General features: G+C 70.0%; 44 protein-coding genes and 1 pseudogene (1 of these 45 only partly in view). 18 read left to right on the forward strand and 27 right to left on the reverse strand.

What is annotated here, in order from left to right:
* Nucleotides 1-376 carry the end of a putative bifunctional diguanylate cyclase/phosphodiesterase gene (locus tag E8A74_RS21865; protein ID WP_232379691.1) on the forward strand. It extends 1,451 nt beyond the left edge of the window, so only the last 376 of its 1,827 coding nucleotides appear in the window; its start codon lies beyond the left edge, outside the window; it ends in the stop codon at nucleotides 374-376.
* Between the two features lies 1 nt (nucleotide 377).
* Here E8A74_RS21865 and E8A74_RS21870 read toward each other — a convergent pair whose 3' ends face one another.
* The 6 genes from E8A74_RS21870 to E8A74_RS21900 all read right to left on the reverse strand — a co-directional run bounded on the left by E8A74_RS21870 (nucleotide 378) and on the right by E8A74_RS21900 (nucleotide 7,820).
* Nucleotides 378-815 (reverse strand): hypothetical protein, encoded by a 438-nt coding sequence (locus tag E8A74_RS21870; RefSeq protein ID WP_136930991.1) that lies wholly within the window; start codon nucleotides 813-815, stop codon nucleotides 378-380.
* A gap of 14 nt (nucleotides 816-829) precedes the next feature.
* On the reverse strand, nucleotides 830-1,480 hold the full coding sequence (locus tag E8A74_RS21875) for a DNA-3-methyladenine glycosylase family protein (protein ID WP_136930992.1): 651 nt from the start codon (nucleotides 1,478-1,480) through the stop codon (nucleotides 830-832).
* 172 nt (nucleotides 1,481-1,652) lie between these two features.
* A complete protein-coding gene (locus E8A74_RS21880; RefSeq protein ID WP_232379692.1) occupies nucleotides 1,653-3,023 on the reverse strand; it encodes a hypothetical protein in 1,371 nt (456 codons plus the stop codon).
* Nucleotides 3,020-4,519 (reverse strand): hypothetical protein, encoded by a 1,500-nt coding sequence (locus E8A74_RS21885; protein ID WP_136930993.1) that lies wholly within the window; start codon nucleotides 4,517-4,519, stop codon nucleotides 3,020-3,022. The genes E8A74_RS21880 and E8A74_RS21885 overlap by 4 nt, the downstream gene beginning before the upstream one ends.
* A gap of 40 nt (nucleotides 4,520-4,559) precedes the next feature.
* Nucleotides 4,560-5,318, reverse strand: a complete 759-nt coding sequence (locus tag E8A74_RS52530; protein ID WP_170229282.1) for a hypothetical protein — start codon at nucleotides 5,316-5,318, stop codon at nucleotides 4,560-4,562.
* A 45-nt stretch (nucleotides 5,319-5,363) separates the two neighbouring features.
* Nucleotides 5,364-7,820 carry an MMPL family transporter gene (locus tag E8A74_RS21900; protein ID WP_136930996.1) on the reverse strand — a complete coding sequence of 819 codons (2,457 nt, stop codon included), beginning with the start codon at nucleotides 7,818-7,820 and terminating at the stop codon, nucleotides 5,364-5,366.
* 131 nt (nucleotides 7,821-7,951) lie between these two features.
* On the opposite strand from E8A74_RS21900, the gene E8A74_RS21905 reads away from it, so the two are divergent.
* Nucleotides 7,952-9,952, forward strand: coding sequence for a VIT and vWA domain-containing protein (locus tag E8A74_RS21905; protein WP_136930997.1), 2,001 nt, complete (start codon nucleotides 7,952-7,954; stop codon nucleotides 9,950-9,952).
* 13 nt (nucleotides 9,953-9,965) lie between these two features.
* On the opposite strand, the gene E8A74_RS21910 is transcribed toward E8A74_RS21905, so the two are convergent.
* Nucleotides 9,966-11,309 (reverse strand): alkaline phosphatase family protein, encoded by a 1,344-nt coding sequence (locus E8A74_RS21910; RefSeq protein ID WP_136930998.1) that lies wholly within the window; start codon nucleotides 11,307-11,309, stop codon nucleotides 9,966-9,968.
* 231 nt (nucleotides 11,310-11,540) lie between these two features.
* Between E8A74_RS21910 and E8A74_RS21915 the strand changes: the two genes are divergently transcribed.
* Genes E8A74_RS21915 through E8A74_RS21925 form a run of 3 tightly spaced genes read left to right on the forward strand, consistent with a single transcriptional unit; the run spans nucleotide 11,541 to nucleotide 14,508 of the window.
* A complete protein-coding gene (locus E8A74_RS21915; protein ID WP_136930999.1) occupies nucleotides 11,541-13,154 on the forward strand; it encodes a sigma 54-interacting transcriptional regulator in 1,614 nt (537 codons plus the stop codon).
* Nucleotides 13,155-13,210: 56 nt separating this feature from the next.
* Nucleotides 13,211-14,017, forward strand: a complete 807-nt coding sequence (locus E8A74_RS21920; protein WP_136931000.1) for a patatin-like phospholipase family protein — start codon at nucleotides 13,211-13,213, stop codon at nucleotides 14,015-14,017.
* A complete protein-coding gene (locus E8A74_RS21925; protein WP_136931001.1) occupies nucleotides 14,014-14,508 on the forward strand; it encodes a cupin domain-containing protein in 495 nt (164 codons plus the stop codon). The genes E8A74_RS21920 and E8A74_RS21925 overlap by 4 nt, the downstream gene beginning before the upstream one ends.
* A 15-nt stretch (nucleotides 14,509-14,523) precedes the next feature.
* Here the strand turns inward: E8A74_RS21925 and E8A74_RS21930 are convergent, their stop codons facing one another.
* Together E8A74_RS21930 and E8A74_RS21935 are read right to left on the reverse strand one after the other, a co-directional pair.
* Nucleotides 14,524-15,111, reverse strand: coding sequence for a PepSY-associated TM helix domain-containing protein (locus E8A74_RS21930; RefSeq protein ID WP_136931002.1), 588 nt, complete (start codon nucleotides 15,109-15,111; stop codon nucleotides 14,524-14,526).
* On the reverse strand, nucleotides 15,104-15,820 hold the full coding sequence (locus E8A74_RS21935; RefSeq protein WP_136931003.1) for a molybdopterin-dependent oxidoreductase: 717 nt from the start codon (nucleotides 15,818-15,820) through the stop codon (nucleotides 15,104-15,106). The genes E8A74_RS21930 and E8A74_RS21935 overlap by 8 nt, the downstream gene beginning before the upstream one ends.
* A gap of 202 nt (nucleotides 15,821-16,022) precedes the next feature.
* Here E8A74_RS21935 and E8A74_RS55555 point away from each other — a divergent pair.
* Nucleotides 16,023-16,169, forward strand: a pseudogene (locus tag E8A74_RS55555) (KGG domain-containing protein); the annotation flags it as partial.
* Complete coding sequence (locus E8A74_RS56040) at nucleotides 16,108-16,632, forward strand: KGG domain-containing protein (protein ID WP_342763969.1); 525 nt, start codon at nucleotides 16,108-16,110, stop codon at nucleotides 16,630-16,632. The pseudogene E8A74_RS55555 and the gene E8A74_RS56040, both read left to right, overlap by 62 nt.
* A gap of 87 nt (nucleotides 16,633-16,719) precedes the next feature.
* On the opposite strand, the gene E8A74_RS21950 is transcribed toward E8A74_RS56040, so the two are convergent.
* Nucleotides 16,720-18,258, reverse strand: a complete 1,539-nt coding sequence (locus E8A74_RS21950) for a deoxyribodipyrimidine photolyase (protein ID WP_211365421.1) — start codon at nucleotides 18,256-18,258, stop codon at nucleotides 16,720-16,722.
* A 230-nt stretch (nucleotides 18,259-18,488) separates the two neighbouring features.
* Here E8A74_RS21950 and E8A74_RS21955 point away from each other — a divergent pair, with 230 nt between their 5' ends.
* Nucleotides 18,489-20,639: a S9 family peptidase gene (locus tag E8A74_RS21955; protein WP_136931005.1), complete on the forward strand. Its 2,151-nt coding sequence runs from the start codon at nucleotides 18,489-18,491 to the stop codon at nucleotides 20,637-20,639.
* A gap of 70 nt (nucleotides 20,640-20,709) precedes the next feature.
* Here E8A74_RS21955 and E8A74_RS21960 read toward each other — a convergent pair whose 3' ends face one another.
* Both E8A74_RS21960 and E8A74_RS21965 read right to left on the reverse strand, forming a co-directional pair.
* Nucleotides 20,710-21,741 carry a class I SAM-dependent methyltransferase gene (locus E8A74_RS21960; protein WP_136931006.1) on the reverse strand — a complete coding sequence of 344 codons (1,032 nt, stop codon included), beginning with the start codon at nucleotides 21,739-21,741 and terminating at the stop codon, nucleotides 20,710-20,712.
* A gap of 86 nt (nucleotides 21,742-21,827) precedes the next feature.
* Nucleotides 21,828-23,291: a cellulase family glycosylhydrolase gene (locus tag E8A74_RS21965; RefSeq protein ID WP_170229283.1), complete on the reverse strand. Its 1,464-nt coding sequence runs from the start codon at nucleotides 23,289-23,291 to the stop codon at nucleotides 21,828-21,830.
* Between the two features lie 23 nt (nucleotides 23,292-23,314).
* Between E8A74_RS21965 and E8A74_RS21970 the strand changes: the two genes are divergently transcribed.
* Complete coding sequence (locus E8A74_RS21970; RefSeq protein ID WP_136931008.1) at nucleotides 23,315-23,839, forward strand: superantigen-like protein SSL4; 525 nt, start codon at nucleotides 23,315-23,317, stop codon at nucleotides 23,837-23,839.
* Between the two features lie 26 nt (nucleotides 23,840-23,865).
* Here E8A74_RS21970 and E8A74_RS21975 read toward each other — a convergent pair whose 3' ends face one another.
* Nucleotides 23,866-25,353, reverse strand: coding sequence for a vWA domain-containing protein (locus E8A74_RS21975; RefSeq protein WP_136931009.1), 1,488 nt, complete (start codon nucleotides 25,351-25,353; stop codon nucleotides 23,866-23,868).
* An 82-nt stretch (nucleotides 25,354-25,435) separates the two neighbouring features.
* Between E8A74_RS21975 and E8A74_RS21980 the strand changes: the two genes are divergently transcribed.
* Nucleotides 25,436-26,419, forward strand: a complete 984-nt coding sequence (locus E8A74_RS21980) for a hypothetical protein (RefSeq protein WP_232379693.1) — start codon at nucleotides 25,436-25,438, stop codon at nucleotides 26,417-26,419.
* 1 nt (nucleotide 26,420) lies between these two features.
* On the opposite strand, the gene lpdA is transcribed toward E8A74_RS21980, so the two are convergent.
* From lpdA to E8A74_RS22020, 8 genes are all read right to left on the reverse strand, one after another.
* Nucleotides 26,421-27,830, reverse strand: a complete 1,410-nt coding sequence (gene lpdA / locus E8A74_RS21985; protein ID WP_136931010.1) for a dihydrolipoyl dehydrogenase — start codon at nucleotides 27,828-27,830, stop codon at nucleotides 26,421-26,423.
* A gap of 517 nt (nucleotides 27,831-28,347) precedes the next feature.
* Nucleotides 28,348-29,529, reverse strand: a complete 1,182-nt coding sequence (locus E8A74_RS21990) for a thiamine pyrophosphate-dependent dehydrogenase E1 component subunit alpha (protein ID WP_232379694.1) — start codon at nucleotides 29,527-29,529, stop codon at nucleotides 28,348-28,350.
* A gap of 42 nt (nucleotides 29,530-29,571) precedes the next feature.
* A complete protein-coding gene (locus E8A74_RS21995; RefSeq protein ID WP_136931011.1) occupies nucleotides 29,572-30,369 on the reverse strand; it encodes a hypothetical protein in 798 nt (265 codons plus the stop codon).
* Between the two features lie 99 nt (nucleotides 30,370-30,468).
* Nucleotides 30,469-31,659: a hypothetical protein gene (locus E8A74_RS22000; RefSeq protein ID WP_136931012.1), complete on the reverse strand. Its 1,191-nt coding sequence runs from the start codon at nucleotides 31,657-31,659 to the stop codon at nucleotides 30,469-30,471.
* Between the two features lie 135 nt (nucleotides 31,660-31,794).
* Nucleotides 31,795-32,409, reverse strand: coding sequence for a DUF4149 domain-containing protein (locus E8A74_RS22005; protein ID WP_136931013.1), 615 nt, complete (start codon nucleotides 32,407-32,409; stop codon nucleotides 31,795-31,797).
* A complete protein-coding gene (locus tag E8A74_RS22010; RefSeq protein WP_136931014.1) occupies nucleotides 32,406-33,491 on the reverse strand; it encodes a hypothetical protein in 1,086 nt (361 codons plus the stop codon). Before E8A74_RS22010 ends, E8A74_RS22005 begins: the two co-directional genes overlap by 4 nt.
* Nucleotides 33,488-34,519: a HEAT repeat domain-containing protein gene (locus E8A74_RS22015; protein ID WP_136931015.1), complete on the reverse strand. Its 1,032-nt coding sequence runs from the start codon at nucleotides 34,517-34,519 to the stop codon at nucleotides 33,488-33,490. Before E8A74_RS22015 ends, E8A74_RS22010 begins: the two co-directional genes overlap by 4 nt.
* A gap of 60 nt (nucleotides 34,520-34,579) precedes the next feature.
* Entirely contained in the window at nucleotides 34,580-35,239 is a 660-nt protein-coding gene (locus tag E8A74_RS22020; RefSeq protein WP_136931016.1) for a hypothetical protein, read from the reverse strand.
* Nucleotides 35,240-35,555: 316 nt separating this feature from the next.
* On the opposite strand from E8A74_RS22020, the gene E8A74_RS22025 reads away from it, so the two are divergent.
* The 5 genes from E8A74_RS22025 to E8A74_RS22045 all read left to right on the forward strand — a co-directional run bounded on the left by E8A74_RS22025 (nucleotide 35,556) and on the right by E8A74_RS22045 (nucleotide 41,754).
* A complete protein-coding gene (locus tag E8A74_RS22025; protein ID WP_136931017.1) occupies nucleotides 35,556-35,861 on the forward strand; it encodes a YfhL family 4Fe-4S dicluster ferredoxin in 306 nt (101 codons plus the stop codon).
* Nucleotides 35,862-35,884: 23 nt separating this feature from the next.
* Nucleotides 35,885-36,652 (forward strand): hypothetical protein, encoded by a 768-nt coding sequence (locus tag E8A74_RS22030; RefSeq protein ID WP_136931018.1) that lies wholly within the window; start codon nucleotides 35,885-35,887, stop codon nucleotides 36,650-36,652.
* A gap of 96 nt (nucleotides 36,653-36,748) precedes the next feature.
* Nucleotides 36,749-37,669, forward strand: coding sequence for a hypothetical protein (locus tag E8A74_RS22035; RefSeq protein ID WP_136931019.1), 921 nt, complete (start codon nucleotides 36,749-36,751; stop codon nucleotides 37,667-37,669).
* Nucleotides 37,670-37,706: 37 nt separating this feature from the next.
* Entirely contained in the window at nucleotides 37,707-39,692 is a 1,986-nt protein-coding gene (locus E8A74_RS22040) for a protein kinase domain-containing protein (protein WP_136931020.1), read from the forward strand.
* Nucleotides 39,693-39,759: 67 nt separating this feature from the next.
* A complete protein-coding gene (locus E8A74_RS22045; RefSeq protein WP_170229284.1) occupies nucleotides 39,760-41,754 on the forward strand; it encodes a monovalent cation:proton antiporter family protein in 1,995 nt (664 codons plus the stop codon).
* Nucleotides 41,755-41,764: 10 nt separating this feature from the next.
* Here E8A74_RS22045 and E8A74_RS22050 read toward each other — a convergent pair whose 3' ends face one another.
* The 5 genes from E8A74_RS22050 to E8A74_RS22070 all read right to left on the reverse strand — a co-directional run bounded on the left by E8A74_RS22050 (nucleotide 41,765) and on the right by E8A74_RS22070 (nucleotide 47,234).
* Nucleotides 41,765-42,451: a hypothetical protein gene (locus tag E8A74_RS22050; protein ID WP_136931022.1), complete on the reverse strand. Its 687-nt coding sequence runs from the start codon at nucleotides 42,449-42,451 to the stop codon at nucleotides 41,765-41,767.
* A 33-nt stretch (nucleotides 42,452-42,484) separates the two neighbouring features.
* A complete protein-coding gene (locus E8A74_RS22055) occupies nucleotides 42,485-44,920 on the reverse strand; it encodes an ATP-binding protein (RefSeq protein ID WP_136931023.1) in 2,436 nt (811 codons plus the stop codon).
* Nucleotides 44,921-44,963: 43 nt separating this feature from the next.
* The gene (locus tag E8A74_RS22060; RefSeq protein ID WP_136931024.1) at nucleotides 44,964-45,806 is read right to left on the reverse strand and encodes an MlaE family ABC transporter permease; all 843 of its coding nucleotides are present in this window, start codon (nucleotides 45,804-45,806) and stop codon (nucleotides 44,964-44,966) included.
* Complete coding sequence (locus E8A74_RS22065; protein ID WP_136931025.1) at nucleotides 45,799-46,329, reverse strand: hypothetical protein; 531 nt, start codon at nucleotides 46,327-46,329, stop codon at nucleotides 45,799-45,801. Before E8A74_RS22065 ends, E8A74_RS22060 begins: the two co-directional genes overlap by 8 nt.
* Before the next feature lie 89 nt (nucleotides 46,330-46,418).
* Nucleotides 46,419-47,234 carry a rhomboid family intramembrane serine protease gene (locus E8A74_RS22070; protein ID WP_136931026.1) on the reverse strand — a complete coding sequence of 272 codons (816 nt, stop codon included), beginning with the start codon at nucleotides 47,232-47,234 and terminating at the stop codon, nucleotides 46,419-46,421.
* A gap of 107 nt (nucleotides 47,235-47,341) precedes the next feature.
* Here E8A74_RS22070 and cysS point away from each other — a divergent pair, with 107 nt between their 5' ends.
* Both cysS and E8A74_RS22080 read left to right on the forward strand, forming a co-directional pair.
* Entirely contained in the window at nucleotides 47,342-48,916 is a 1,575-nt protein-coding gene (gene cysS, locus E8A74_RS22075) for a cysteine--tRNA ligase (protein ID WP_232379695.1), read from the forward strand.
* A 133-nt stretch (nucleotides 48,917-49,049) separates the two neighbouring features.
* Nucleotides 49,050-50,027 carry a DnaJ C-terminal domain-containing protein gene (locus tag E8A74_RS22080; RefSeq protein ID WP_136931027.1) on the forward strand — a complete coding sequence of 326 codons (978 nt, stop codon included), beginning with the start codon at nucleotides 49,050-49,052 and terminating at the stop codon, nucleotides 50,025-50,027.
* Between the two features lie 667 nt (nucleotides 50,028-50,694).
* On the opposite strand, the gene E8A74_RS22085 is transcribed toward E8A74_RS22080, so the two are convergent.
* On the reverse strand, nucleotides 50,695-50,931 hold the full coding sequence (locus E8A74_RS22085) for a hypothetical protein (protein ID WP_136931028.1): 237 nt from the start codon (nucleotides 50,929-50,931) through the stop codon (nucleotides 50,695-50,697).
* 833 nt (nucleotides 50,932-51,764) lie between these two features.
* Here E8A74_RS22085 and E8A74_RS22090 point away from each other — a divergent pair.
* Nucleotides 51,765-52,124 (forward strand): carboxypeptidase-like regulatory domain-containing protein, encoded by a 360-nt coding sequence (locus E8A74_RS22090; protein ID WP_136931029.1) that lies wholly within the window; start codon nucleotides 51,765-51,767, stop codon nucleotides 52,122-52,124.
* Nucleotides 52,125-52,486 lie beyond the last annotated feature (362 nt).

Below are 52,486 nucleotides of genomic sequence, written 5' to 3' on the forward strand. Positions count from 1 at the left end.
GTTCGCGAACCTGCAGGAAGTGCTCTGGATGATGCAGGAGCTCGGGGCGATGGGCTGCCGCTTCGCGATCGACGATTTCGGCAGCGGGCACGCATCCTACGGGTACCTGGAGAGCCTGCCGGTCGATTACGTGAAGATCGACGGCATGTTCGTGCGGAGCATGCTGGACAGCCCGCTCCACCGGGCGATCGTGGAGAGCGTGCAGCGCATCGGCGGGATGCTGGGGATCGAGACGGTGGCCGAATCGGTCGAGACGCAGCCGATGGCGGACATGCTCTCGAACATGGGCATTCATTATGCCCAGGGCTGGCTCTACGGAAAACCGAAGCCCATCAGCGACGTGCTGGCCACGCTGGTGCTGCCGGGCGGGAAGTGATCTACGGGCACTCGCCCGTGACTGAATCGGTCATTCCCGTCCCCAGGTTGCACATGACCTCGTAGTTGCACGTGGCGCTCGCGAAGGAGCACGACAAGGCAAGGTTGTTGTCCTGGCAATACGACTCGATGCATTCGATCCCGGGATCGGTGGGCGGCGCGGCGGGCGGGCCGGCGGCGCTGGCCCAGGAATCACAGACGAGCTTGCCGTTCTCGCAGGCGCACTCGTAGCCCCATTCGATGAAGTTGAGCTTGCACGTCTCGCCGACCTGACACCCCACGTCCTGCCCGCAGCGCTTGGTCGCGCCTGCGAGCGAGCCGCCCGTGCCTCCGGAGCCGTCCGAGGAGCTCCCTCCCTCGTCGCCGCACGCCACGAACAGGAGCAGGCCGGCCGTCATGGCCAGGAGGGCCCGCAAAGGAATCTTCGTAAGAAAAGCCATGGTTCGTCTCCCTCTCATTTCTTGGTTTCGTGAAGCCTCCAGAGGTACCAGCAAGCAATCGAGCGATAAGGCCTCCAGGGGCGCGCGAGCTTGACCATTCGTTCGGGCGTCGGATCCTTCCGGAGGCCGTGGAGCTTCATCATGCCCTTCTGGATGCCGAGATCCGCGACGGGGAGCACGTCGGGCCGGCCGAGGCGAAAGATCAAGAACATCTCCGCGGTCCAGCGCCCGATGCCTTTGACGCGCCGCAGGCGCTCGATCACGGCCTCGTCGTCGAGCGCGGGCAGCTCATCGAGCACGAGCGTGCCGTCGAGGAGCTTTTCGCAAAGGTCCCGGATGAACTTGACCTTGGACCCCGACAAACCGCAGGCCCGGAGCGCCTGTTCCTCGACGCGGAGGAGCTCGGCGGGCGGGAGCAGCTTTCCTCCGCCGATCGCGAGGACGCGCGCGAAGATGGTATCGGAGGCCTTCACGGAGAGCTGCTGGCTGACGATCGACTCGACGATGGCCTCGAAAAACCCGGGCGTATGAAACGGCCCGCTCGTCTGGGCGGCGGCGCCGAGACGGCAAGGGCCGACGGTCTGGATGAGGTCGGCGAGGCGGGGATCGGCGGTGGAGAGGAAGCGGAGGGCCTCGGCGTGGGGATCGGGGGCGGTCGTGGTCATGGGGCGGTCATCATACCCAAAAAGATATCGTTTGTCGTGACGGCGGTGTACGACAAACCGCCGAGGTCGGCGGGCGCGTTCAAACCTCCAGCGTGTCCGCATTCTTCCTTCACGAGAAACGCGCGCGTGCCAGGGAGCGGCACGATCCCGTCCTGGAAAAACTCCGAGGGCTTTACTTTCCCCGCCTCCGAAAACTCGCTCCCAGATCCCACCCCTCCCCGCCCCGCGCGAGCACGAGCTCAGGCATCAATCCTCCCACCACCCGCAGCTCCCCGAGCACGCCGACCCGCAAGCTATGCGTCAACGCCCGCGCCGATGCATTCGGCGCGAGCTTCGGCGGCTTCATCGCGAGGTCCTTCGCCCGCGCCGGGTCGTCCGCCGTCGCCAGCGATAACAAGGCCCCGAGGGGGCCCGGCTGCGAGGGGCGCACGATGTCGATCGAAAGCGTCACCTGCCCCCGCGCCCGGCGCCGGCCGAGCTCCACGCGCGGGATCGTCGAGACCGTCACCTCGTGCCCCGGCCGCGACAAGATTGGCGCGAGCGTCCGCGCCACCTCGACGAGGTGCGCCGAGGCTTCGTCCACCAAAAGCTCCGCCGGCGGCCCGCCCCAGCCCGGATCTCCATTGGCAGGCGGGAGGGGTCCGAGCCCGAGGTGCGACAAACGCTCCGGCGGAACCGCGTCCACGAGCCGCTGCGCGACCGATGGCGCGCCAAAGCTGCCGGCCTGCGGGCCCATCTGCAAGACGATCCACGCGGCGCGGCCGAGGTCGAAACGGATAGCGCCTTTGCGTTCGCCGTGCAGGCCGAGCCCGAGCCAGCCCACGTCGTCCCGCTCCGCTTCGAATCGTCGCAACGACGTCGCCAGGTCGTCCGCGCGCGCGACCTCGATCCCATCGAGAAACGCCGCGCCCCGCGCCGCGAAAGGATTTTTCGAAAGGACGAGCCCGCGCTCGCCGCATTCCGCGCGGAATGCGCCCGTCCCGTCCGGCGCGCTCGGATCGAATTTCTGCGGCACCACCGCGGCGAGCGGCGAGGCGAGCGCGCGGGCGAGCTTGTGCGGGTCGGTCGTGCCAAACACCATCGCCAGCGGGTCCTTCGGGTAAGGCGTGGGCTTCGGGACCTCCGCGAGGAGCCCCGCCGCGCCTCGGCTGCGGGCGCGTTCGATCGAGAAGATCACGTCCGCCGCGCCGAGCGTCTCCTTGCGCGCCGTGCGCAGGCCCTCGCGCAGCCGCACGACCGTGCCGAGCGCCTCCCTCGAAGGGAGCGATTGCGCGAGCGCCGGGGCCGGGTGGCCCGCGGCGTCCAGCGTGTAGAGCGGATCGGCGATCGCCGCGCCGAAAAGCGCCGCGGTCGGGTCGCGCAGGTCATGGGGATCGATCGAGCGCGTGGGCCAGGGCAGGTGCAGCGAGAACCGGCCGCCATGCGGGGTGCGGCCGAGCGCCGCGGCGGAAGGCGTCGCGGCCACGAGCGCGCTCGCCACGGAGGCGCCGAGGAATGCGCGCCTGGACAAACGATTGTCCCCGCCGAACATTTCGCCGCTCATCGGACCACCCATATCTCGTCCGCGGTGGCGACCACGAACGGCGCGCGCCCCGGGCCATCGGGAGGACACACCGCGAGCGCACGCACGCCCGCCGCGGCCGGAAGGCGCAGGAACTCGCGTGGCCTCCCCGCCTCCCCCGCCGCCGCGCGCGCCCACGTGCGCACGACGACCGCGTCGTCCAGCGCATCCGCCACGTCGAGCCCGCTCAGGATCTCCGGATCGCCGTCCTGATCGAGGTCGCCCACCGCGAGCTGCGCGCCCGCGCCGGTGATCGTCTCGACGTGCCCCGCGTCATCGCGCACCTCGACCGTGCCGCGATCGTTCCGCGCCGCGAGCACAGTGAAGCGCTGCCCTCGCGGCGTCACGAGCGAGGCCGCGGCGAGCACGTCGAAGTTGCCGGCGATCGCCGGCGCGATCACCGTTTCTCCCGACCAACAAGGCACGAGCGGGCCCGTGAGCCACCCCGACGCGACGCGCGCACAGCCGCTCGCCTCGCCCGAGGAGACGGGCAAACCCGCGACCGGCGCGACGACGACGAGCTCGGCGTCGAGGCGCAACGCCTTCGCGCGATCCGACACGCCGACGTCGACGAACCACGCGACAGCGTCCCCTTCGTCCCTTCGCTCGACGAGCCCCGCGAGGCCGATCGGCTCGCGCAGCGGGGACAAGTGCAGCGGCGAGAGGTCCGACCACGAGCGCGAGCGCAGCGGGAGCACCTTGCCCTCGCGGAGCCGCAACGTCGTCACGCGGCGGCGGCTCGTGCTCAGGATCTCCAGGGCGCCGTCGCCGTCGATGTCGCCACACGCGAGGGCCACGACGTCGGACTCGAAGTTCTGGCCCCGCGTGACGTTCGCCTTCGCGAGCGGCACCGCTTCGAGGAAGCTGCGGATCTCGGCGTCGAGCGGCGCCTCGGCAAACGCGTGCGCGAAGGGGCCCGGCTCGGGATCACGAATGCGCGCCCATACGGTGCGCGGGACCGGAAAGACGTCGGCCGTGACGCGGAGCTTTCCGCCGCGGATCTCGACGAGGAGGTGCACGAACGAGCGCTCGCCGCGCGCCGCCACGCGCGCGTCCGCGAGCGGGAGCGGGGTCGGGTGCGCGGAGCTGCCCGCGCCGAGGCGACCCGCGAGGAGCGAGGCGATCCGGGTCGTGAGCTCGGCCCCGCGCGGCGCCGGCGTGTCCGAGGCGAGCGGCGCGGCGATGACGCGCGCGGGAAGAAGCAAAACGGGCGCCAGATCCGCAGCAAGAGACTCGACCACGCGGGCGACCGAGGCGCGCGGCAGGCGCGGCGCGGCGGGCGGAGGCGAAGGGTTCGTCGGGGTGGGGTTTGCCGGCGGAGGGTTCGTCTTGGCCGGCGCGGGGGGCGCGGCGGGCTTGTTCGGCTGGGCGCCGCTGTTTCGCGGGACGAACAGGGCGAGGACGATCGCCGAGACAAACATGCCATGCGCGCGCTCACGCGGGCGCGTCCCCTCGGTGCGTAGCGGCAGGCCGGCCACGCGATCAGAATAGGCGACGGGGAGGCGCGTGGCTATGGGATCAACGCGACCGCTCGGTCGACGGCGCGGCGTCCTCTTCCTCGGGCAAACCCGCGAGCCTGCGCGCCGTCGGGCGGATCCCCTCGGCGAGCGCGGCGTGCCCCGCGAGCGCATAAAGGCCGCAGGCCGCCTCGGTGACGCCCTGGTACGTGGAGAGCCACCGGGCCATCGCGAGGTTCTTCGTGCTTTGCGAGAGGACGGCCTCGCGTTTCTCGCGGTCGACGTCCGCGAGCGCGCGCCGAAAGTCCGCGATGGCGAACCCGAGGTCCTCGGCGACGGCGAGCGGCGCGATGGCGAGGCTCCTGATCTTCGGCGGCTCGACGAGCGGTCGATCCCGGAGGAGGCGCTCGACGGCGCTCGCCACGCGGAGGAGGACCTCGGGGTCGTCGGGGATCTGCGAGGGAATGCCGTACGCGGCGGCGACGGGCACGCCGTAGGTGCTCGCGAGCGTGGTGCGGAGCGAGAGGAGCAGGGCCTTCAAGACCTCATGGCGCTCCTCGGCAAGCGCGCGCGGGGCGTCGTCGTCCGCGAGCTCGCGCGTGTGCGCGAGATCGGCCGCGAACATCGCCTCGGTCGAGCGCGCGAGCAGGTCGCGCAGCGCGTGGAGGAATCCGGCCACGGTGACGTCGCGGGGCGGGCCCTCCGGGAAGAGCGCGGCTTCGAGCTCCCTGGCGATATCGGGGGTGTGCTCGTTCAAGGAGGCGAGCACGGTGCGGCTGATGGCGACGCGATCCGCGATGATCTTGGAGGGTTGCGACATGGGAAGAAGCTATGGATACCGCCCCGCGGGCAGCCTGAGAAGACCTCACGCCTTCCAGAGCCGAAGCCCCGCGGGCACGACGACGAGCGCGACCACGAGCCCCGCCACGCTGCCCAGCGCGCCCACGAGGCCAAGATCCCGAAGGCCCTCGAAGCGGCAAAGCGTGAGCGCCGCGAAGCCCGTGGCCGTCGTGAGCGCCGTGGCCGCGACGGGAGGGCCCTCGTCACGCAAGGTCTCGCGAATCACATCGTGTTCAAGGCCGGGCGCTCCGGCCTGCCCCCCATCGACCTCGCGGGCCCGATAAAGCAAGAACATGCCCTCGTCGACGGTGATGCCGAGCAGCACGGGCAAGACGAGCGCGTCGTAGGCATGCAGCGGGATGCCGAGGATCCGCACGAGCAAGAGCACCGCCGCGATCTCGCAGAGGACGACGACCGCCGCGATCACCACGTCCCGCACCCGCCGGAGCGACATCGCGAGCGCGGCCACCACGAGCACCGCGGCGACGCCTGCGATCTTCGGCAGGTCTTGCGAAAGGCTCTGCCGGAGCACGACTTCGAGCCGCGCATACCCCGTCAGCATCGCGTGCGGATCGGTCCGCCGGAGCGCCTCCTCGACCCGCGCCGTCGCGCCGGGCACCTCGCGGGGCCGCACGTAAAGCGCCACGAGAGGCTCGCCCTCGTCCATGCCGAGGTACCTCGACAGGAGGATCGACGCCGTGCCTTTGCGGAGATCCTCGATCTGCACGAGGTCACGCGTGGGCGCGCGCATCGCGTCGAGCGCGCCGGCGAAACGTGCCGGTGCAAACCCCGTCTCCACGAGCGCCTTTTCGAGCTCGTTCGCCTTTGCCGGGAGGTCTTGCGCGTCTCGCGCCGCAAAACGCGCCTCCTGCGTCTCCTTCGCCGGCGCGAGCGCCGTGAGCGCGTCGACCGCCTCGACGTCGTCCTTCATGGCCGAGAGCGTCTCCGCGATCCGATCCCCTCGCGCCCGCGCGCGCTCGAGGTCCCGATCGGCGACGAGCACGACCCATTGCCCGCGTTTGCCGCCGAACGCGTCGAACACCGCCTGCTGCACCTTCAGCGGCTCGAGCTCCTTCGGCCGCACGGCCACGATCGAGTCCGACAACCCCGGCGCCGCGCCGAGGAACACCGCGACGACAGGCAGGAGCGCGACGAAGGCGAGGAGCGCCGCGCGCCTGCGCGTGCCCGAGAGCCAAGCAAACGCGTCGGTCCAGCGCACGGGCGCAGGCGGAGGCGGTGGCTTTCGTTCGAGCAACGCGCCGACCTCCGGCGTGACGAGGACGATCGCCACCGCCGTGAGCAGCTCGCCCGCGGCGCAAAGGAGGCCGAGCTGCTGCATGGCCTCGATGCTCGAAAACGCGAGCGCGCCGAACGCCGCGGCCGCCGTCCCTGCCGCGAAGAGCACGCCGCGCGCCGTCTTCGCCCGCGCCGCGCGCGCGGCCTCGCGTGGAGGAAGCCCCGCCCGCCGCGCTTCGAGAAGCGCCGCATAGACGTGCACGCCCGTGTCGACGCCCACGCCCACGACGACCGACATGAACGCGACCGCGATCCCCGACAAACCACGCGGGAGCGCCGCGGCCACAGCCGCGGTCCACACCGTGCCGAGCAGGAGCGGCGGCATCACGGCGACGAGCGCCCGCACGCGCCGGAAGATCAAGGCGAAGACGAGCGACGCGAGCACCATGGCGATGGTGCTGGAGATCGAGAGGTCCCGCGTCAGCATGGACTCGGTCGCCGCCGCGATGGCGTGGCCGCCCGTGAGGCCGAGCCGCATCTCGGGGTGCGCCTGGCGAAGGGGCGCGAGGACGGCCTCGGTGTCCTCGACGAAGCGGCGCGCGTCCACGCCGCGCAACGCCTGTCCACGCGGCTCGGCGAGCACGAGGTGCGCCTTGCCGTCGTCGGTGGCGAACGCCCCGTCCGGCTGCGTGCGCACGCCGGCGCCGATGTCCGCGCCCTCGTAGACGAGCTGCCCGAGCCGGAGCGGGTCGGCCGCGAGCATCTCGGCCGCGGCGCCGCTGCCCGGCGCGAGGAGCATGGCCCGGCTCTCCGCGAGCCGCGCGCGCATGCCCTCGGGCGTGAGTGCGCCGCGGAGGCGCTCCATCGCCCGGGGATCCGCGTGGCGGAATGCGAGCATCGGATCGAGGGCGCGTGAGGTGTCGACGCGATCGGCGGCGCGGGCCACGCTCGGGCGCTTTCCGAGCTCGGTCGCGACGCCTTCCGCGACCTTCGCGACCGTCTCGGGATCCGGCCCTTCGATGAGCACGACGGCGAGGTCGCCGCCGCCGAAGCCTCGCACGTACCGCCGCAGCGCCGCAGCCTCCCCCTGGTCCGGCAGGAGCGACGCGACGTTCGGGTCGAGCCGGAGCCGGAACGTGACCGCGAGGAGCGCGAGCAACGTCATCCCGACGAGGGCGAGGGTGACGGCGCGCCTCGGCCCTTTCCTCTCGGGTGCCGCGCGGCCCGTCGACTCGGGAGCAGACATCGGCGCTTCGATACGCCGGGCGCCCTCGCCCGGCAAGCCGTACGTACGCCGGGGCAAGAACGATCCGCTTGGTGAAGAATTCAAAAAAATCGGGAACGACGCGGCCCCGTGGATGTCGAGGATCCATCGCCATGCGGACCTCTTTCGTTTCGTACACGTGCGCCGCCGCCCTCGCTTCGATCCTCCTCTCCGCGACCGCCGCGTCGGCCGACGACGTGCGGGCCCTGCGATCGGACAAACTCGTCGAAAAAGCCCACGTGATCGATCTCCGCATCGGCCACGGTCACGCCGATCTCGTCGTGCGGCGCACGGTGCACAATGGCGGTCCGCGCCACGATCAGGCGACGTTTTACATCGACCTGCCGGCCGGCGCCGTGGCCGTCGGGCTGCGCACGCTGGCGACGCTGGACGGCAAGCCCCACTGGTACGACGGCGAGTTGCTGGAAGCAGAGAAAGCGGCGGCGCGGTACCGCGAGCTGACGGGCGTCGGCGGGTATTATCCGAAAGACCCGGCCCTGCTCTCGTGGCGGAGCCAGAGCCTGCTCGCATTGCAGGTCTTCCCCTGCCCGCCCGGCGAGGACAAGACGATCGAATACACGCTGCGACTGCCGACGCAATACCGCGACGGCCGTCATCACCTCGATCTCTCGGCCATGGGCACGGAGAAGTTGCCCGCCGCGGCCACGGTGTCGCCGATGATCGCAGGCGAGGCGCTCTTCATCGGCGATACACGGCAAAAAGCGCCGGCCCAGATCAGCTTGAAAGACGCGGTGGACCTGTCGGTCGCGCCCGCGAGCGAAAAACCCCTCGAAGGCGCGCTCGCTTCGGTTTCGTTCGGCAAGCAGAAGAACGTCGTCCGGTTCCACATCGACGCGGCGCCCGCGCTCTCCCGCGTGCCCCGCGGCGCCCACGTCGTGGTGCTCCTCGACGCGTCCCGGTCGCTCGAACAAGAGCAGGTCGAGGCGGAGGTCGCCATGGCGCGAGCGTATCTCTCCCATTTCACGGACGCTCGCGCGGCCGTGCTCCTGTTCGACCGCGCGGTGCACGCCCCGAAAAACGGGTTCGTCTCGGTACGCCATGCGCTCGCCGGGCTCGACGGTGCGCAAATCGTCCGGCGCAACGGGAGCCACATCGACGAGGCGCTCGCCCGCGCGGACGCGCTGCTGGCGGCGCTGCCGGAGGGCACGCCGAAGCGAATCCTGGCCTTGACGGACACGCGCACGCGGCAGGAGCTCACGCCGGAGCGGCTGCGAGGGCAGCTCTCGAAGAGCGGCGCGCTGCTGCACGTCGGCGTGGTGGGGAGCGCATTTTCGACCACGCTCGAGCGCGACGACACGCATACCTGGGCGACGCTGACGCGGCCCACGGGCGGGCTCGTCTGGCAGGCTTCGATCGACAAGGACGACCCGGGCGAGGAGCCGCGCCACGTGTACGAGGAGCTCGCGCGGCCCACGCGGATCGACCATTTCGAGGTGCACGCGCAGGGCCTCGCCCGGGAGGATATCGAGGCCCCCGAGGAGATGATGGAGGGCGCGTCGTTCGAGGATCTGCGTTTGTCGGAGAAGCAGGTTCCGTTCGTGGAGGTGACGGGCGAATTGTGGGCGACGCCCGTGCGCCGGGTGCTCGTCGCGGACGAGGCCGAGAATCGAAGGTGGGCGGCGCTCGTGTTCGGCTCGCACCTGCTCCATTCGATCGACGAGGCAGATATGATGACGCTCGCGATGATGGGGCGGGCCGTGTCGCCGGTGACGAGTTATCTCGCAATCGAGCCGGGCGTGCGTCCTTCGACCGAGGGGATCGAGGAGTTCACGGGCAGCGGCCAGGGTTTCGGATCCGGTTATGGCCGGCTCGCCGGCGCGCATCGCGCGAAGCCGGTCCGGCTCGCGACATTCGACAAGCAGGCGTTCCTGAAGAGCGAGCTCGAGCGCGGGCTGTCCGCGTGCGGCGGGGCGGGAAAAAAGGCGACGGTCAAGCTCGAATCGACGATCCAGGAGCTCGTCTCGGTGCGGACGACGATCGACGGCGAAAAGGCGGGGGCGAAGCTCGTCTCGTGCTTGGAAGAGGCGGCGTGGGAGATCGTGCTGCCGACGGCGTTCGATTCGGCCTGGCAGGTTTTTACGATCGCCCTCTGATCGACCTACCGTTTCATTGCAGCTCGGCGTTCCACATCGCCTGCCAGAGCTCGGGGTAGGCGCTCGCGACGCGCGCCGGTGCGTGGTCGCAGAGCGCGCGCGCCGCGAGGTCGAAGGCGAGCGCGCCTTCGGTGCGGGGCGTGAGGGAGCGCTTGCATTTGCGGCCCGGTCGCTCGGGCGGGCTCGGCGGGACGGGGAGCGACGCCCGCGCGGCGCAGCGATTCAAGACCGTGGAGACGCTGCCGATCCCCTGCACGGCCCTGCGCGTGACGGGCTCGGAATACACGCCGTCGCCGAATTTCTCGGCGAGGAGCTGCAGGATCGAGGTGTGATCGAGCAGGCCGCTGTGGACCGTGCCCGGCTCGACGAGCGGCGAGACGACGATCGCGGGGACACGCACGCCCGTCGTCGAGAATTTCCCATCGTGAATGGGCAGGGGCGAGACGTGATCGTACAAGCCGCCGTGGGAGGCGTACGTGACGATGAAGAGCGTGCGGCCGAAGCGCTCGGGGTTCGACGTGAGCGCCTGGTAGACCTGGAGCAGGAATCGCTCGCCGGGCGCCATGGGCAAGGGCGGGCGGTTGTCGTTCGGTGGACGACCGAGATGGAAAGGCGCGTCGAAATAAGAGGGCTCGATGTAAATGACCTGGGGGAACGTGGCGTCGGGCTCGTTGCGAACGTCGTCCGCGAGCCGCGCGGCAGGACGGAAGCGCTCGCTCGTGACCTCACCGTGCATCCAGGGGCCGAGGGTGAAAAAAGACAAACCGTCGTGGTACACACGATATCGGACGCCGCGCTGCTTCATCCAGTCGAAGACCGTATCGTGCAGGGGCAGGAGCCGGGGCGTGGTGTCCGCGAGGAGCGAATAGCCGCACGTTGCCATGAGCCGGTTCGGCGCCACACCGGTGGGGAGCGGAGCGAACCAGCGGTCACAGATGGCATAACTCTTCGCCAGGAAATTCGTGACGGGCGCGCCCGAGGACCGCAGGAAGCCCATCGGCAAGGACCTCGACGCGCGATGCGCGGAGAGCGCAGCCGCGCGCACGAAACCATCCATGCACCGCTTGCCGGAGGACGCCCTGCGGCCGAGGGAGATCTGGACGGACTGGCTATCCTCCGGCAGCTCCCCCGGCATTGCGCCGTCGCGGATCTCCTGGGGCTGATGAATACGCCCCTCGCACGTGTTCTCGTACCGCGCGTCGAGGAGCTTGCCGTCGATCGGCGTGCCCACGAGCCCGTCGAGTCGGCCCTCGTAAGGCCCTCCGTCGAGGCTCAGATGGCCGAGGACGTGATCAAACGACCTGCTCTGCATCATCAAGACAACAAGGGTGTCGATGTCCCCCAGTTTGTCGGGCACGGTTGACCTCCAACGAGTTACGCGTCGAAATGACGGACGAGATTGCACGCGGCATGCCAGCAAAAGGTCGTGGACTCGTGAGCTTGACCAGGGGCTCGACACACCGCAGGCACCCTCCGCCGATCCGGGCCCACACCGGACGTATCGCCGACGTGTCGGCTGACATGTCGACCGACACGTCAGCCGTGCACAGGCTTGTCGAGCACCCCCTTTTCATGTTATCAATGGTACGTGTCCTCACAAGACGCGGAGCTCTCGACGCTCGATGGGCTCAGCCCGCCGACACACGCAGACGATCCCGAGGCGGGGTTCGCGAGCGCGCATGTCCCCACGTTGACGATTGTCTGGCACCCGACGCTGGAGCGTGTCGGCGATCGAGCACTCCTGCCGCTGCGGCCGAACGGCAGCAGTGTCCTTGTATCGCGGCTCGAGCCCGACTTCTCGCGCCCGGGTTCGAGCAAACGCGAGCCGCTCGCCGACCCGCACGTGAGCCGCACACCGATTCGTCTGCTCTGGCTCGAAAACGAATGCATTCGTATCGAGAAGCAAGGCAGCCCCACGCGGGTCGTCGTGAACGGAGCACCGCTCGAAAGCAGCCGCGATTTCTCGGCGAACGAGCTGCAGGCCGGGATCGTGCTGGAGCTCGCGAACCGCGTCGTGCTCCTCTTGCACCTCGACGAGGCGCGCCAGGAGTCGGAGGATACCCTCGGCCTCGTGGGCGCGAGCCTGGCAATCGAGCGCGTACGCCGCGAGATCCGGCAGCTCGCGAGCCTCGACGTGCCCGTGTTGGTGCGCGGCGAGACCGGCACGGGTAAAGAGCTCGTCGCGCGTGCCCTGCATGACACGGGAACACGAAGGAATCGGCCTTTCGTGCCCGTGAACATGGGCGCCATCCCACCCACGCTCGCCGCCTCGGCGCTGTTCGGGGCCGACAAGGGCGCCTTCACCGGCGCGGTTCGCAGCCACGGGTACTTCGGAAGCGCAGCAAACGGGACGCTGTTTCTCGACGAAGTGGGCGAGATGCCGCTCGACGTGCAGGCGAACTTGCTCCGGGCCCTCGACGACGGGGGGGAGGTCCAGACGCTCGGGGCCTCGCACATGCGGGAGATGCAGGCCCGTATCGTCGCCGCGACCGACGCCGATCTCGAAGCCAAGGTGCAAGCGGGAGCCTTCCGCGCGCCGCTCCTGCACCGGCTGGCGAGTTACGAGCTCGTGATTCCGCCCCTGCGCCAGCGACGCGACGATATCGGGCGGCTCTTTGTGCATTTTCTGTACGCCGAGCTCGACCGCTTCGGAAAGGCAGACCGGATCGCGGCGAACAAGGTGTGGCTGCCCGCGTCGTTCTTGGCGGCGCTCGTCCGTCACGAATGGCCCGGAAATATTCGGCAGCTCCGCAATGTCGTCCGTCAGCTCGTCCTGGGCAGCCACGACGCCGGTCCGCTGGATCCGGGTCCCGCGCTCGCAGCGCTGCTCGCGACGCCGCCGCCACCCGCGGTTGGCAACACGAGCCCCGGAGGCGAGCCGGGGCCCCCGCCGACGAAGGCGCCCATTTCGCCGCGCCGCACGAGCCGCAAGCCGAGCGACGTGACCAAGGACGAGCTGCTCGAAGCGCTGCGCACATGCGACTTCGACATGAAGGCCGCGGCCGAACGGCTGAGGATCCCGCGGAGCTCGATTTACAACCTGGTCGAGCAACACAAAGTGCGGCGCGCGAGCGATCTCACGAGGGAGGAGATCCTGCGCTGCTTGCGAGAATGCGACGGGAACGTCGAGCTGACGGCGAGGAACCTCGGGGTGTCGAAGGTGGCCCTGCAGCGGCGGATGCGCGAGCTCAAGATCGGCTGATCGCCCGATCGGCAAACCCGGGACGCATTTTTCGGCTAGGATGCGCCGCCCCAACCATGTCGTCCGCCTCGGCCGCCCCCCACGCCTCCGGTCGCCCCACCCCCACGCTGCGGGAGTGGCTCCGCGAAGGTCCCTTTTCGATGGGCCTCTCGTCCGGCTTCTTCGGGTTCTTCGCGCATGCGGGGGTGATGACCGTGCTCGAAGACGAAGGGCTCGCGCCCACGCGGGTCTCGGGCTCCAGCGCAGGCGCGCTCGTGGGCGGGATCTGGGCGGCAGGCGCGAGCGCGGTGACGATCCGCGACGAGCTCCTGCGCTTGAAGCGCGAGGACTTCTGGGACATGCGGCTCGGGCCGGGGCTGCTCGCGGGCAAGCTCTTCCGCGCGCGGCTCGAAGCGTTGCTCCCGGTGCCGACGTTCGATCGGTGTCGCGTGCCGCTCGCGGTGAGCGTGTACGACGTGTTTGCCCGCGGGACGCGCGTGCTCGCGGGAGGGCCGCTCGCGCCGGCGATTCAGGCCTCGTGTACGGTGCCGGGCCTGTTTCATCCGGTCTGGCACGAGGGGCGGCCGCTGCTCGACGGCGGGATCCTCGATCGGCACGGGCTCGCCGGAATGCCCGCAGACGAGCGGCTTTTTTATCATCACCTCGCGTCGCGCTCGCCGTGGCGAAAAGCGGACAGCCCTTCGCTGAAGGTGCCCACGCGCGACGGGATGACCGCGCTCGTCATCGAGGCGCTGCCGCGAGTGGGTCCATTCCGGCTGCCTGAAGGCGCGCGGGCCTTCGACATCGCGGCGCGAGCAACGAAGGACGCGCTCTCCCGGCCCGCCAAGGGCCCCGAGATCCGCGTGCAGGGAGGAGACACATGACCGACGAACCCACGAAAAAACCGAGTCTCATCCGGGCCCGCGAGCGCGGACCCGAGCATTCGATGTCGCATCCGTTCAACCCCCATTCGCTGGTCCACGGGCACCTCCTGGGAATGGCGACGGGGCTCGAGAGGATCGGGGTCAATCTGATCCGCGTGCCGCCGGGGAAGGAGTCGTTCATCTATCATCGCCATTACGGCGAGGAGGAGTTCCTCTACATCCTGAACGGCCGGGGCATCGCCGAGATCGGGGACGAGTCGTTCGAGGTGGGGCCGGGCGATTTCATGGGTTTTCCCGTGCCGTCCGTGGCCCACCACCTCAAGAACCCGTTCGAGGAGGATCTCGTGTATCTCTCGTGCGGCGAGAAAAAGCCGACGGAGATCGCCGAGTTTCCGCGGCTCGGCAAGACGATGGTGCGCGCGGGCGAACAGGTCTCGCTCTTCGCGACGAGCGCGGCCGAGGCGTTTCCCGGGCTCGAAAAGCTGAAATGAAGGGGGGCGGCCCGATCAGGGGCCGCCCGAGAGCACGACGTAGGCGATCGGCACGGCCGCGCCGACGAGCACGAAGATGCCGCCCCGGCCGATCAAGCCCTTCCGGCCGGGCAGCATGAACATCCCCGAAAACGCGAGCAGGAGGAGCAGGACCGCGTAGCCGTCGGCCACGAAGGTCCACGCTTTTTTGCCGCGGTTCAAATGCAGCCAGTTCGCGAGCCGCAGGAAAAACCGCGGCTCGTCGCCCTCGTCGAGCACCTTGCCGGTCTGCGTGTCCACGTGGAGCGTGCGCCGGTCGAGCGTGATTTCGAGCTGGTTTGGCGCGGCACGATAGACGTCGCTCGGCTTGCCCTTCACGTCGAGCTTTTGAAGGACCCGCTCCGCGACGGCCTGATCCTCCCCTTCGAGAGGTCCGCCGAGATCGTGCGTGGTCTGGTGGCTCTTGAAATTCGGGTCCCAATCCGCGATGTGGTTCACCGCAAGGCCGGACGCGGCATACACGAGGGTGAGCCCGACCGCGAGGTTGCCCGCGTCCCGGTGGACCGTGCGGAGGAGGCCCCGCAGCGACAAACGCCGCCGAGGCTCGGGCGCGCCCTCAGCCATACCGCTCCTCGGACCAGGGATCGGCGTGGTTGTGGTAGCCGCGTGTCTCCCAGTAGCCGGGCCGGTCGGTCCGGACGAACCGGATGCCCGTCACCCATTTCGCGCTCTTCCAGAAGTAAAGGTCGGGCACGAGCGCGCGCGCAGGCGGGCCGTGCGGGCGCGTGAGCGGATGGCCCTCGTGTTTGTGCGCGATGAGCACGTTCGGCGCGGTCGCCTCGGCGAGCCGGACGTTCGCCGTGTATCCATTCGCCGCCTCGAAGATCACGTGCCGCACGGTGTCGCGCACCTTCGCCATCTTGGCGAGCTCGGCGACCTTGACGCCCGTGAATCGAGCGCCGAGCACGCTCCAGCCCGTGACGCAGTGCACGTCGCACGTCTGCTCGGTCTGCGGCAGGGCGAGCAGGCCCGCGAAATCGAGGTCGAAGGGGTTGTCGACGTCGCCGTGGACGTGCAGCTTGAAGGCCGACGGGCTCGGGTCGCCCGGGTCGCCGCCCATGGGCTTGAGCGCGTCGAGGATGCGCTGGCCCGGCGGCAGGCGCGGGCGGCCATCGGGGCGGAGCTGCTTGGCCCGCGGGTCGTCGGTGGCGGCGAGGACGTAGGTGCCGCCGCCGAGCGCGAGGAACGAGGTGCCGGCCGCAGCGGCGCGCAGGAAGGCGCGGCGGCGAATGACGTTTTCGAGCTCGGGGGAATCATCCTTGGGCTTGGGCACAGAAGCCTCCTCGTTCGAGCGCACTCATCCTAGCGTTCTACGCGCGAGCGTCGAGGCGGTTTCAACGGCGCGCGCTTCCGATCTCGATCTCTCGCACGGCGATGGCGGGCCCGCAGCGCGGGAGGAGCCCTCCACCGGGGGGGCCCCCCATTGACACCCTGGTCGGCCGGAGAATGTTCGGCGGGAGCTGGGAGGGAACTACATGGCAGAGCGCAAAGACGAACCCGGCAAAGGCCAGATGACCGTCGAGGAGGCCGGCCGCAAGGGCGGGCACATCGGCGGCGAACATACGCGGGACAAGTACGGGCCCGAGTTCTACTCCGAAATCGGCCACAAGGGCGGCCAGCGCGTCCGAGAGCTCATCGAAGAAGGCAAGCAGTCCGAAGGCGAGGGCGAAGGCGAGCGCGGCCAAGGTCAGAAACGCTAGCCAGAGCGACGAGCGCGGGCTTGCCGCTCGTTTTCCCAAAGAACAGGAGACGACCATGGCGGAGAAAAAAGAGCAATCCGGGAAGGGTCAAATGACCGTCGAGGAGGCCGGACGGCTGGGCGGTGAGGCCCGCAAGGAAGAGCTCGGCTCCGAAGGTTACGCCGAGATCGGACGCAAGGGCGGCGAGACCGTGCGCGAGAAGTACGGCCCCGAGTTCTACTCCGAGATCGGGCACAAGGGCGGGCAGAAGGGCGGCGAGACCGTTCGCGACAAGTACGGCCCCGAGTTCTACTCCGAGATCGGGCACAAGGGCGGTCAGCGCGTCAAGGAGCTGATCGAGGAGGGAAAGCAATCCGAGGGAGAGGGTGGAGGCGAGAAGAAGTAAATCTTCGCGCGTCGCGGTACGCGGCGCGTCGAAACATGAATGTCCGAGGGCCGGGGTGGATAAAGGACCTTCCCCCCGGCTCTCAATTCATTTCGAGTACCGTTTGTCGCGACGAGCCGCGTCGTCCGGGCCGCCGAACTCGACGAGGTAGCGCTGGAGGTCGATTTTCTTCAACGTATTTCCCGAGCTCATGTAGCGGACCGTGCCGTAAACCGGTCGTTCGGGGGCCCAGGGACGGTCGTAGCGGCCGAACGTCCAGAGGATGCCCGAATACGAGTTCGGGTCGCGGCCGTCGAGCGCGTACTTGTCGTTGAGCTCGATCAGGATGGCGAGGGCCTCACGCGGGGTGCGGGTCCATTCGAGGACACGTTTGCCCCAGAGCATGCGCAGGTAGTTGTGGATGCGGCCGTCGCGGAGGAGCTCGCGTTGCGCCGCGTTCCAGAGGGGATCGGACGTGCGCGCGCCTTCGAGCTCGGCGAGGGTGAAGATCGCCGGGCGGGGATCGGATTCGTGATCGGCGAGCGTCTTCTGGGCCCAGTCCGGGAGGGATTCGAAGCGCTGCGCGTCGTCCGGTCGGAGGGCGCAGAGGTTCAGGCCGATCTCGCGCCAGGTGACGAGCTCGTCGAGGAACGACTCGACGGGCGGGCTCATGCCCCAAAAACCCTCACGCCTGCCGCCCGCGGGTTTGGTCTTCTTTTCGGTCCAGGCTTCGAGCCGCTCGAGCTCGGCGAAGACCTCGTGCGTGGAGACGTGGCCAAAATGGAGATAAGGCGAGAGGCCGCTCGTGGCGCGGGCGTCGGGGTCGTTGCGCTCGGTGTCGTACCGGAGGAGGTTCGTCCGCAGGAACCGCGCGATCGCGGCGCGGCCCGCCTCGGGGCCGCCCGGAATGCGGGTGACGACGGGGACGGTATGGTCGATCGGGAGCGCGGCGAGCGCCGCGGGCGAGGCGGCGAGGAGCTCGGGCGAGGCGGCGGGCCAGCGCGCGAGGAGGTCGGGCGCGAGGAGGTTTTTGGGAGAGGCCGGCAGCCCCGCGGCGAGCGGATCGGCGAGCGGGCGGCGGCGGAGGTGCGGGAGGAGGTTTTTCTGGAGATACGCGCGAAACGAGAAGGCCGTGGTGAAGACACGGTCGGGGGCGTAGATCGGCAAGAGGCCGTTGGAATCGACCTGCTCGAAGCGGACGGGGATTTGCTTCGCCGCGGCGGCGATCATGCGCGGGAGGAAAAAGATGGGAAAATCGTCGGTGACGACCACGCACGCGCGGCGCGAGAGCGCGGCGACGAGGCCCTTGCCCGCGCCGGGGCGAGGTTCGACGTAGGCATGGTGCGTGACGCCGGCCTCGGCGAGGCGGCGGGCATTGTCTGCCATACCGCGCAGAACAAACGCATGGAGCCTGTCGCTCGCGTACGGATAGCCGGCGCGCAGGGCTTCGAGGACGACGAGGGGGCGGCCGAGGGCGCGCGCCCATTCGGCGGCACGTTCGAGGCCGAAGTTGAAATGGGTGCGCCGCGCCGCCGTCATCCAGTAGAGGACGAAGGCCCCGTCCGGCCGGAGATCGCCGTCGTTCGCCAGGCGCACGCGGTCCGCGGGGACGCGGCTGTCGCGGAGGAGCGTATCAGGGTTCGTCATGGCCATGTCCCGACGCGGTTCCCCTAAGTCAGCAGCCACCACCGGCAAGGGCCGAAGTACGAAGAGGCCTGAAAAATCGACGGACAGTGAAACAAGCCACATGTTGGGGGCACATTTTTTTCAGCGAGAGGCTCGGGACGCCCGACCGGCTCTTGGAGTATGAAGGCGTCGGTTCACACGCACCGGTGGGGAGCGTCCACCTCCGGGTACGCATGAGGGAGGTTTGCCCGATGGCACTCGCGAAGAAGATCGGCCTGTCGTTCGTCCTGTCGCTGCTCGTCGGCGTCGCTGCTTGCGCCGAGACGGCGGAGGTTCCGCCGCCCGTGACGCCGCCGCCGCCGCCGCCCGCGCGCACGGCCGACGCGACGCCGCCGCCGGCCGCCACGGCCGCCTTGAAGGGCCCGGCCGCGCCGCGGGTCGATACGTCGCTCATCCCGCGCGACGTGCTCTTCGGCAACCCCGACCGCGCGAGCCCGCAGCTCAGCCACGACGGCAAGCAGCTCTCGTTCCTCGCGCCCGTCGACGGGGTGATGAACGTGTGGGTCGGCCCCGCGGACGATCCGTCGAAAGCCAAGCCCGTGACGAGCGACAAGGTGCGCGGGATCCGGCAATATTTCTGGGCCTACACGAACGACCACGTGCTCTACGTGCAGGACAAGGGCGGCGACGAGAACTGGCATCTCTACGCGGTCGATCTGAAGAAAGGCGAGACGAAGGATCTCACGCCGATCGACGGGATCGCGGCGCGGATCTCGGGCGTGTCGCAGAAGATCCCCGGCGAGGTGCTGGTCGGGATCAACGACCGCGACAAGAAGGTGCACGACCTCTACCGGATCGACATCAAGACCGGCGAGAAGAAGCTTGTCTTCAAGAACGAGGGGAACTACGCGGGCTTCGAGACGGACGACGATTTCAAGGTCCGGCTCGCGATGCGCAAAGGGCCCGACGGCGGCGACGTGTTCATCGACCCGAACGCGAAGCCGAAGGAGAAGGGCAAGGAGCCCGAGCCGTACCTGACGGTGCCGTTCGAGGACGCCGAGACGACGAACCCCGTGGGCTTCGACGGGTCGGGCAAGACGCTCTACCTGCTCGACAGCCGCGGCCGGAACACGGCGGCGCTCTTCGAGCTCGATTTCGCGACGAAGAAGGCCAAGCTGCTCGTCGAGGACGCGAAGGCCGACGTGCAGCGCTTCATCGGTCACCCGAAGACCGGCAAGCTGCAAGCGGCGGCGGCGGTGTTCGACAAGCCGACGTGGCAGACGATCGACAAGTCGATCCAGCCGGATCTGGAGCTGCTCGGCAAGCTCGGCGACGGGGAGCTGCGCGTGCTCAGCCGGACGCTCGACGACAAGCGCTGGCTCGTGGCGCTCGTGCCCTCGGACGGGCCGGTGAAGTATTACCGGTACGATCGTGACAAGAAGAAGACGGAATTCCTGTTCACGAACCTGAAGGCGCTCGAAGGCAAGCCGCTCTCGAAAATGCATCCGGTGGTGATCAAGTCGCGCGACGGGCTCGACCTGGTGAGCTATTTGACGCTGCCGAAGGCGTCGGATCCGGAGGTCGATGGTCGTCCGGACAAGCCGCTGCCGATGGTGCTCCTGGTGCACGGCGGGCCGTGGGCGCGCGATACCTGGGGGCTGAACGGGATGCACCAGTGGCTGGCGAACCGCGGGTATGCGGTGCTGTCGGTGAACTACCGCGGCTCGACCGGGTTCGGGAAGAAGTTCCTGAACGCCGGGAACAACGAGTGGGCGGGCAAGATGCACGACGACCTGATCGACGCGGTGAAATGGGCCGTGGACGGGAAGGTCGCGGACGGCGCGAAGGTAGCGATCATGGGCGGGAGTTACGGCGGGTACGCGACGCTCGTGGGGCTGACGTTCACGCCGGACCAGTTCGCCTGCGGGGTCGACATCGTGGGGCCGTCGAATCTGAAGACGCTCCTGGCGACGATTCCGCCGTACTGGGCGCCGATGGTGGCGACGTTCCACAAGCGAATGGGGGATCCCGGGACGCCCGAGGGGACGAAGCTCTTGGAGGAGCGGAGCCCGCTCTCGCACGTGGGCAAGATCAAGAAGCCGCTCTTGATCGGGCAGGGCGCGAACGATCCGCGCGTGAAGCAGGCGGAGAGTGATCAGATCGTGAAGGCGATGCAGGCGAAGAACATCCCGGTGACGTACGTGCTGTATCCCGATGAGGGACACGGGTTCGCGCGGCCGGAGAACCGGATGAGCTTCAATGCAGTGGCCGAGACGTTCCTGGCGCAATGCCTGGGCGGGCCGGTCGAGCCGGTGGGCGACGATTTCAAGGGGTCGAGCCTGCAGGTGCCGGCGGGCGTGGAGCAGGTGTACGGGATCAGCGAGGCGTTGCCGAAGAAGTAGATCGAGAGACGCGAAGCACGGGAGCGCCGCGGAGGGTTCGTCCTTCCGCGGCGCTTCGTTTTTCGGGGGATCAGGCGGGCTTCTGGAAGAGGACGACCTTGTACGTGTCGGTGCGGTCGACCATGTTCTGGTACAGGTTCGTCCCGGGGTTGCGATAGAAGTTCTCCATCGCGAGCTTCGCCTCGAGCCGCTTCTTGGCGCCGACGACGGGGACGCGGAAGGCGGGGAACTTGTCGAGGACGTGGCGCACGTACGCGTCGGCGCGGCCCGCGTCGAGGTCACGCGCGAGGATGGCTTCCTTCGTGACGTCGCGGACCTCGACCTGCTTCATGCCGATCGACTTCAGGAAATCGAAACAAGGCTGCCACGTGACGTCAGGAATGGCGTTGCCCCACGTGAGGAAACCACCGGGCTTGAGGAGACGGTAGGCGGTGCGGAAGAAACGCTCGTCCTCCGGCGTCACGATGCCCACCATTTCGGTGACGTGGGTCTCGTTGACGGCGACGAAGTCCGCGGTCCCGTCCGGGATCGAGAGCTTCGTCGCGTCCGAGTGGGTGGCGACGAGGCGGCCGCGAAGGCCGGGGACGAATTTGCGCCTGCACGTCTCGATGGCGGCCTTTTGCATGTCGACGGCCTCGTAGGTGCAGTCCGGCAGCACGTTGTGGCAGACGTGGTGCGCGCCGGCACCAGTGCCGCAGCCCATCTCGATGACGTGAACGCGGCCATTGCGCGCCTTGACGTACTCCTGGATCTCGTTGAACTGATAGAGTCCCGTGTACGCAATCCGACCGAACCGCTGCGGATCGGAGGACAGGATCGGACACTTCCCCCAGGCCTCGGGCCACGCGTAGCCCCAGGTGTTGAACGTGAATTCGTACGACTCGCCTGTGTCGCCCTCGACGATGCCAACGGAGCGGTAGAGCGAGTAGAGGAGAGAGTAGATCGACTGCTTGGTGTAGTCGTCCTCTGCGACGTGCCCGTTCGTGGTCGAGACCTTGGTGCCCGGATCGACGAATCCGCTCAGGACCCACGCACCCAAGATGAGCTGAAGTTGCGGCGTGGTGTAGGTCTTCGTCGGATCGAGTCGAGTGAAAATATCCACGTGAGGTCTCCCTTCGGCTATCGGCGCGCACCCTACAAGGACTCGCCTGGGATTTCCACCAGGACGGAGGGTTCGAACCACCTCCGTCAGCGAGGGTGGACCGAGAGCTCGACGCGCGTGGCGCCGGCGGAAGGGCGCACGAGCAAGACGCCCGGGTGCGTGGCGTCGACGCAGCCGTTCGAGAGCTCGACGCGGTAGCCCGCAGGATAATTTCGCTCCGGAACGATAATTTCCGTGACACCGTTCTCGGTGGGCGCATCGTACGCGAGGGCAAACCTGCGGGCTGCCGCATCGTAACGAAACGAGGGCGCCTCACCGGCGACCGCGCGGGGATAGGGGCGCGCGACGACGGAGGTGATCGCGGTGGCTTCCTGGCCCTCGTCATCGATGAGGGAGAGGTCCTCGGCGTTCCAGGTCTCCTTCGAATCGCTGTACTCCCAGTAGGTGAAATGGAGGGCATTGTCGTCCATGGCGTCGTAGACGGCCGTGACGTACTCGCCGGCAGTCTCGAGGTGCCGCGGGACGCCCGATTCGCCGATGAGGACGGGCATGTTCCACTCGCGGCCCTTGTCGGCCCATTTCGAGAGGTACGTGGCCGCATTCGAAGGAGCCGGGGTGCCGCCGAAGAGGGCGATGGAGTCGTACCAGTGCGGCGCAAAGACGAGGCCCTCGCCCTCGGGTTTGTCGAGGTACGTGGATGCGCCGATCGCGTCGGTGCCGGTGGCGTCGAAGAAGACGAGCGCCGTCGGGTCCTTCGCGCGAAGGAGGGCGGCCATTTCGGTGTAGAAAGGCGTGAGGACGGTTTGCTCCCACGTCTTCAGGTCGGCCGTGCCCTGGTGCGGCTCGTTGATGGGCTCGTAGCCGAGGACGCCGGGGCGCGTCGCGTGGCGGGCCGCGATGCGCTCCCATAAGGCGCGGAACGCGGTGCGGGCGCCGTGCTCGTCGGTCCAGAATTTGTCGAACGCGGCCTTCACGTCTTCATCCTGGGAGTACCGGACGAACCAATCGGGGCAATCGTGGTGGGGCTCGGGCGTGGGAAACGGGAGGGTCCAGCCGGGAAAACCGTCGCCGCAATACACGTCGGAATAAATGTCCTGGTGGAAGTCGACGATCGTCCAGATGCGGCGCTTCCAGGCGCCGTCGAGGAGGGCGTCGTAACGCGCGAGGAAGATTTCGTCGTCGGTGCCCGGCGTAGGCTCGACCGCGGCCCATACGAACGGGACACGGAGCGCGGAGACCCCCCACGCAGCGGCGCGATCGAGGTAACGATCGAGCGATTCCTGGAAACCGGCCTCGGTGGACGCAAAATCGAAGGGGACGAAGGGCGCGAATTTGCTGCGGCCGCCCGCGTTGACGCCGCGGAGGAAGACGATGCGGCCGAGGGCATCGCGAAGAACGGTGCCGTCGGGCGCGAGGCGCTCGTCCGGGGGCGCAGGGAGCGCGATTTCGCAGCGCGGGGCGTCAGGGAGAGCAGCGGGTTCGTCCGTGGAGCCACACGCGAGGAGGGGAAACGAGGCGGTGAGGGGGAGGATTCGGAGGAAACGTTGCACGCGGCGGATGGTAGCGGCGGAGGGTGGGCGCTGTCACGGTGCGTGATGGGCAGAAGCGCGAGGGCTCTGCTAAGCTCGCGGGCGTGATGCGTCTGCTCGGCTCGATCGCGGCGGTCCTGCTCCTCTCGGCCTGCAATGGCGGCACGCAGCCGCCCGATTCCCCACAAACGACGGGCAGCACGACGACGGAGCCAGCGCCGAGCGCAACGACGCCGAGCCCGACGACGACGGTCTTCGTGCCGCAAGAACCCACGGTGACCCCGCCGGGAGGCGTGGTGCCCACGGCGAACCCGGAGAACCCGGCGCCCACGGCGAACCCGACGAACCCGACGAACGGGGAAACGTCGACGCAGCCGGGAACGTCGTGCGGGGGAAGGACGTGCGGGGCCGGCGAGAGTTGCGCGTCGTATTATGGGGTCGCGGGGCCGCGCGGGCCGATGTTCCACGAGTGCGTGGTGCGATGCCGGCGCGGCGCGCCCAACGACGGGTGCCCGACCGGGCGGCGGTGCACGACGATCTCCGATGGTCCGGGCGAAGTTTGTCGCTGAATACCATTCCAGCGAGGTAGGACCGGTCAATCCTCGATCGCGCCGAGGAGCGTGCGCAGGACCTCGGCCTGCGTGCTGAGCGCGGGGTCGTGGCTCGTGCGGGAGAGGGACGCGAGCGAGTCGGCCTGGAGGGTGACGACAGGGCGGAGGCCGCCGAGGGTGTCGAAGCGGCTGCCCTGGAAGATGCGGCCGAGGCGCCGGACCATGGCGAGCGCCGAGGCATACGCGATGACGTCGCCATGGCGGGCGCTGGCGATGCGCTCGACGTCGTCGTCGTACCGAGCCTCGATGGTGCGCGAGGCCGTGTGCCAGGTGCCCGTGGCCGCGTCGCGGTACCGCGCCGAGACGGTGATCTCGCAGGGCTCGCCCGGCACCCACACAGGCATGGCGATGCGCGCGATTTCGGTGCGCGCCTCGCCCGCGTAGAGGTCGCCGAGCAGGAGGCGGTCGTGGTCGATCGAGAGCGCGGCGAGCCCGCCCGAGACCTCGAGGACGCGGACCGGCGCAGGGACGGACTGGACCGTGAGCTCGACGTCTTCGAGCACGACCTCCCCCGGCGGAGGGACGATCCGAGCGACCGCATCCTCGCGATCGGCAAAGGCGCCGCCCGCGAAGACGTCGTCGCCGAGGGGCGCGAGGTGCGCGACGTCGAGACGATCGGGCGTGCCGACCGCGGAGATCTGCGCGCCTCCGCGACGCAAGGAGGCGACCTCGTTCGCGAGCCGGAGGCCGGCCTGCGCGACGCCGATGCCGTCGCTGAGGACGAGGACTTGCCCCGCGGCAGGAGACGTCGTGCCCTCGGCAGGTTTCACCCCGACGAACCCTCGCGCGAGGGCGAGGGCGCCCGCGAGGTCACGCGTGTTCGCGACCGCAGCGCCGCCGCGCGGGCGTTCGAGGACACGCGTGATCGCGCCGTCGAGCAAGGTGCGATGCGAGCCGGGCAAGGCAGGGACGACGACACGCGGGCCGGAGGCGTCGATGATGGCAACGCGATCCCGATCGCCGAGGTCGTCGAGGGCGATGCGGGCGAGCGGCGCAGTGTTCGGGTTGCGGCCGTCGAGCACGATGGCGATGCGGCGCGGCGCACGGACGGAGGGTTTGGCAGCGGGGAACGCGTCGACCGGGGCGATGGCGTCGATGCGGAGGAGGACCTCGCCGCCCCAGCTCGGGACGAGGGTGTCGCTCGACCGAACGACGACGGCGAGGCCACGCCCCTGGAGCGCGACGGGGCTCGAGGTCTTGCGCCAGATGCCGTCCTTGGGGACGAGGAAGCCGGTGGGCGGGGTCCAGGGATCGTTCGGGCTGCGGCGCACGACGGGCTTGGGCAGGTCCGTCGAGTCCATGAACTCGACGCCGTTCGCGGTGATGACCGAGGCGCCGCGGCGGCCGCCGGAAGGCGCAAAAACGACCTGCCCGTCGCGGGTGAGCGCCGGCGACGCGCACGCAGACAAACCCGCCGCGGCGACCGCCACGAAGGCACCCAGGAACCGGCTCGCTCGCCCGCCCGTGCTCATCAGGGTGCCCTTAGGATACGCCAATCGAACCGGAAAGGGGCGATCGTGCACGTCGTGACCGCGATGACGCGGGCGTCCGTTCGTGGCAAAGCTCGGCGCGATGGAGAAGGCGACGGCGGGCTTCCGGATCGGTGCGGACGAAAACGGCCTCGGGCCCCGGCTCGGGCCGATGCTGGTGACGGCGGTGATGGCGCGGGTGACGGAGGAGGGCGCGGCGATCGTGGGGCGAAAGCCGCGCGGAGGTCTGGCCGAGCGGCTCGGGGACTCGAAAGCGATGGTGGCCTACGGGGACGTGGGGCTCGCAGAGGCCTGGGCACGCGCGCTGGTGGAGCGAGGCGGGGGGCGCGCGGCGGCAGCGCGGACGCCGGACGAGCTCGCGCACGCGATCGCGAGCGAGGATCGCGCAGAGCTTCGCGCGGCGTGTCCGCCGCACGTGGAGGCGCAGTGCTGGGGCGCGGAGGGCGAGGCGTTCACGGCGCCCGCAGAGCTCGTGCGGACGATCCACGGGGATCTCGATCGGCTGGAGAAAAAGGGGGTGACGATCGTGGCGGTGCGGAGCGAGGTGCTCTGCGCGAAGCGGCTGAACGAGGGGCTCGCGGCGGGGAAGAATCGGTTCGTGATGGATCTGCACGCGATGGAGCGGCTGATCCTGTCGATGCGGAACGACGCGGGGCAGGACGTGCAGGCGGTCTGCGGGAAGGTGGGCGGGTTCGGGAAGTACGGCGGCGCGTTTGGTCCGCTCGGGGGGCGGATGCACGTGGTGCTGGAGGAGTCGCGGGCGCGGAGCGCGTACATGTTCCCCGGGCTCGGCGAGATCGCGTTCGTGCGGGATGGGGACGCGACGGACCTCCTGGTCGCGCTTTCGTCGATGGTGGGCAAGTGGATGCGCGAGATCCTGATGGGGAGGATCGTGCGGCATTACCAGGCGATCGTGCCGGATCTGCGCGGGGCGAGCGGGTACCACGATCCGGTGACGGCGGCCTTCGTGGAGGCGACGCGCGTCACGCGGAAGAAGCGGCAGGTGCCGGAGGAGTGCTTCGAGCGGAGGGGAGCGGAGGGAGGCTGATCTAGCGATTCACGATGTGGATCGCAGCGCCCATCGCGTGCGCGGCGGCTTCCATGAACGCCTCGCCGAGCGTCGGGTGCGGGTGGATCGTGAGCGCGATGTCCTCGGCGAACGCGGCCATCTCGAGCGCGAGCGCGCCTTCGCTGATCATCGTGCTCGCCTCGGGGCCGACGATGTGCACGCCGAGCACCTGCTTCGTCTTCTTGTCGGTCACGACCTTCACGAAGCCGTCGGTCTCCATCATCGCCATCGCCTTGCCCAGCGCCGCGAACGGGAACTTGCCGACCGAGACCTCGATGCCCTTCGCCTGCGCTTCCTCGGCCGTCAGGCCCGCGGTCGCGATCTCCGGGTCCGTGAAGATCGCGCCCGGGATGCACGCCCAGTCCTTCGCCGCCTTGTGGCCCGCGATGACCTCCGCGATGACCTCGCCCTCCTTCGACGCCTTGTGCGCGAGCATGGGCGGGCCCGAGACGTCGCCGATCGAGTAGATCGTCGGGATGTTCGTCCGGCCGAACTCGTCCGAAGGCACGAACCCGCGCTTGTCGATGTTCACGCCCACGTTCTCGAGGCCGAGCCCGCGCGAGTTCGGCCGCATGCCGACCGCGACGAGGACCATGTCCGTGACGACCGTCTCAGGCTTGCCCTCGACGTCGAGCTTCACGGCGACCGAGCCGTCGGCCTGCTTCTCGTAGCCCATGGCCTTGGCGTTCTTGTAGATCTTGCCGCCGCGCTTCTGGATGCGGCGCTCGACCACCTTCACGCAGTCCTGATCGACGCCCGTGAGCAGCGTCGGCATCGCCTCGACGACCACGAGCTCGGCGCCGAACGCCTGGTAGACCATGCCGAGCTCGAGCCCGATCACGCCGCCGCCGATGACGAGCAGCCGCTTCGGGACCTCGCGCAGGCTCACGGCCTCCTTCGCGCCGATGATCTGCTTGCCGTCGAACTTGAAGCTCGGGATCTCGATGGTCGTCGAGCCCGTCGCCAGGACGATGCCCTTCGTCGCCTCGATCGTCTCGACCGAGCCGTCCGCCTTCTTCACCTCGATGCGGTTCGGCGAGACGATCGTCGCCGTGCCCGCCATGAGGTCGGCGCCGTTCGACTTGAGCAGGCCTCGCACGCCGCCCGTGAGGCGCTTGACGATGCCTTCCTTCCAGTCCTGCATCGCGTTCGGGTCGTGCTCGACCGAGCCGAGCTTGATGCCCATCGTCGCCATCGACGAGTGCGCCTTCTCGTAGGTGTGCGCCGCGTTGATGAGCGCCTTCGACGGGATGCAGCCCCAGTTGAGGCACACGCCGCCCACCTCTTCCTTCTCGATGCACAGCGTCTTCTGCTTGAGCTGGCCGAGCCGAATCGCGCAGACGTAGCCGCCGGGTCCGCTGCCGATGACGATCGCGTCGTAGGTCTTCATCCGATTCTCCAAGGTGGAACGCGGGCCGACAGCCCCTTTTGGGCGCGGATTACCATGTCGAGGGAAAGGTGGGGTCGGAAAAAGCGGTCGACCAGAGCCCAGGGGGGTTTGGGCGGCGCCCAGGGGGGTCCGGTCAACGCCCCGGGGAGTTCGGTCAACGCCCCGGGGAGTTCGGTCAACGCCCTGGGGAGTTCGGTCAACGCCCTGGGGGGTTCGGTCAACGCCCCGGGGAGTTCGGTCAACGCCCTGGGGAGTTCGGTCAACGCCCTGGGGGGTTCGGTCAACGCCCCGGGGAGTTCGGTCAACGCCCTGGGGAGTTCGGTCAACGCCCCGGGGAGTTCGGTCAACGCCCTGGGGAGTTCGGTCAACGCCCTGGGGAGTTCGGTCAACGCCCCGGGGAGTTCGGTCAACGCCCTGGGGGGTTCGGTCAACGCCCTGGGGAGTTCGGTCAACGCCCTGGGGAGTTCGGTCAACGCCCCAGGGGGGTTTGGGGGGGTTCTCGGCCCCCCCATCGTAACTAATGCCCGGCGCCGCCCTGCGAGCCCGGGTGGGGGCGGTTCGCCAGGACCTCGGCCCGTTGCTCGGCGAGGTGCCACGGCAGCTCCGCATACACGTCGTCGAAGAGCGTCTCGCGCGCAGGCGGGCCGAGCGCCTCGACCTCCTGGATCGCCGCGCTGATCTCGGCCATGAGCCCGTCCTCGAGCGCCGCCTCCTCCGCCTCGTCGAGCAAGCCCCGGTGGACGAGGTGACGGCGCAAACGCACGATCGGGTCGCGCTGCGCCCACGTGTCGACCTCCTCCTGCGAGCGATACCGCGTGGGATCGTCGCTCGAAGAGTGCGCGCCCATGCGGTAGGTCACGGACTCGATGAACGTGGGCCCGCCGCCGCTCCGCGCGCGGGCGACCGCGTCGGAGACGACACGGTAGACCGCGAGCACGTCGTTGCCATCGACGCGCACCGAGGGGACGCCGTACGCGCGGCCCTTCACCGCGAACGTGGGCGACGCCGTCTGCTTCCCCGCAGGGACGCTGATCGCCCAGTGGTTGTTTTGACAAACCAGGACACACGGGACCTTGAAGACGCCCGCGAAGTTCAGGGCGTTGTGGAAGTCGGGCTCGCTCGTGCCGCCGTCGCCGACGAAGCCGAGGACGACGCTGCGGTCCTTGCGCATCTTCGCGGCCCAGGCGGCGCCGACGGCGTGCGGGAGCTGCGTGGCCATGCAGCTCGACCACGCGACCTGGTTCACGGCGCGGCCGCTCATGTGCGAGGGCATCTGCCGGCCCTTGAGCACGTCGCCCGCGTTGCCGAAGTACTGCGCGATGTAGCTCTTGAGCGGGAAACCTCGCACGAGCATGATCGCGCTCTCGCGCAGGGCCGGGAACACCCAGTCTTCGCGCTCGAGCACGAGGCCCGTGGCGATCGGCGTCGCCTCCTGGCCGCGACACTCGCCGGCGAAGTGGATACGGCCCTGGCGCTGCAGGAGCATCATGCGCGTGTCGATGAGGCGGACGCGCTTCATCTCGCGGTAGGCGCGGAGAAGCACGTGCGGCGGCAGGCCGGGGTCGGTCGCGGGATCAGCGCTGCCGTCGTCGCGGAACACGCGGAGGAGCCCGAGATCCGGGGCCTCGGCGGCGTGGGGAGCCGGCGTCGCGGGCGCCTCCATCACGGGCCCGCGCGCCTCAACGTCGTGGTCGTGCATGCGGGCGAACCTAGCGCGAATCCGCCCGGGTGTAGAGGGGCTTCAGGGGCGGCAGACGCCGTAGAGCGGCGTGTCGGGGGTGCAGGTCTGGCCCGCGGGACAGCCGCCCTTGCCCAGCTCGAGGTCCTGCCAGCCCATGTTCAGGCAGCTATACCGGCAGACCGAGTCGCAACGCTGGGCCTCGCCGCAGTCGTTGATGGCGTCGCACGGCTCCCCCTCGGCGGCGAACTTCCCCGACGGCGGGACACAAAGCGCGAGCTCGTCCTCGAGCACGGTCAGGCGGCATTCGGTGTCCTCGTCGCACTCCTTCCCGTCGAAGAGCGTGCAGGAGGGGGCGAAGTTGCAGGTCCAGATCCGCTTCGAGCCGTAGTTGATGCGGACGCTGCACTTGGCGCTGCCGCAGAAAAACGCCGGCTCGCTCTGGCAGCAGACGGGCGTGCAGTAGCCGAAGACGCAATACAGGCCGGCCGCGCACTCGCCGAAGGACGCGGTGCACTTCGCGCCGACCCCCTTCACGCCGCCGCCGCCCTCGCAGACCGTGGCCGTGCCAAGCGAGTTCGGCCGGCAGGTCTCGTTCGCGCCCTCGCAATCCTGCGCGAGCAGGTTGCAATCCGACTGGGTGACGTCGCCAAAGTCCGTGCACATGGGGAGCGCTCCCCCGGTGCCCGACGACGAGGTCGTCATGCCCCCGTCACCGCCCATGCCGCCCGTGCCACCGGTGCCGCCCGTGCCGCCCGTGCCCGCGGAGCCGCCCGGAGGGGTTTCGGTGCCCGGACAACCGAGGAGCAGCCCAGCCGAGAGCGAGACGAGGACGAGGGAAGCCAAGCGGATCGGCGACATGGCGCGACGATACCATGAGCCGCGTCGAGGCTTCGAAAAGGAAGAAGCCGCAGCGATCCCGCCGCGGCCTCTTCGAGATGCATCAGCGTCGGCGAGGGCTCAGGGCATGCCGCCCATACCACCGGCGCCACCAGCGCCACCGGCACCACCGGCGCCACCGGCACCACCAGCGCCGCCCATGCCACCGGCGCCACCCATGCCACCGGCGCCGCCCATGCCACCGCCGCCGCCAGAGCCGCTCTCGGGCGCCAGCGTGCCGAGCGGGTACTTCGACTCGAGGCAGTACGAGCCTTCCTTCGTCTCGGTGCAGGTCGTGCCCGCGATCTGCGCGCAGTCGGCCTGGCCATTCGGGCACTCGAGCGAGAAGAAGCAGAAACCCGTGCCGCCAATGGTGCGGCACCAGAGGCCCGGCGCCGCGCAATCATCCTGCTGGGCGCACGAGTTCGAGCAGAAGCCGTAATCCCCGGCGCCCGAGCAAAGCTCGCCCTGGGGGCAGTTCGGCACGGCAGGCGGGATCAGGCAAAGGCCCTCTTCGAGGCCGCCGCACTCTCCCTGGAGCGGATCGCCGCCGAGCACGCAGTAGCCGGAGCAGAAGCCCTTGCCGCCGGGAAGGCCACCGACGCAGAGGCCCGTGCTGCATTCGGCGCCCATCGGATCACAGATCTCGCCGAGCTGCTTGCCGGGGACCTCCTCGCCGATGCACACGCCGGGCGTGAGCTGGCAGTAGCGGTTGTCGCCGCACGCGAGGTCGTTGCTGCACGTGGGCAGGCAGATGTCGCCGTCGGAGCGGCGCTGGCAGCGGAGGTCCTCGCGGCCCTGGCACTTGAACGGATCAAGCTCGGCGAACGGGTTGAAGCCCCCGCTGAAGCCAGGTCCGATCTCGCAGCCGAGCACGCAGCGCCCCTCGGCCGCGCTGTTGTTCGGACCCTTGTAGCAAATGCTGCCGACGCCCGGACAGTCGCCGCTCTTCGCGCAGGGCTTGCTGCAATACCCATTCTGCGGGCCGCCCAGGAACACCGGGTCGTCCGTGCCCGCCGCGACGCAGGTCCCAGGGGCACACTCGGAGTCGGTCGTGCAAGGCAAGCCGAGCCAGTCGCCCGAATCGACCGAGCCGCCCGTGCCGCCCGTGCCGCCCGTGCCGCCGACGCCGCCCGTGCCGCCAACGCCACCCGCGCCGCCGGTGCCGCTTGGGCCGGTGTTGCCATCGTCGCCGCAGCCCGTGCTGTTGACCGCGAGCCCGAGGCTCAATCCAAGGGTCGTCAGGACCCACCATGCGCTCTTCATTTTCATCGGCCGCCTCCACGCGAACGAAAAGAAAGACCAGGCCACCCGCGTGACGGGCAGCAAACCTCGCCTTCCGGAAGGCGGAATCATACCTTCTGCGTCGCACGAGGGCCAGCCGCTCGGCCCTTCGGGAAGGGCGCGTCAGTCGTCGCGAGGGCCGGGCGGCAAGGGCGCGGCCGCCTCGTCATCGTCTTCCTCGTCCTCCGCTCTCCGCGGCTGGATGGTGAAGACGCTGAGCACGACGAGGCCGAAAGCCATCCCCATGCCGATCTTCCCAAAGAGCTCGGCGCGCTTGTGCACGGCTTCGAGGACCTGGCCCTGCGGCGTGTCGTCGCGCTGCACGCCCTGCCTGTGCAGATCGTTGATGCGCGGCGAGAGCGAGAGGGCCACGTAGGCCGCGCAGACGGCCATGAAGAGCGTGCACGAGCGGCGCAAGCGCGAGAGGATCGTGCGGCCACGGCGACGCGCGGCGACCATGCGCGTGACCTCGGCGGCGAGCACCGCGAGGGCCGCGCCGAGGGCGACCGCGTCGAAGCGCGCGAAGATCGCGCCCATCACGTCGCCCGCGATCGACCGGGGGAGCATGCTGAAGACAATGGGCGCCGCGCCTGCGCCGAGGGCGATCATGCCGCCGATGTACACGCCGCCCGCGAGGACGGCGACGAGGGCCGCGACGCGGTCGGCGACGGCGAGGAGACGGTCCCGCTTTTCCTGCGGATCGGGGGCCAGATCGGCCTCGGTGAAGGTGTCGTTCATACGTGCATCCTCACGCCGTGGTCGGCGTCGCGCGTGCCGATCTCGAGCGCGGCGGCGCGGCTCTTCACGACGACGGGCGGTCGGCCCGACGCCTCGAAGCGCACATGCGCGCGCGCGAGCTTGCTGTTCAAGCAGTACGTCATGGGGCCGTCCGGGTTCGGATAGTAGAGGCCGACCATGTCGTCCGTCTCCGCCTCGAACGAGCCCTCGATGCGCGCGGCGCGGCTCTCCGCGGAGAAGCTGTAGCGACGCAAGCCGACGTCGCCGTGCGCGCGCGCGATCTCGAGTGGGCCGTTCCACGTGTACGTCACGCCGCGGAAGCGCGCGCAGACGAGCGTGACGAGCGGCGTGAGCACGGGGCCCACGCGGACGCGGCCGGAGAGCGCTTCCACGGTCAAGTCGACGGTTGGGACTTCGGGTCGCCTGTCGGCGCCCTTCGCCCCAAACCCCAGCTCCGCGTCGCTCTCCCACGTGTTGACGTGGCACCAGGCATAAAGATCAGCGTGCCCGCGGCCCCAGTTGTGCCCCTGCATGCCGCGCCAATTCGAGAGGTCCCAACGCTCGCCGTCGACCTCGACCTCGCCGGAGAACACGAGGTCCGGGTATGGCGTGAGCGTCTTCGATTTGGGGAATTTGCCGCGGTACATCGAGGCGTGCGGGAACGGGACGAACGGGCTCGCCTCGCCCTCGAAGCGAAGGTCCCAGCGGATCGCGTGCTCCCGCCGCGCGATGCGGCCGTGGGTCTCGCCAGGCCGGATGCGCATGCGCTCCTCGGAAGCGCCGCCGGCCCCGGAGAGGCTCCAGGCCACGTCGAGGCCCTCCTTGCCGAAGAGCGCATCCGCGAAGGGGAGCACGTGCTTGACGGCGACGTGTTTGCTCTGCCCGCCGCGACGATCGAAGGCGATCGCCCAGCCCTCGGTGAGGGCGCGGCCGGGCTCGCGCGCGGAGGCGAAGATCGTGGCCTTGATCCAGAGCGCGCGGTCGCCCGCCGGGTCGTTCGCTTTGAGGAAGTAGCTCTCGACGTGATCGGCGCCGGCCGCGGGATCAAAGCGGACGGCGTTCGGATCTCTCGGTTCGTTCATGCCGGTTCGTCCTCCGCGAGCGCGAGGAGCGCCTCGCTCACGGCGTGCGGGTCGGCCCGCGAGGGATCCCCTTCCATGGCCGCGAGGATCGTGCGGGCCGAGCGGATGCGCGCGCGCCCCACGGCGGCAACCGCGAGCGTGCGCTTGTTGCGATCCCACGAGCCGAGCTCGCTGACGATCTCGCGCGTGGCGCGCGCGTGGCCCATGCACGCCAGCGCGACACGCGCGTGCCAGGAAAAACGGTCGCGGCCCAGGCCGAACGCGCCGCCGAACGCGCGCCGCTCGAGCCCCGCGCGCGCCTCTTCCAGGCCGAGCGCTCCTGCGAGCTCGATCGCGGCCGCCTCGTCCTCGGCGTCCTCCGTCTTGATCGCGCCGTTCACCACCGACGCGAGCACCTTCGCCCCCGCCGGATCCCCGGCGCGACCGAGGACCACGGCCGCGGCGACACGCACCGTCGGGGCGTCGTGCTCGACGAGCGCGCGCGCTCTTGCTGCGAGGATCGGATCGACCACGTGCGCGCCCTCCTCGCCGCCGATCTCCTCGGCCATGCGGAGCGCGATGTGGCAAACGAGCGGGTCTGCGTCGCGCGTGCGTGCGGCGAGCGCCTCCACGATGGACGCGCGATCCGTGCAGACGCGGGCGTACGCGATGACGGCCTGGAACCGCACCTCTGCGCGGGCGTCTTCGAGCGCGCGGGCGAGCCTCTGGGCGGCGCGGCAGTCGCCGATCTCGCCGAGCGCGGTGAGGGCCATCTGCCGCACGTGGACGTCGTCGTCTTCGATGGCGACGAGCAGGGCGGGCAGCGCTTCGTTTGCGCCCACGTCGGCGAGCCCGAGCGCGGCGGCCGAGCGGACGGGGGCGGCTTCGTCCGAGAGCGCGCGTTCGAGGGCGCGCACGACCTGGCTGCGTGCGTCCTCGGCGTGGCGGACGAGGTCACGCACGGCCTCCTCGCGCACGGCGGCTTTGGACGAGCCCACGTCGCGGAGGGCGGCGTCGAGGGTGCGGGGAAGCGCGGGCGCCCGAAACATGCGCGGCGAGGCTAGCACGGCGGGTGCCGGATCACGTCCCGCGGATCGTCCGGAAAGACCTCAGGGACCGCCGCCCGCGCCACCAGCTCCGCCTGCGCCTCCGGCTCCACCAGCTCCGCCTGCGCCTCCAGCTCCACCAGCTCCGCCTGCGCCTCCGGCTCCACCAGCTCCACCGGCACCTCCCGCGCCGCCGGCTCCACCAGCTCCACCTGCACCTCCGGCCCCCGTGGGGACCCAGGCCGGCGGCGGTGCGGGCGCCTCGGAGGGCAGGCAGATCTGCGGAATCTCGACCGACACCGGCGGCGGCGGGATCTTCACCACGCAGATGCGCTCGGCGATCGGCTCGAAGTCGATGACCCGCGCGGCGCGCTCGGACGGCCGGGCGCACTCGTAGCCGTCGCGGCAGTCGCTGTTGTCGTCGCAGCCGGCCATGCAGAACGTCCGCCCGAAGCGGCCCCAGATCGCGTCGTCCGCGGTGCCACAGGCGGGATCGAGCTCCGCCGAGAACGCGACGCAGACGCCGTCACCTTCCGGGCACTTGTCGGGCTCGCAGCCGAAGAGCGTGCAGTAGCCGCCGGGCTGGGTGCTGTCGCAGAGGCGGTCCCCCGTCTGCGAGCAATCGAGCGAGTTGGTGCAGTCGTCCCCGATCTTCGGCGTGCAGCCGGCGAGCGCAGCGACGAGGGCGGCGAGGACGAGCGAGATCACGCGGGGTCGGGGCATCGCAGGGCAAGCGTACTAACGGGCCTCGGGCCGGCGTGCAACCGGGCGCCGCGGCCGACGCGACGACGCCGGGATCCACCGGCCGATCGAGGTCGACCGTGGCGCGCCCGATCGGGAGCGCGGCGTGGCTCTGGACGGATGGCCCGGGGCACTGCACGATGGGGACGCCGCTCCCTGCCCGCCCATGGTCTGGAGGGCGCGCGGCGCAGAGCCCGGCCCTTCTCGAACGTGCGGAACGCTCGAATTGACAGCCGGGGCGCCGCCCTTTAGATACCGGGAAATTCCGGACCGCACCCCCGGAGGACGAAGCAACCCCATGGCTACCTATATCACCGAAGATTGCATCAACTGCGGCGCTTGCGAACCGGAGTGCCCCAACGAGGCGATCAGCGAGGGCGACGAGATCTACGTGATCGACCCCGAGCTTTGCACCGAGTGCGTGGGCTTCTACGACCACGAGGCTTGCCAGGCGGTTTGTCCGGTGGAGTGCTGCTTGCCCGACCCGAAGCGCGCGGAGACCGAGGACGCGCTCATCACGCGGGCCTCTCGCCTGCACCCGGACGACGGCGAGCTCAAGAAGAAGGTCGCCGCGAACGACTACCCGTCCCGTTTCCGCAAGTAGCCAAGAGGAGCGCCGCTTCCGAGGTGCATCCGCCCACGGCCCGCCCAAAGCTCCGGCTGTTCGCCCTCGCCCTCGCGCTCTGCGCGCTGGGCCTGGGTGGTTGTGGCGGCGGCGCTCCCCTCCTTCACCCCGCACACGTCCTCTCGCCCGGCAAGGTCACGCTGGGCGCAGGTTTGTCCGGTCGGCCCGTCCTCGCTGCGCTCCCGAGCGCGCCTGGGACGGAGGAAGCGCTGGCCGAGAGCGTCCTCCAGGATCGAACCGTCGCGCCTGCCGTCGCGCCGTGGGTGGGCGGTCGCGTGGGCATCGCGGGCGCGAACGAGGCGGGGCTCACGTACTCGGGGCGGGCGGTTCGTCTGGACGGACGGCACGCGTTCGCGTTGAGCAAGAGCGTCGCGCTCTCGATGGGTCTCGGCGGCGAGCTGATCCTGTCGGGGCGACCGAGCGAGGGGAAGGACGCGGGCTCGCTGCTCGGCGGGGGGCTCGACGTGCCGCTGCTCATCGGCTGGAAGAGCACGGGGGAGCTTTATTCGGGGTGGATCGGCCCGCGGGCGGGGGTCTCCTGGGTGCGCGGGACCTATCCTTCCGCGGATCTGGACAAGCCGACGACGCTCGCGGGCGAGCACGTCCGGGTCGGGATGGTGGCCGGGCTGCGGCTCGGATTCCGTCATGTGCACGTGGCCGTGGAAATCGGCGGGGACTGGCACGCGGTCTCGGGCCGCCTGGGCGCCACGGACGTCTCGTTCAACCAGTTTTCGCTGACTCCGGCGGGCGCCCTGATCCTCGGCTTCTGACCCTTTTGCGCGAATTTCGGCCGAGAATCGGTCTCGGGGGGAGCGACCTCGGGCGAGGGCTTGCCCACCCCGCGGACCCGCCATAAACTGGCGATCATGCGCTCCTCGAACGTCCCGCTGCCCGCGCTCCTCGCCTCTCTCGGCGTCGTCGTGGGCGGTTGCTCGGCTCCCGTGGCCGATGCCGACGAGATCACGAGCGCGATTGGGTCCACGACCGAGGCGATCGTCCTCGTCGAACGCAGCGCCGCCGAGGGCGAATTCGTCCAGACGAACGTCTCGGCGAAGTTCATGCGCCTCGCGTCCGGCGCGGATCCCGGCCTGGCCGAGCGCGTGGTCGGTGGATCGTGGCTGGAGCTGCCGGCCGCGGGCGAGTGTATCGCGCTCACGCCGTTCGCCGCGGCCGAGGACTCCGATGCGCTCTCCGCGCTCGGCACGATCGAGCTGCTCGACGTGGGCGATCTGTCGATCCAGACCGGGACGACGCGCATGCCGCTGGCGACGCGGGCGTTCCCGGATGTGGGCGCGTTCGTCTCGGGCGTGTTCTACACGTCGCGCGATGCGCAGAGTGATCTGCCGGCGCCCGCACGGTACGTCCTCGAGAGCACGGGCTCGGCGACGCTGAATCCGTTCTCGATCGAGGCCGAGGCGCCGAGCGCGCCGGAGCGGGTTCGTCTGGGAGAAACCGCGCTCGCCGAGGGCGTGGTGTTCGAGGAAGGGGCGGCGGCGACCTTGCGGTGGAGCGCGAGCGAGGCGCCCGCGGCGGGTGACCTCGTCTACGTGGATCTCACGGCGTCGAGCGGCACGGGCATTCGTTGCGCCTACAACGATTCCGGCGAAGGCGTGATCCCGCAGTCCGTGCTCGGCAAGAAGACCTGGGGCGCGCTGCCCGCGACGGTCGCGCTCTCGGTGCACCGCATCCGCCAGGGTGGCTTCGCGGCCACGGGGATCGACGCGGGGGAGCTTCGGTTCGACCTGTCCGTCGTCGGCCGCGCGACGATCGTGGCGACGTCGCCCTGACGAACGTTCATCCGGCCAAACCAGCGGGGACCGAGCGATGAACCCCGACGAGCGCGAGACGGCAGAGCGTTCCCGGACGCACGCGGAGGCCTCGCGCCGGCTGGAAGAGGCGTGTGATTTCGCGGGAGCGGCGCGAGAGGCGCTCCTCGCGGGGGACGCGCGGCGGGCGGCGCGGATGGCCGCGCTCGGGGGCGACGAGGCGACGGCGCGGGAGGCGATCGCGCGCATCGTGGAGCGGCTGCCGAGGGAGATCGCGCTCGCTTCGGCGTCGGATCTCGCGTCGCGGGGGTTCAGCAAGTACGCAGGGGCGCTCTACGTGCAGCTCGGCGAGCACGCGGAGGCGGCAAGCGCGTTCGTCGCGGCTGGCGAGGTGATGCTCGCGGCCGAGAACTTCGAGCGCGCGGGGCAACCGGCCGAGGCGGCGCGCGCGCTCGAAGGCGCGCTTCGGCAACGGCCGGAGGACGCGGCGCCGCGGCTCGCGCTGGGAGCGCTGCTCGCGCGGCACGGGCGAACCGAGGGAGCGATCAAGGCGCTGCAACAGATCGGCGCGTCGGCGCCCGAGCGGGCCGCGGCGCTGCCGCTGCTCGCGCGGTGCTTCGAGGAAGTGGGGCTCGCCGAGGCGGCGCGGGAGACGCGCGCGGAGATGGCGCGGCTCGGGGTGCACGCGGAGCCGCCCGCGAAGGAGGCGCCGGGCGGGTCGGACCTGAAAAACGAGCGGCGCGGCGGAGGCGTCGTTCTTTTCGGCCGGTACGAGACGACGCGGGAGATCGCGTCGTCGGCGCATGCGCGGCTCGTCGAGGCGATCGATCGGATCAGCGGCGAGCGCGTCGCGGTGAAAATCTTCAGCGGGCTCGTCGAGGGCGCGGGGCGCGACGCGCTGCAACGCTTCGAGCGAGAAGCGCGCGCGCTCGAACGGCTGCGCCATCCGAACGTGGTGCCGCTCCATCAGTACGTGCCCGAAGGGCCGGCGATGGTGCTCGCGTTCATGCGAGGCGGGTCACTCGCGGACAAGATGCGCGAGGGGCCGGTGGCGCCGGCGCGGGCCGTGGAGATCGCCTGCCTCCTCCTGTCGGCGCTCGGCGAGGCGCACCGGCTCGGGATCCTGCACCGCGACGTGAAGCCCGCGAACGTGCTCTTCGACGACGCGGGCACGGCGATGCTCTCGGACTTCGGCGCGGCGCACCTCGGCGACCTGTCGAGCACGGCGACGGCCGGCGCGATCGGCACGTACGCGTACATGTCGCCCGAGCAGAGGCTCGGTCGCCCGGCGGGGATCACGAGTGATCTCTACGCGGTGGGCGCCGTGCTTTACGAGCTGCTCACGGGCGAGGCGGCCGAGCCCACGCGCGGGCGTTTTCATCGGGGAGCGCCGAGCGAGACGAACCCGGAGCTCGGGGCGGAGCACGACGCTGCCGTGGCCGCGCTGCTCGCGGACGAGCCGGATCGCCGGCCGGAAGACGCATTCCAAGCGCGGCGCGCGCTGTCGGCGTTGCGCTGGCCGGAGGCGTTGCCACGACGATGGGTCACGCCGAACCCGAGCGAGCGGCCCGCCGCGCCGAGGGAGGGCGAACGCCTCGGTCCGCCGCTCGCGCTCGGCGACGGGCGCGACATGGCGAGCCTGCGCCACGACGCGTGGCTCGATCGCGAGGTGCTCGTGATCCCGATGGACGAGGCGTCCCTCGCCCGCGCGCGCGCCTTCGCGCGGACCGGGTCTCCCGCGCTGCCGACGGTGCTGCGCGTGGATCGAGCGGCCGGCGAGATCTGGGTGGCGCCGCCGCTCGGCAAGGCGCTCGCGGATGCGCCGCGGGCGATCGACCCGGCGGCGATCGAGCGGCTTCGGCAGGCCCTCGCGACGCTCGCGGCCGTGGGCGGAGCGCACGGCTACATCGACGCGCAGCACGTGTACTGGTTCGACGGGGAGATCGAGCTCGCCTGGCCGCGAAAGCCTGCCCCGCCGGACGCGGCCGAGAGAGACCTCGCGGCGATCGAGGCGCTCACGCGCGGGGCGCCGCTTTCGCGCTGAGCCCCGCGCGCGCTTCCTGCATCCACGTCTCGCACGGGCGAGAGGGCTCGCCCCGGCGCGGCGGACCATGGAGCAGCTCCCGATCCTCCGAGATCTCGCGATCATCTCGATCGTCGGTGTCCTCGTCGTCCTCGTGCTCGGCCGCGTGCGTCTGCCCGCCGTCGCGGGGCTCCTGCTCGCGGGCGCGTTCATCGGGCCCACGGGATTCGGCCTGCTCAGCGACGCGCACCGCATCCAATCGCTCGCCGAGATCGGCGTCGTGCTCCTGCTCTTCGGCATCGGCCTCGAGTTCTCGCTCGAACGGCTACGGCAGATCGCCAAGACCGTCACGATCGGCGGCTCGCTCCAGGTGGGCCTCACGATCCTCGCGTCGGTCCTCTGCGCGCGCCTCGCAGGGCAAACGTACGCCCGCGGGATCCTCTTCGGATTTCTGTTCGCGCTCTCCAGCACCGCGCTCGTGCTCCGCACGCTCGCCGAGCGCGGCGAGGTCGACGCGCCGCACGGCCGCTTCATCGTCGGCGCGCTGATCTTCCAGGACCTCTGCGTCGTGCCGATGGTGCTCGTGATCCCGATCCTCGCCGGCAAATCCGGCGGGGATCCGGCGCATGATCTCCTGCTCGCGCTCGGCAAGGCTGCGCTGCTCGTCCTGGTCACGGTGGTCGTGGCGCGTTCGCTCGTGCCGCGCTTCTTCGCGCTCGTGGACCGCGCGCGGAGCCGCGAGCTCTTCCTCATGGCCGTGCTCGGCATCTGCCTGGCGACGGCGTTCTTCACATCGCTCGCGGGCCTCTCGCTCGCGCTCGGCGCGTTCCTCGCGGGCATCCTGCTCGCGGGCAGCGAGTACGCGCACCGCGCGATCGGCGACGTCCTGCCGCTGCGCCACGCGTTCACGAGCCTGTTCTTCGTCTCGCTCGGCATGCTGCTCGACGCGCACGTGCTCCTCGACAGGCCGCTCTCGGTGGGGCTTTATCTCGCCGCGTTCGTCATCGGAAAAGGGTTCATCGCGACGCTCTCGGCCCTGTCGATGCGCTTCCCCGCGCGCGTCGCGTGGCTCGCGGGCGTGGGGCTCGCGCAGTTCGGCGAGTTCGGCTTCGTGCTCGCCACGCTCGCCGAGCGGAACGGGCTCATCACGCCGAGCGAAGATCGAGCGCTCCTCGCGGCCGGCGTGCTCAGCATGATCATCACGCCGCTCGCGATGCACCTCGCGCCGCGCGTGCGCGCCGGGGAGAAGATCCTGAAGCCGCTCGAACGCCTGCTCGGGGCGCGCGGCATCGACGAGCCGATGCCCGAGCACTCCGCGCTCTCGGAGCACGTGATCATCGTGGGGTACGGCGTCGCCGGAAAGATGCTGGCGCGCGCGCTCGCCGAGACGTCGGTGCCCTACCTCGTGCTGGAGCTGAACGCGGAGACCGTGCGCACCGCGCGTGAAGCCGGCGAGCCTGCGTATTACGCGGACGTCACGAGCCCGGAGGCGCTCGCGAGCGCGCGCGTCGAGCACGCCGCTGCGCTCGTCCTGCTCATCAACGACCCCGAGGCCACGCGCCGCGCTGTCGCCGCCGCCAAGCAAAGCGCGCCGAAGATCCCCGTGCTCGTACGCGCGCACTACATCGCCGCGGACCGCGCGCTCATGGAGCTCGGCGCCGAGGAGGTCGTCTTCGAGGAGCTCGAAGCCGGGCTCGAAATGATCGCGCGTGTGCTGCGCCGGCGCGGCATCCCGCGGAACGTGATCATCGAGCGCGTGAACGTCGCGCGCCGCGAGAGCAAGGGGCTCTTCATCCGGAAGCAGACGCTGCAACGGCCCACGCTCGCGACCTTACCCGAGCTCGGCGAGCTCAAAGTGGAGACGTTCCTCGTGCGGCGCGGATCCTTCGCGTGCGGCAAAAGTCCGTTCGATCTCGATCTGCGCCACAAAACGGGCGCGAGCCTCGTGGCGATCCGCAGGGGCGGCTCCCTCTGCGAAGACGTCACCGCGAGCGCGCCGTTTCGCGAGGACGACGTGCTCTACCTCGTCGGCAAGCTCGTCGCGATCGAGAGCGCGGTGCGCCTCCTCGACGAGGGGGACTAGGCGGGAAACCTCAGGCGGCCTTGCGCCGGCGACGCGCACGCACGGTACGCACGACCGCGCGCACGCCGAGGCCCGCGCCGAAGAGCAAGCCGAGCGACGACGGGACCCCCGCCGCCCACACCACGATCGGGATCGGCGGCCGCGTCGGGCACGTCGAACGCAACGCGAAGCGGCACGCGTTCATCCCGTCGATCTCCTCACGCGCGGCGGTGGTCTCCGGCGTCTCGGGCAGCGCCCGCATCGCCCCCGACGCGATCAGCCACGCCGAGGCCGCCACCTGATCCGCCGAGGCCTCCCGCGGCACGTGGTCCTTCATCGCCACCGCGAGCGCGCGCGCCCGCGCCGCGGGCTCGATCTCCACGAACGCCGCCGCGAAGGCCGACGCGACCGGCGTCGAGATGCGCCCGAGGCACACCACGGCCCGATCCTCGGCCGGCCGCAGGTACACCGTGTTCCCCTCCTGCGTCAGGTGAGGGATCGAGCCCATGACGGGCTCCTCGCGCGTGAGCGCGCGCCGCGCGCTGAGCACGCACGGCTGCAGGCGCGGCGGCTTCCGCAACCACACCGCGGCGTACTGGAAGTACGAAACGATCGCGCCCGCGAGGCCGAGCGCGGAGAGCACGAGGAGCGCGGCGATCACGTGGCGCGCACGACGCCCCCGCGCGGGCTCGGCGGAAGGGGAATCGGTCGCGCTCATGGGCAACGCTTTTGCTCGCCCCTCCCGGGCCTGTCAACCGTGGAGCGCCTCGCCGGGGGTCTGCGCGACCTTCACCCAAACCGAAGCCGCTTGTGGCTGGCCCATCGCCGCCGACAGGTACGCGAGGAACCGCGCGCTCGCTTGCTCGGCCTGCCGATCCGACGCCTCGCGGGCGCGCGCGAGCGCCGTCAGCGTCTCCATGAGCGCGCGATCCATGTCGCCCGCCGACGCGAGCGCGATGCCGTAGGACAGGAGCGCACGCGCGCGCTCGCGCGGCGAGCTCGCCGCCTCCTTCGCTTCCTTCAGCTTGCGCAGCGCCTCGCCGGGATCGCCCCGGGTGAGCAAGACGAACGCGCCCATCCGCTCGACGAGCGCGTCGTGCTCTCCCGTCACCCGGAGCCGCACGAGGATGTCCTCCAGCGTCTCGACGTCGCCCTCGACGAGCGCCTGGCGCAGGAGCTTCGACAGCCGCTCCGCCATCACCACGGGATCCTCGACCGCTTCGGGATCCTCGCCGAGCGCCGCGACCGCCGCCGCCACCGAGTTTTTCTCCGGCGGCACGGACCCCGCGCTCAGGCTCTCGGGCGAGAGCGAACCGAGCGACAACGGCGGGTGCGGATCGGAGGCGCGCATCTGTCCCCCCTCCCCCATCGCCGCCTCGATGATCGACGCGATCGACAGCTCCTCGGCGCGCGGGTCCATGAGCAGCTCGCCCTCGTCCGAGAGCTCCGGCACCTGCACGTCCGGATCGAGGCTGCGCGCCTCGTCGATCAGCGCTGCCGCCGCCCTCCGCAAGCCCACGCCCGCCGCCGCGAGCGCCGCCTCCGCCGCGAGCACCGCCGCCGAGGCCCGCTCCCCCGCGACGGCCGCGTGATACGCCGGCTCCGCGAGCCCGAGCGGCCCCACGTTTTGCTCCAGCACGCGCCCGGCCATGCGATGCCAGAGATCACGCGTCCCCGCGTCGAGCAGCCCGATCAGCGCGCGCGACGCGGTCCTCGTCGCGATCGAAAGCCACCCTTCTTCCGGCCGGTGTGCCCATCCCGCGCCGACGAGCGCGTCCTCCACGACCGCCACGCGCGCGCCTGCGCCCGCCATCAGCGTCGACACGGCGTCCACGATCTCGTTCGGCGCATCCGCGCCGAGCAACGCGACCCCCACGAGCGCCGCGCGCTCCCCGGGTTCGAGCCACGTCGCGCGCCGCGTGATCCACTCGTGCGCCGGCGCCGGCGCGCCTCGACCGCTCGTGCGATCCCGCGGCTCGGCCACGTCCCCGACCCAGCGCAGCTCGCCCGTCGAGAGCCCCTCCGCGAGCGCCTCGCGGATCCCGAGCGGCATCCCTTCCCCGCGACGCGCCCACCTCTCTGCGGCTTCTTGTGTGATCGCCCCGCCGCAGAACGCGCGCGTGAGCTCCACGGCCGCCTCCTTCGGCAGCGGGCCCAGCGTCACCTCCGCGACCACCGGGATCGACGAGAGCACCTCGGGCAGCGCCTCCTCCACGTCGATCCGCACGACCGACCGGAAGAACCCCGGCGGCGGGATCGCCAGCGACACCACCTCCAGCGTCGCGACGTCGACCAACGTCACGTCATCGACCGTGAGCAGCCCCGATCGCCCGTCCACCGGCGCGAGCCACGCATCCACGAGCTCCGCGGCGGTCCGCGGGTCGAGCCCTTCCCCCGCCAGGAGCTTGTTGAACGCCGCGGCGAGCGCCTCCGGCAGCTCGGGCGCCTCTTCCCGCGCGATCGACCGCGCGAACGCGTTGCGCAGCGCCCCGAGCGGCTCGCGTGGCAAAAACGTCGGCGCGATCCGGAGCGAACGCGACGGCGCGAGCCTCTGCGCGAGCTCCTGGAGCAGACGTGTCCCGCCCGCGCCCGGCGCCGCCCGCAAAAGACCTGCACATCCGAGCGGCACCGAGAGCTCGCGCAGCTCCTCCTCGCGCCCGACGAGCGCCGGCGCGGCCACGAGCTTGTGCACGTTCGCCAGCGTGTCGCCCCGCAGCGGCGCGTAGATGTCGAGCCGCTGCCCTCGCGCGATCGACCCGTCCGCGGCGCGCCCTCGACGCAGACCCGCGGTCACGAGGTCGCCGGACTGCACCGCCGCGACGTCCGGATCGAGCAGCACCTCCCCGGGACGCGCGATCAGGGCGAGCCGCTCGGCGCGGACGAGCGGCTCTCCCCACGCGAGCCCTTCCGGCGACCCGAGCGCTTGCATCTCGCCCTGCGCGAGGCCGATCCGCAGCGGCTCGCCGTCTTGCGCTTCGGCCACCTGTTCGAGCACGAACCCGAGCGCCTCGTCGAGCGCCTCGGCTGCAAAGTCGAAGCTGAACGCCTCGCCGCTCCACGCGCACAACGCGCCGCCATGGGCCTCCGCGCGCTTCCGGATCGAAAGCGATCTATCGAGATACCCCGATCCGGAGCTCGCCGCCGGGCCGCTGGGCCCGCGGAAGCTCACCACGATACGTTCCGCCACGCGCGCATCGTCTCTCATCGCGCCCGGCCGTCAAAGAGGGTTCTCAGCCGAAAATGATGAACCCGAGCTTCGTGAGCACGAAGTCCGCCACGAGGATCGAGATCGAAACGCCCACCACGGCCCGCGTGGTCGACTGCCCCACGCCTTCCGTGCCGCCCCGCGTGATCATGCCGAAGTGACAGCCCACGAGCGCGATGATCGCCCCGAAGAACGGGCACTTCATGAGCCCCATCCAGAAGTCGCGGAAGTTCATCGAGCCGAGCGCGGAGCGAAGGAAAAAGCCCCACGGGATGCCGAACTGCCAGTCGCAGATGATCATCGCGCCCGAGAAGCCGATCACGAGCGCCAGCGCCCCGAGCACCGGCATCACGATGACGCAGGAGATCAGACGCGGCAGCACGAGCTTCTTCATCGGGTCGGCCCCGAGCGCGCGGATCGCGTCGATCTGCTCCGTCACGGCCATCGAGCCCACCTCGGCCGCGATGCCCGATCCGATCCGACCGCCCACGATCACCGCCGTCAGCGTCGGCGCGAGCTCGCGCGAGAACGACAAGCCGATGACGCGGCCCGTGTACTCCATGCCGCCGAACTTCTGCAGGCCGAAGGCGAACTGCACCGCCATGACCATGCCCGTGAAGAGCGCCGTCGCGCACGCGATCCCGAGCGATCGGATGCCGAGCTGCTCCATCTGGTGCATCGTCGATTGGAGCTCGAACGGTCTCTGGAACATCGCCGCGAACGTCTCGCGCGTCATCCGCCCGAGCTGCCCGAGGTGCACGAGGAAGTTCATCCCCCGCTGCACGAGTCGCTCGTAGAACGGCGGCTCCGGCGGAAGCCTCGGCAGCGACTTCGGCTTCTGCGACTCCACGCCTGCCTGGCTACTCATCGGCCGGCACCGTGGCGAAACCTTTGACGAACTCCCGGAACGGCCCGACCGCGGCCGGGAACCCCGCGGGGTCGGCGATGCAGTAGAGGTCGTAGACGCAGCCGTCCTTCTTCAGGACCCACACGTCGAACTGCCGCGGCACGCCGTCGAGCTTCGCCGTCACCACCGTGTGCAGCGCCTCCCGCCCGTCGAACGCCACGACCTCTTCCGTCACCACCTCGCGCTCCGTGAACTGCAAGAACAGGTGCTGCACGAGCGAGCGGAGCGGCACGTCCTCGCCGTCCACCTTGCAACGACCCGAGGCGGCGATCATCGCCTCGTTCGCCGTGTCCTCGAACGCGAGGGCCTCGCCGTCGAGCTCGATCCGCTTCCACGTCGAGGGCGGCGTCGGCACGCGGAAGGCGTAGCCGCGCCCTCGGTACACCGAGCCCGTAAAACTCGGCCCCGCGCACGCGCCGATTCCGGAAAGCGCGAGGCAGAGGCCGAGCACGAACGCTCGGGGGCGACGAAAGGGGATTCCCATCGCGCGGGCGAAGCTAACACGCCCGCCGAGGTGTCTCCGGCGGAAACCGACGCCCTGACCATGCTGTGACGAACTGCGTAGGCCGTTTCTCACCAGCCCCAAGGGTCGCGGCCCGAGGGCCGTCGCGGCGGCGGCGCGCCGTAGGGCGGGCCGTAGGGGGATTTGGGCCTCTGGGCGGGCGGCCGGAACTGGGTCCAGCGGTCGTGATCTCGGGGGGGCTTGTCGCGCAGGAACACGCGGACGAGCAGAGCGCCCGCGACGAACCCGCCGAGGTGCGCGAAGAACGCGACGCCGCCGCCCGTCCCGCCGAGCGAGCCGAGCCCGCTGAAGAGGTTCACCACGAAGTACTCGAGGATGATCACCCACGCCGGCAGCTCGAGGAAGAGCCCGAAGAAGAGCCAGAGCGGGAGGATCGGGTTCAGCACCGTGATCGGCGAGCGCGGGTAGAGCGACCCGTACGCCGCGAGCACGCCCGAGATCGCGCCCGAGGCGCCGACCATGGGCACGACCGACGACGGGTTCACGACCACCTGCGCGAGCGCCGCGGCCATGCCGCAGAGGACGTAGAAAAGCGCGTACCGCCGGCTGCCCATGGCGTCCTCGACGTTGTCGCCGAAGATCCAGAGGTAGAGCATGTTGCCGCCGAGGTGCGCCCACCCGGACGGGTCGTGCATGAACATGCTCGAGAACATCGTCGGCAGCGCGGCGAGGGGCTCCTGCACGAGGCGCGCGGGCACGAGCCCGTACTCCATGAGCAGGTCGTAGGCCCTCGCCTCGGCCCCGCGGGGTCCGGCCACCGAGAGGAGCGCTTGCGTCCACACGAAGACGCAAACGTTCACCACGATGATCAACCAGTTGACGTAGGGGGGACGCCGAACCGGCAGCCGGTCTCGAAGGGGCACCATGGCGGGACTGGCTTACCATGTGCACGCCATGCCGGCCCTTCAAGGACACGAAGGTCCGCCTTCCCCCTCGTGACAGGCGTGGATCATGCTGGTAGACGGAGAACGCGATGCCTCCGATCGGCCTACGCCTCCACGACACGATGACCGGCAAGCTGACCGAGCTGGTCCCGAAAAGGGCCGGCGAGGTACGCATCTACTGTTGCGGCCCCACCGTCTACGACGTCGCGCACGTCGGCCACGCCCGCGCCGCGCTCGCCCCTGACGTGCTCGTGCGGCACCTCCGCAGCCAGGGCGTGCGGGTCATCTACACGCGGAACGTGACGGACGTCGACGACAAGATCCTCGCGCGCTCCCGGGAGAAGGGCGAGACGCCGCTCGATCTCTCGGCGCGCATGACGGCGCTCTACCAGGAGGACATCCGCGCGCTCGGCTGCCAGGACCCGGACCACGAGCCGCGCGTCTCCGACTCGATCGCCGACATCGTCCGGATCGTCGAGACGCTCATCGCGAACGGCAACGCGTACGTCGCCGACATGCCGAACGGCGCGAAGGACGTCTACTACGCGGTCCGCTCCTTCGCGCAGTACGGCAAGCTCTCGCACCGGCACATCGAGGATCTCTGCTCGGGCGCGCGCGTCGAGGTCTCCGAGCAAAAGCACGACCCGCTCGATTTCGCGCTCTGGAAGGGCGCGGGCGAGTGCACGTGGGGCTGGGACAGCCCGTGGGGGAAAGGCCGCCCTGGCTGGCACATCGAGTGCTCGGCGATGAGCGAGCGCTACCTCGGCTACGGCTTCGACGTGCACTGCGGCGGGATGGACCTCATCTTCCCGCACCACGAGAACGAGATCGCGCAGAGCGAGGCCGCGCATCCGGGCGAGGGGCCCTTCTGCTCGCTCTGGATCCACAACGGCTTCGTCAACGTCGACAAGGAGAAGATGGCGAAGTCGCTCGGCAACTTCGTCACGATCCGCGACGTCTACCAGCGCAACGACCCCGAGGCGCTGCGCTACTTCCTGCTCACGGTGCACTACCGCGGCCCGATCGCCTTCGAGACGGAGAAGCGCGACGACGGGCGTGTGGTCTTCCCGGGCATCCTGGAGGCGGAGCGGCGGGTCGATTACCTCTACCACACGCTTGGCCGGCTCGGCTCGCTGGCCGAGCTCGCGAAGGGCGCCACGGGCGGCGACGACGCGCCGGCGCCGACGATGCGTTTGCCGCGGGAGATGGCGCCGATGATGGACCTCGCGTCGGCCGCGCGCGGCAAGATCGACACGGCGCTCGACGACGACCTCAACACGCCGGTCGCGCTGGCGGTCGTGGGCGAGCTCGCGCGGGCGGGCAACGAGCTCGTGGACCTCGCGCAGAAGCGCCGCAAGGACCCGGAGATCGCGAAGGCGGCGCCGCTCGTGGCGAAGATGCTGGCGCGCGCGCTCTGGTCCACGGTCGAGCCGCTCGGCATCTTGCAGACGCCGATGGACGTCTACCGCGCGCGCACGCAGGCGCGCCGGCTGTCGATCCTGGGCAAGACGGCGGAGGAGATCACGGCGCGGGTGGAAGAGCGGCGGCAGGCGCGGCAGGCGAAGGACTTCGCGCGGGCCGACGAGATCCGCAAGGAGCTCGAGGCGCTCGGGATCGAGGTCGCGGACAACCCGACCGGGACGACCTGGCGCATCGGCGTGTAGGACCTCACCCTCTGCCCTCTGCCCTCACCCCCTCCCCTCTCCCTCGCGGGAGAGGGGAGATGAGGCCGTTCGGTCGTTTCCGACCGGCCCCCCGTGACGTAGCCACCTCCGGGATTTACCCTTCCCCCGGCCCATGGCTCGCGACCTTTACTCCGTGCTCGGCGTCGCCCGGGACGCAGACGAAGACACCATCAAGAAAGCTTTCCGCAAGCTCGCCGTCCAGTACCACCCGGACAAGGCGCCTGGAAAGGCGAACGAAGCGAAGTTCAAGGAAATCAACCGCGCGAACGAGGTTTTGTCGGACAAGCAGAAGCGCGCGCTCTACGACGAGTTCGGCGAGGACAGCCTGCAGCAGGGGTTCGACCCGGAGCGCGCGCGCTTCGTGCGCCAATACGGCGGAGGCCGCGGCCGCGCCGGCGGGCCCGGCGGGGCGGGCGGCGTGCCGTTCAACGTCGAGGAGATCTTCGGCGGCGGCGGCGGCGGCGCGTCGGGGGATTTCGGCGACCTCTTCGGCAACATCGGCGACATGTTCGGCCGGGGCCGCGGGGGCGGGGCGCGCGGGGGCGCGCGCGCGGCGCGAAAGGGGCAGGACGTCGAGAGCGAGGTGACGATCGAGTTCGTGTCGGCGGTGAAGGGCACGACGGTGCAGCTCCAGCGCGAGGGCGAGGAGCCGATGACGGTGCGCATTCCCGCTGGCGCGAACGAAGGCAGCCGCATTCGTGTCCCTGGGCAGGGCGCGCCTGGCATGGGCGGCGGTCCTCCCGGGGATTTGCTGCTGACGATCCACGTGACGCCGCACCCGTTGTTCAAGCGCGAGGGGGACGATCTACGCCTCGACGTGCCGGTGAGCATCGGGGAGGCGTATTTCGGCGGGAAGATCAAGGTGCCGACGCCGGACGGCGAGGTGACGTTGAAGATCCCTGCGCACACGCAGAGCGGGCAGGTGTTGCGGCTCAAAGGAAAAGGCGTGGCGCGAAAAGGAAAAGAGCCGGGGGATCTTTATGTGCGGTTCTTGATCCAGATTCGCACGGAGGACGATCCGAGCGTGGCCGAGGCGGTGAAGGCGCTGGATGTGCCGGGGGAGGAATTGCGGAGTGAGTTGAGGTTCTGAGGGCGGCGGGCTTCGGCGGCGGTAGGGGGCCGTCTCCCCTGGGGCGTGCCGACAAACACGAGACTCGCGATCGCGGCGCCGATGGTGTAAGGTGCGACCCTGTGAGAGCACCTAGCCCGAAGACACGTCGCGCGGCGCTCGCTGCCTTCGTTCTCGTCGCCGTCGCGGCGCTCATGATGGGCGCGCGTGGCCCCGATGACGACTGGATGTTCGGTCACTGCGAAGAAGATCTCGGGGACGTCCTCAAGGGTTGTCAAAACTGGGAGCCCTGCCCTGATGTGGACGACGAGTTTGCGGACGCGTGCGTGGCCAGTTGTTTGCGCACGCTCTGCCCGGACCAGACGCAGTGCACGGGTCTCGACCCCGCATTCTGTGCCCCCTGTGAGGACATGCAGGGCGCCCTCTTCTGGCGCATCACCGGTCATGCCGATGCCCAGTGTGAATACGAAGTCCGTGTAGCGTCTCCGACCCTGACGAACTGGGAGGCAGAGGTTCGAGTCTACGATGCGTGCTTTCCGGCGCATGTGGAGGAACATTGTCCGGCCCTGGCAGGTACCGATTGGTTGGCGCGGTACGATGCCATCAGCAACTACCCCCGCAAACGTACGACCCCCGCGCGCGCTCCGGGATCCCGCGCGCCATGCACCATGCTTCGATAACCCGAACCTCAGTTGCCACCCTGGCCCCCCTCGCCGGGGTCGTCGTCCCAATCCCCGGCGCCACCTTCGCCCTCCTCGTCGAACCAGTAGTCCCCGCTGCCCGCCCCGACGCCTACCGTGACGAGCGTCCCGCCCGTGGGTCCGGCGGAATCGGGGCCATCCGACGTGCCGGCCCCGTCGAGACAGATCAGCGCGGGAGAGGCTTCGACCCGGCACTCTTTGAGATCGACGAGCCCCTTATCCACGGCTTCCTGCCTGCATCGATCCCTATTCCCGTATCCATCGACAAGGACCGGATCCGCAAGCCCCTGCAGGCGTTCCACCGAGTCGGGGCGACCTTGGTGGCCAGGACAGGTAATGACGACATTGCATTGAATCGCGGGGCCCTCTCGCTGCGTCCGTGTCTCACGGGTCCACTTCGGATTCCGACACTTGCTGTCACACCCCACCCCCATCACGAAGCACCACGCCACCAACGCCCCCACCATGCGCCCCGTCATACGTACGGTCCCTTGCCAGCGTAGACCGCACAGGGCCAACTATCGCGCAGGCGCACAAATGTCGGGGAGCTTCGCGCACAACGCCACGAACCCCGGGGCACCTCGTCCACAAGGACCGGCACCTCGTCCACGAAGACCGGGAACTCCTCCACAACCTCCGCGACCTCCTCCACGAAGACCGGGGACCTCCTCCACGACCTCCGCGACCTCCTCCACGACCTCCGCGACCTCCTCCACGACCTCCGCAACCTCCTCCACGAAGACCGAGTACCTCGTCCACGAAGACCAGGTACTTCGTCCACGACTGCGGCGACCTCCTCCACGAAGACCGGGGACCTCGTCGTCGACGATGACGACCTCCTCCACGAAGACCGGGGACCTCCTCCACGAAGACCGGGGACCTCCTCCACGAAGACCGGGGACCTCCTCCACGACCGCCGCGACCTCCTCCACAACCACCGCGACGTCGTCCACGAAGACCGGGTACCTCCTCCACAACCTCCGCCACCTCCTCTGCCGGCGCGGCAACCCCACCTGACGGCCCCAACCGTCGACGAAGCTCGGGTAGCATCCCCCACATGCTCCGCCCCCTCCTCGCCTCCGCCACCCTCCTCTCCTTGCTCACCCTCGCCGGCTGCGACGAATGCGGCGAAATCGATTGTTCTTGCTTGCAAGGCGGCATCGTCGTGACCGTCGTCGACGCGACCACGAAACAGCCGCTCGTCGGGGCCAAGGTTGCCATTGGCAACGAACTCTGCCCCTCGAATGGCCCGGACCACGTCTGCAATGTCCCCGGCGGCACCTATTCGGTGCAGGTCTCCGCGACGGGGTATGCCGCGAAAACGGTCTCCATCGTATTGCCCGAGCCGCAGGGCGAGGGCTGCTGCGTCTGCGGCGACATCGTCGAGCAGACCGTCGAACTCACGCAGATGCCTTGACCGTCCTACACCGCTTCCACGCGCAAGGCGCCGACGTGAAACCCGCACGAATATTCACGGCGAAGCTCAACAAAAATCGAGCTTTCTCAACGAGATAGCTCCGTCGAGACCGTTGCCATCGCCCTCACGGCGATGGTATTCGTTCCCGATTGGGAACGTCTCGGGTCATGAGGCCCCCACGATTCCCTCCCCATCGAGGCCCATGCTTAAACGAACCCTGCTCCTCACGGCCTTCGCCTCCCTCCTCGCCTCCCCTGCGCTCGCGCAAGGCCCGACCGGCGACACCGCCGCGCCGCCCCCTCCGCCGCCGGCGGACACCGCCGCGCCGCCGGCGGACACCGCCGCGCCCCCCGCCGCGCCCG

Origin of the sequence: Polyangium fumosum, assembly GCF_005144585.1 — a bacterium.
GTDB classification, from domain to species: Bacteria; Myxococcota_A; Polyangia; order Polyangiales; family Polyangiaceae; genus Polyangium; species Polyangium fumosum.

Coding starts and splice junctions, on each gene's coding strand:
- E8A74_RS21905 (WP_136930997.1), top strand. CDS start 7,952: ATGCGGACCTCTTTCGTTTCGTACACGTGCGCCGCCGCCCTCGCTTCG.
- E8A74_RS22050 (WP_136931022.1), bottom strand. CDS start 42,451: ATGAGCGCGACCGATTCCCCTTCCGCCGAGCCCGCGCGGGGGCGTCGT.
- E8A74_RS22090 (WP_136931029.1), top strand. CDS start 51,765: ATGCTCCGCCCCCTCCTCGCCTCCGCCACCCTCCTCTCCTTGCTCACC.
- E8A74_RS22020 (WP_136931016.1), bottom strand. CDS start 35,239: ATGCCCCGACCCCGCGTGATCTCGCTCGTCCTCGCCGCCCTCGTCGCT.
- E8A74_RS22045 (WP_170229284.1), top strand. CDS start 39,760: ATGGAGCAGCTCCCGATCCTCCGAGATCTCGCGATCATCTCGATCGTC.
- E8A74_RS21900 (WP_136930996.1), bottom strand. CDS start 7,820: ATGTCTGCTCCCGAGTCGACGGGCCGCGCGGCACCCGAGAGGAAAGGG.
- E8A74_RS21880 (WP_232379692.1), bottom strand. CDS start 3,023: ATGAGCGGCGAAATGTTCGGCGGGGACAATCGTTTGTCCAGGCGCGCA.
- E8A74_RS22005 (WP_136931013.1), bottom strand. CDS start 32,409: ATGAACGACACCTTCACCGAGGCCGATCTGGCCCCCGATCCGCAGGAA.
- E8A74_RS21995 (WP_136931011.1), bottom strand. CDS start 30,369: ATGTCGCCGATCCGCTTGGCTTCCCTCGTCCTCGTCTCGCTCTCGGCT.
- E8A74_RS22025 (WP_136931017.1), top strand. CDS start 35,556: ATGGCTACCTATATCACCGAAGATTGCATCAACTGCGGCGCTTGCGAA.
- E8A74_RS22070 (WP_136931026.1), bottom strand. CDS start 47,234: ATGGTGCCCCTTCGAGACCGGCTGCCGGTTCGGCGTCCCCCCTACGTC.
- E8A74_RS21990 (WP_232379694.1), bottom strand. CDS start 29,529: ATGCACGACCACGACGTTGAGGCGCGCGGGCCCGTGATGGAGGCGCCC.
- E8A74_RS21975 (WP_136931009.1), bottom strand. CDS start 25,353: ATGAGCACGGGCGGGCGAGCGAGCCGGTTCCTGGGTGCCTTCGTGGCG.
- E8A74_RS21920 (WP_136931000.1), top strand. CDS start 13,211: ATGTCGTCCGCCTCGGCCGCCCCCCACGCCTCCGGTCGCCCCACCCCC.
- E8A74_RS22060 (WP_136931024.1), bottom strand. CDS start 45,806: ATGAGTAGCCAGGCAGGCGTGGAGTCGCAGAAGCCGAAGTCGCTGCCG.
- E8A74_RS21930 (WP_136931002.1), bottom strand. CDS start 15,111: ATGGCTGAGGGCGCGCCCGAGCCTCGGCGGCGTTTGTCGCTGCGGGGC.
- E8A74_RS22015 (WP_136931015.1), bottom strand. CDS start 34,519: ATGTTTCGGGCGCCCGCGCTTCCCCGCACCCTCGACGCCGCCCTCCGC.
- E8A74_RS22080 (WP_136931027.1), top strand. CDS start 49,050: ATGGCTCGCGACCTTTACTCCGTGCTCGGCGTCGCCCGGGACGCAGAC.
- cysS (WP_232379695.1), top strand. CDS start 47,342: ATGCCTCCGATCGGCCTACGCCTCCACGACACGATGACCGGCAAGCTG.
- E8A74_RS22010 (WP_136931014.1), bottom strand. CDS start 33,491: ATGAACGAACCGAGAGATCCGAACGCCGTCCGCTTTGATCCCGCGGCC.
- E8A74_RS21875 (WP_136930992.1), bottom strand. CDS start 1,480: ATGACCACGACCGCCCCCGATCCCCACGCCGAGGCCCTCCGCTTCCTC.
- E8A74_RS21955 (WP_136931005.1), top strand. CDS start 18,489: ATGGCACTCGCGAAGAAGATCGGCCTGTCGTTCGTCCTGTCGCTGCTC.
- E8A74_RS21950 (WP_211365421.1), bottom strand. CDS start 18,258: ATGACGAACCCTGATACGCTCCTCCGCGACAGCCGCGTCCCCGCGGAC.
- lpdA (WP_136931010.1), bottom strand. CDS start 27,830: ATGAAGACCTACGACGCGATCGTCATCGGCAGCGGACCCGGCGGCTAC.
- E8A74_RS52530 (WP_170229282.1), bottom strand. CDS start 5,318: ATGTCGCAACCCTCCAAGATCATCGCGGATCGCGTCGCCATCAGCCGC.
- E8A74_RS22040 (WP_136931020.1), top strand. CDS start 37,707: ATGAACCCCGACGAGCGCGAGACGGCAGAGCGTTCCCGGACGCACGCG.
- E8A74_RS22000 (WP_136931012.1), bottom strand. CDS start 31,659: ATGAAAATGAAGAGCGCATGGTGGGTCCTGACGACCCTTGGATTGAGC.
- E8A74_RS22065 (WP_136931025.1), bottom strand. CDS start 46,329: ATGGGAATCCCCTTTCGTCGCCCCCGAGCGTTCGTGCTCGGCCTCTGC.
- E8A74_RS22035 (WP_136931019.1), top strand. CDS start 36,749: ATGCGCTCCTCGAACGTCCCGCTGCCCGCGCTCCTCGCCTCTCTCGGC.
- E8A74_RS21870 (WP_136930991.1), bottom strand. CDS start 815: ATGGCTTTTCTTACGAAGATTCCTTTGCGGGCCCTCCTGGCCATGACG.
- E8A74_RS21925 (WP_136931001.1), top strand. CDS start 14,014: ATGACCGACGAACCCACGAAAAAACCGAGTCTCATCCGGGCCCGCGAG.